The 57,671-nt window shown below is 60.5% G+C and carries 49 protein-coding genes and 1 pseudogene (1 of these 50 running past the window's edge); 23 read left to right on the top strand and 27 right to left on the bottom strand.

The window, feature by feature from the left end; genetic code table 11:
* The first annotated feature begins 240 nt into the window (after nt 1–240).
* Nucleotides 241–1,299, top strand: coding sequence for a quinolinate synthase NadA (gene nadA / locus J2Y90_RS25865; RefSeq protein WP_016773509.1), 1,059 nt, complete (start codon nt 241–243; stop codon nt 1,297–1,299).
* A gap of 136 nt (nt 1,300–1,435) precedes the next feature.
* On the opposite strand, the gene J2Y90_RS25860 is transcribed toward nadA, so the two are convergent.
* The 12 genes from J2Y90_RS25860 to arcD (J2Y90_RS25800) form a co-directional block, all read right to left on the bottom strand.
* A complete protein-coding gene (locus J2Y90_RS25860) occupies nt 1,436–1,924 on the bottom strand; it encodes an RDD family protein (RefSeq protein WP_253504759.1) in 489 nt (162 codons plus the stop codon).
* 97 nt (nt 1,925–2,021) lie between these two features.
* Entirely contained in the window at nt 2,022–2,234 is a 213-nt protein-coding gene (locus tag J2Y90_RS25855) for a cold-shock protein (RefSeq protein WP_003227496.1), read from the bottom strand.
* 403 nt (nt 2,235–2,637) lie between these two features.
* The gene (gene gcvT / locus J2Y90_RS25850) at nt 2,638–3,762 is read right to left on the bottom strand and encodes a glycine cleavage system aminomethyltransferase GcvT (protein WP_253504756.1); all 1,125 of its coding nucleotides are present in this window, start codon (nt 3,760–3,762) and stop codon (nt 2,638–2,640) included.
* A gap of 101 nt (nt 3,763–3,863) precedes the next feature.
* Nucleotides 3,864–5,240 carry an L-serine ammonia-lyase gene (locus J2Y90_RS25845; RefSeq protein ID WP_253504754.1) on the bottom strand — a complete coding sequence of 459 codons (1,377 nt, stop codon included), beginning with the start codon at nt 5,238–5,240 and terminating at the stop codon, nt 3,864–3,866.
* 208 nt (nt 5,241–5,448) lie between these two features.
* Nucleotides 5,449–8,301, bottom strand: a complete 2,853-nt coding sequence (gene gcvP / locus J2Y90_RS25840) for an aminomethyl-transferring glycine dehydrogenase (protein ID WP_253504752.1) — start codon at nt 8,299–8,301, stop codon at nt 5,449–5,451.
* Nucleotides 8,302–8,312: 11 nt separating this feature from the next.
* Nucleotides 8,313–8,696, bottom strand: a complete 384-nt coding sequence (gene gcvH, locus J2Y90_RS25835) for a glycine cleavage system protein GcvH (RefSeq protein ID WP_253504750.1) — start codon at nt 8,694–8,696, stop codon at nt 8,313–8,315.
* A gap of 440 nt (nt 8,697–9,136) precedes the next feature.
* Nucleotides 9,137–10,645, bottom strand: a complete 1,509-nt coding sequence (locus tag J2Y90_RS25830; protein WP_253504747.1) for a sigma-54-dependent transcriptional regulator — start codon at nt 10,643–10,645, stop codon at nt 9,137–9,139.
* A 199-nt stretch (nt 10,646–10,844) separates the two neighbouring features.
* Complete coding sequence (locus tag J2Y90_RS25825) at nt 10,845–11,207, bottom strand: DUF5064 family protein (protein ID WP_130927188.1); 363 nt, start codon at nt 11,205–11,207, stop codon at nt 10,845–10,847.
* Between the two features lie 62 nt (nt 11,208–11,269).
* Nucleotides 11,270–12,199 (bottom strand): carbamate kinase, encoded by a 930-nt coding sequence (gene arcC, locus J2Y90_RS25820; protein WP_016770621.1) that lies wholly within the window; start codon nt 12,197–12,199, stop codon nt 11,270–11,272.
* A gap of 193 nt (nt 12,200–12,392) precedes the next feature.
* On the bottom strand, nt 12,393–13,403 hold the full coding sequence (locus J2Y90_RS25810; protein WP_041479782.1) for an ornithine carbamoyltransferase: 1,011 nt from the start codon (nt 13,401–13,403) through the stop codon (nt 12,393–12,395).
* 69 nt (nt 13,404–13,472) lie between these two features.
* Complete coding sequence (gene arcA / locus J2Y90_RS25805) at nt 13,473–14,729, bottom strand: arginine deiminase (protein WP_123418871.1); 1,257 nt, start codon at nt 14,727–14,729, stop codon at nt 13,473–13,475.
* Nucleotides 14,730–14,763: 34 nt separating this feature from the next.
* Nucleotides 14,764–16,191 (bottom strand): arginine-ornithine antiporter, encoded by a 1,428-nt coding sequence (arcD, locus tag J2Y90_RS25800; protein ID WP_253504743.1) that lies wholly within the window; start codon nt 16,189–16,191, stop codon nt 14,764–14,766.
* A 437-nt stretch (nt 16,192–16,628) separates the two neighbouring features.
* On the opposite strand from arcD (J2Y90_RS25800), the gene arcD (J2Y90_RS25795) reads away from it, so the two are divergent.
* Nucleotides 16,629–18,056, top strand: coding sequence for an arginine-ornithine antiporter (gene arcD / locus J2Y90_RS25795; RefSeq protein ID WP_253504741.1), 1,428 nt, complete (start codon nt 16,629–16,631; stop codon nt 18,054–18,056).
* Nucleotides 18,057–18,252: 196 nt separating this feature from the next.
* Here the strand turns inward: arcD (J2Y90_RS25795) and J2Y90_RS25790 are convergent, their stop codons facing one another.
* The 9 genes and pseudogenes from J2Y90_RS25790 to gap form a co-directional block, all read right to left on the bottom strand.
* Entirely contained in the window at nt 18,253–19,602 is a 1,350-nt protein-coding gene (locus J2Y90_RS25790) for a CoA transferase (protein ID WP_253504738.1), read from the bottom strand.
* 189 nt (nt 19,603–19,791) lie between these two features.
* A complete protein-coding gene (locus tag J2Y90_RS26840; protein WP_429462297.1) occupies nt 19,792–20,547 on the bottom strand; it encodes a methyl-accepting chemotaxis protein in 756 nt (251 codons plus the stop codon).
* A 102-nt stretch (nt 20,548–20,649) separates the two neighbouring features.
* Nucleotides 20,650–21,657, bottom strand: a pseudogene (locus tag J2Y90_RS26835) (PDC sensor domain-containing protein); the annotation flags it as partial.
* A 441-nt stretch (nt 21,658–22,098) separates the two neighbouring features.
* A complete protein-coding gene (locus tag J2Y90_RS25775) occupies nt 22,099–22,509 on the bottom strand; it encodes a YbaN family protein (protein WP_253504732.1) in 411 nt (136 codons plus the stop codon).
* 167 nt (nt 22,510–22,676) lie between these two features.
* Nucleotides 22,677–23,273, bottom strand: coding sequence for a biliverdin-producing heme oxygenase (locus tag J2Y90_RS25770; protein ID WP_253504730.1), 597 nt, complete (start codon nt 23,271–23,273; stop codon nt 22,677–22,679).
* Between the two features lie 109 nt (nt 23,274–23,382).
* Nucleotides 23,383–25,968 (bottom strand): TonB-dependent receptor, encoded by a 2,586-nt coding sequence (locus tag J2Y90_RS25765; RefSeq protein WP_253504727.1) that lies wholly within the window; start codon nt 25,966–25,968, stop codon nt 23,383–23,385.
* A gap of 122 nt (nt 25,969–26,090) precedes the next feature.
* Entirely contained in the window at nt 26,091–27,056 is a 966-nt protein-coding gene (locus tag J2Y90_RS25760) for a FecR family protein (protein WP_253504724.1), read from the bottom strand.
* Nucleotides 27,057–27,179: 123 nt separating this feature from the next.
* Nucleotides 27,180–27,698 carry an RNA polymerase sigma factor gene (locus J2Y90_RS25755; protein ID WP_253504721.1) on the bottom strand — a complete coding sequence of 173 codons (519 nt, stop codon included), beginning with the start codon at nt 27,696–27,698 and terminating at the stop codon, nt 27,180–27,182.
* Nucleotides 27,699–27,898: 200 nt separating this feature from the next.
* Entirely contained in the window at nt 27,899–28,900 is a 1,002-nt protein-coding gene (gap, locus tag J2Y90_RS25750; RefSeq protein WP_016773526.1) for a type I glyceraldehyde-3-phosphate dehydrogenase, read from the bottom strand.
* A gap of 220 nt (nt 28,901–29,120) precedes the next feature.
* On the opposite strand from gap, the gene edd reads away from it, so the two are divergent.
* The 11 genes from edd (at nt 29,121) to J2Y90_RS25695 (ending at nt 42,702) form a co-directional block, all read left to right on the top strand.
* Nucleotides 29,121–30,947: a phosphogluconate dehydratase gene (gene edd, locus J2Y90_RS25745; RefSeq protein ID WP_016773527.1), complete on the top strand. Its 1,827-nt coding sequence runs from the start codon at nt 29,121–29,123 to the stop codon at nt 30,945–30,947.
* Nucleotides 30,944–31,903, top strand: a complete 960-nt coding sequence (locus J2Y90_RS25740; RefSeq protein WP_253504718.1) for a glucokinase — start codon at nt 30,944–30,946, stop codon at nt 31,901–31,903. Before edd ends, J2Y90_RS25740 begins: the two co-directional genes overlap by 4 nt.
* 179 nt (nt 31,904–32,082) lie before the next feature.
* Nucleotides 32,083–32,814: a response regulator gene (locus J2Y90_RS25735; RefSeq protein ID WP_039758123.1), complete on the top strand. Its 732-nt coding sequence runs from the start codon at nt 32,083–32,085 to the stop codon at nt 32,812–32,814.
* Entirely contained in the window at nt 32,804–34,273 is a 1,470-nt protein-coding gene (locus tag J2Y90_RS25730) for an ATP-binding protein (protein ID WP_039758121.1), read from the top strand. Before J2Y90_RS25735 ends, J2Y90_RS25730 begins: the two co-directional genes overlap by 11 nt.
* Nucleotides 34,274–34,471: 198 nt before the next feature.
* A complete protein-coding gene (locus tag J2Y90_RS25725) occupies nt 34,472–35,731 on the top strand; it encodes a D-mannose isomerase (protein ID WP_253504715.1) in 1,260 nt (419 codons plus the stop codon).
* Nucleotides 35,732–35,849: 118 nt separating this feature from the next.
* A complete protein-coding gene (locus J2Y90_RS25720) occupies nt 35,850–37,151 on the top strand; it encodes an ABC transporter substrate-binding protein (RefSeq protein WP_253504712.1) in 1,302 nt (433 codons plus the stop codon).
* Between the two features lie 139 nt (nt 37,152–37,290).
* Entirely contained in the window at nt 37,291–38,199 is a 909-nt protein-coding gene (locus J2Y90_RS25715) for a carbohydrate ABC transporter permease (protein ID WP_016773533.1), read from the top strand.
* Complete coding sequence (locus J2Y90_RS25710; protein WP_042607262.1) at nt 38,192–39,037, top strand: carbohydrate ABC transporter permease; 846 nt, start codon at nt 38,192–38,194, stop codon at nt 39,035–39,037. Before J2Y90_RS25715 ends, J2Y90_RS25710 begins: the two co-directional genes overlap by 8 nt.
* A 2-nt stretch (nt 39,038–39,039) precedes the next feature.
* The gene (locus J2Y90_RS25705; RefSeq protein ID WP_064364972.1) at nt 39,040–40,200 is read left to right on the top strand and encodes an ABC transporter ATP-binding protein; all 1,161 of its coding nucleotides are present in this window, start codon (nt 39,040–39,042) and stop codon (nt 40,198–40,200) included.
* 191 nt (nt 40,201–40,391) lie between these two features.
* Nucleotides 40,392–41,741: a carbohydrate porin gene (locus J2Y90_RS25700; RefSeq protein WP_253504709.1), complete on the top strand. Its 1,350-nt coding sequence runs from the start codon at nt 40,392–40,394 to the stop codon at nt 41,739–41,741.
* A gap of 106 nt (nt 41,742–41,847) precedes the next feature.
* Nucleotides 41,848–42,702 carry a D-hexose-6-phosphate mutarotase gene (locus J2Y90_RS25695; protein ID WP_073472039.1) on the top strand — a complete coding sequence of 285 codons (855 nt, stop codon included), beginning with the start codon at nt 41,848–41,850 and terminating at the stop codon, nt 42,700–42,702.
* 91 nt (nt 42,703–42,793) lie between these two features.
* Here J2Y90_RS25695 and J2Y90_RS25690 read toward each other — a convergent pair whose 3' ends face one another.
* Nucleotides 42,794–43,654, bottom strand: coding sequence for a MurR/RpiR family transcriptional regulator (locus J2Y90_RS25690; protein ID WP_169842436.1), 861 nt, complete (start codon nt 43,652–43,654; stop codon nt 42,794–42,796).
* A gap of 226 nt (nt 43,655–43,880) precedes the next feature.
* On the opposite strand from J2Y90_RS25690, the gene zwf reads away from it, so the two are divergent.
* The 4 genes from zwf to J2Y90_RS25670 all read left to right on the top strand — a co-directional run bounded on the left by zwf (nt 43,881) and on the right by J2Y90_RS25670 (nt 47,480).
* The gene (gene zwf, locus J2Y90_RS25685; protein ID WP_016773537.1) at nt 43,881–45,347 is read left to right on the top strand and encodes a glucose-6-phosphate dehydrogenase; all 1,467 of its coding nucleotides are present in this window, start codon (nt 43,881–43,883) and stop codon (nt 45,345–45,347) included.
* The gene (gene pgl / locus J2Y90_RS25680) at nt 45,334–46,047 is read left to right on the top strand and encodes a 6-phosphogluconolactonase (RefSeq protein WP_253504706.1); all 714 of its coding nucleotides are present in this window, start codon (nt 45,334–45,336) and stop codon (nt 46,045–46,047) included. The genes zwf and pgl overlap by 14 nt, the downstream gene beginning before the upstream one ends.
* A 17-nt stretch (nt 46,048–46,064) precedes the next feature.
* A complete protein-coding gene (locus tag J2Y90_RS25675; RefSeq protein ID WP_016773539.1) occupies nt 46,065–46,730 on the top strand; it encodes a bifunctional 4-hydroxy-2-oxoglutarate aldolase/2-dehydro-3-deoxy-phosphogluconate aldolase in 666 nt (221 codons plus the stop codon).
* Nucleotides 46,731–46,901: 171 nt separating this feature from the next.
* On the top strand, nt 46,902–47,480 hold the full coding sequence (locus J2Y90_RS25670) for a hypothetical protein (RefSeq protein ID WP_253504703.1): 579 nt from the start codon (nt 46,902–46,904) through the stop codon (nt 47,478–47,480).
* On the opposite strand, the gene J2Y90_RS25665 is transcribed toward J2Y90_RS25670, so the two are convergent.
* Together J2Y90_RS25665 and J2Y90_RS25660 are read right to left on the bottom strand one after the other, a co-directional pair.
* Nucleotides 47,477–48,658: an aminotransferase class V-fold PLP-dependent enzyme gene (locus J2Y90_RS25665; protein WP_253504700.1), complete on the bottom strand. Its 1,182-nt coding sequence runs from the start codon at nt 48,656–48,658 to the stop codon at nt 47,477–47,479. The two genes, J2Y90_RS25670 and J2Y90_RS25665, sit on opposite strands and share 4 nt — an antisense overlap.
* A gap of 30 nt (nt 48,659–48,688) precedes the next feature.
* Nucleotides 48,689–48,925: a DUF3820 family protein gene (locus J2Y90_RS25660; protein ID WP_003227425.1), complete on the bottom strand. Its 237-nt coding sequence runs from the start codon at nt 48,923–48,925 to the stop codon at nt 48,689–48,691.
* A gap of 206 nt (nt 48,926–49,131) precedes the next feature.
* Between J2Y90_RS25660 and J2Y90_RS25655 the strand changes: the two genes are divergently transcribed.
* Complete coding sequence (locus J2Y90_RS25655) at nt 49,132–49,599, top strand: ferritin-like domain-containing protein (RefSeq protein ID WP_253504698.1); 468 nt, start codon at nt 49,132–49,134, stop codon at nt 49,597–49,599.
* 270 nt (nt 49,600–49,869) lie between these two features.
* On the opposite strand, the gene J2Y90_RS25650 is transcribed toward J2Y90_RS25655, so the two are convergent.
* Both J2Y90_RS25650 and J2Y90_RS25645 read right to left on the bottom strand, forming a co-directional pair.
* Nucleotides 49,870–50,340 (bottom strand): MaoC family dehydratase, encoded by a 471-nt coding sequence (locus J2Y90_RS25650; protein WP_003227420.1) that lies wholly within the window; start codon nt 50,338–50,340, stop codon nt 49,870–49,872.
* Between the two features lie 43 nt (nt 50,341–50,383).
* Complete coding sequence (locus J2Y90_RS25645) at nt 50,384–51,328, bottom strand: alpha/beta hydrolase (RefSeq protein WP_253504695.1); 945 nt, start codon at nt 51,326–51,328, stop codon at nt 50,384–50,386.
* A gap of 225 nt (nt 51,329–51,553) precedes the next feature.
* Here J2Y90_RS25645 and fadD2 point away from each other — a divergent pair, with 225 nt between their 5' ends.
* A complete protein-coding gene (gene fadD2, locus J2Y90_RS25640; RefSeq protein ID WP_253504692.1) occupies nt 51,554–53,242 on the top strand; it encodes a long-chain-fatty-acid--CoA ligase FadD2 in 1,689 nt (562 codons plus the stop codon).
* A 348-nt stretch (nt 53,243–53,590) separates the two neighbouring features.
* Nucleotides 53,591–55,288, top strand: coding sequence for a long-chain-fatty-acid--CoA ligase FadD1 (fadD1, locus tag J2Y90_RS25635; RefSeq protein ID WP_253504689.1), 1,698 nt, complete (start codon nt 53,591–53,593; stop codon nt 55,286–55,288).
* 266 nt (nt 55,289–55,554) lie between these two features.
* Here fadD1 and J2Y90_RS25630 read toward each other — a convergent pair whose 3' ends face one another.
* Nucleotides 55,555–55,932, bottom strand: a complete 378-nt coding sequence (locus J2Y90_RS25630; RefSeq protein WP_042607251.1) for a hypothetical protein — start codon at nt 55,930–55,932, stop codon at nt 55,555–55,557.
* 194 nt (nt 55,933–56,126) lie between these two features.
* On the opposite strand from J2Y90_RS25630, the gene J2Y90_RS25625 reads away from it, so the two are divergent.
* The 3 genes from J2Y90_RS25625 to def all read left to right on the top strand — a co-directional run.
* The gene (locus J2Y90_RS25625) at nt 56,127–56,318 is read left to right on the top strand and encodes a CsbD family protein (protein ID WP_042607250.1); all 192 of its coding nucleotides are present in this window, start codon (nt 56,127–56,129) and stop codon (nt 56,316–56,318) included.
* A gap of 163 nt (nt 56,319–56,481) precedes the next feature.
* Nucleotides 56,482–57,438 (top strand): YihY/virulence factor BrkB family protein, encoded by a 957-nt coding sequence (locus J2Y90_RS25620; RefSeq protein ID WP_137213982.1) that lies wholly within the window; start codon nt 56,482–56,484, stop codon nt 57,436–57,438.
* Nucleotides 57,435–57,671 carry the start of a peptide deformylase gene (gene def / locus J2Y90_RS25615; RefSeq protein ID WP_039758091.1) on the top strand. Its footprint extends 303 nt past the window's final position, so 237 of the gene's 540 nt are visible here — the first part of the coding sequence; it begins with the start codon at nt 57,435–57,437; the stop codon falls past the right edge of the window. The genes J2Y90_RS25620 and def overlap by 4 nt, the downstream gene beginning before the upstream one ends.

Genomic DNA, 57,671 nt, shown 5'->3' with positions numbered 1-57,671 from the left:
ACGAAAGTGAGGATTTCCGGGTTTTTTTTTGCCTGCGATTTGGCTGCATTGCATTTCAGCGCCGCCCGGCCTGACACAGGTCAGAATCATCTTTTGTATCAACGGGATATTCTGTAGCCTTGCGCAGCTTCAACGCTGTCCGTGCCTGATGATACTCACTCTCCCGGCGGTACCCTCTAGCGGTCCGGAGCCGGGTGTATACTCGACTTTCGCGCGAATGCGCCTGCAGGTCTTGCGAACATGACGCAGATTTCCGAACGCCTTCTGGTTCAAGCCCACCTCGACGCCAAGCAGCCCAAACCGCTGACGGCAGAGGAGGAGGCCTACTACCGTTCCGCCATCGCCGCCGAGCTCAAGGCTCAGGACGCGGTGCTCGTGGCCCACTTCTATTGTGATCCGGTGATCCAGGCCCTGGCCGAAGAAACCGGCGGCTGTGTTTCCGATTCCCTGGAAATGGCCCGCTTCGGCAACGCACATCCCGCCAAGACCGTGGTGGTCGCCGGCGTCAAATTCATGGGCGAGACGGCAAAAATTCTCAACCCGGAAAAACGCGTGCTGATGCCAACGCTTGAGGCGACCTGCTCGCTGGACCTGGGTTGCCCGGTCGACGAGTTCTCGGCGTTCTGCGATCAGCATCCGGAGCGCACGGTAGTGGTTTACGCCAACACTTCCGCCGCCGTAAAGGCTCGGGCTGACTGGGTGGTGACGTCGAGCTGTGCACTGGAAATCGTCGAAAGCCTGATGGACAACGGCGAAACGATCATCTGGGGACCTGACAAGCACCTGGGCACTTACATCCAGCGCAAGACCGGCGCCGACATGCTGCTCTGGGACGGTGCCTGCATCGTTCACGAAGAGTTCAAGTCCAAGCAGCTCGAAGACATGAAAGCGCTGTATCCCGACGCTGCGATTCTGGTGCACCCGGAATCGCCGACGTCGGTGATCGAATTGGCGGACGCCGTCGGTTCCACCAGTCAGTTGATCGCTGCTGCACAGAGCCTGCCGAACAAGACCCTGATCGTGGCGACCGACCGTGGCATCTTTTACAAGATGCAGCAGCTGTGTCCGGACAAGGTCTTCATCGAGGCGCCAACCGCCGGTAACGGCGCGGCGTGCCGCAGTTGCGCGCACTGCCCGTGGATGGCCATGAACACCCTTGAGCGCACGCTCAAGAGCCTGAAGGAAGGCACGAACGAGATCTTCGTTGATCCGGCGTTGATTCCGCAGGCGATCCGCCCGTTGAAGCGCATGCTTGATTTCACCCAGGCGGCGCGGATGAAATTGGCGGGTAACGCCTAAGCTCTTTCAGACACACCCCAGAACCTGTGGGAGCGAGCCTGCTCGCGAAGGCGGTGAATCAGCAGACATAAATGTTGGCTGACACTACGCCTTCGCGAGCAGGCTCGCTCCCACAGTAGTTTTTGGTGTCTGGAAATTATTTGGTCTTCTTCGGGACCCGGACGAGGCGGGTATCGGAGTAGATGTCATGCCACGTGCGCTTCTGCTTATCGAACAGCGACCAGAAGAATCCCAGCCCGATACACAGCCACGACGCAATCGACACCATAAAGCGCAACAGCGCCTGCCACAGGCTGATCGCTGTGCCGTCGCCGTTCTGCACGCGAATGCCCCACACCTGCATGCCCAGTGTCTGCCCGCCATGGGTCCAGAACTTGGCGAAGAAGCCGAACAATACCAACAGCAGCACAGTGGAGTAGAGGGGATCACCGTCGAGCTGGCCGGCGTCGGTCATCGCCCGCAAGCGCTCTTCGCCGATGATCGCGGCCTGGATCAATTTATAGATGAAACCGGTGACGATCAGCAGGGCGGTGCACAGCAGGAAGTCATAGAACATCGCAGCCAGACGACGACCAAGAGCAACGGGAGGAAAGTCCCCTTGCGGCGTGAGCAGGTGTTTCGACATGGCAGCCTCTGGACGCGGATGGAAGCGCCATTTTACGGATTGGCGCGCACAAAAAAGCCCCTGATATCAATATCAGGGGCTTTTTCGTATCAGAAGATCAGGCTTCTGCTTGTACTTCGTCAGCCTGCATGCCCTTCTGGCCTTGCACAGCAACGAAAGTCACTTTCTGGCCTTCTTTCAGGCTTTTGAAGCCGTTGCCCTGAATGGCGCGGAAATGTACGAACAGATCCGGACCGCTTTCTGGAGTGATAAAACCAAAACCTTTCTCGTCGTTAAACCACTTGACGGTACCGCTCTGACGTGTGGACATTTCTTATTTCCTTTGACGCATAAATTGATGACAGCCCCTTTCACATGAAAGAGTACTGGAGCTGGTTGCAAGGAGTAAGAAGACGTCGAGCGGGATGTAGCTAACTTGTAGGCTACTGCCCAGGTCACGATTCCAAGCTGACCCATGCAAACACAGTGGACAAACTCTACGCCAACTACGGGAGAAAAAACAAGCCCTGCGAAGGCCCCGGTTTTACTGCCCTTGATGATAGTTCGGCAGTTCACTAGTACTGTCTTAGACGATTGTCTGGTTCTAATTTTTGCAAACGTTATAAGCAACGTTCATATTCGAAGCGAGTGTTAAAAAACGCACTGTTTTATGGCGATTGCGTTACACATTAGTGCACGTATAACGCAATCGCGTTACTTATAGAAACAGTCGATCAACCGCGATAGTAGCGTTGTGGAACAAATGGCATTTTGCTTACAAGCATCTGCACCTTTTTCCCACGGACGATGGCCCATACAGGCGTGTCGAGCGCGACGTAAGCGCTATCGAGATAACCCATCGCCAGTGGCCCGCCCAGAGTCGGACCGAAACCGCCGCTGCAGACGCTGCCGATGATCTCGCCAGCCTCGTTGACGATCTCTGCACCTTCACGCACCGGCGTGCGTTCCTGTGGCAGCAGGCCGACGCGTTTGCGTGCAACGCCGTTTTGTTGCTGGGCGAAAATCTGCTCCGCGCCGGGGAAACCGCCGGCCCGTGCGCCATCGGCGCGGCGTGGCTTGGAGATCGCCCAGAGCAGGCTGGCTTCGATCGGCGTGGTTTCGGTGTTCATGTCGTGGCCGTACAGGCACAGGCCGGCTTCCAGACGCAGCGAATCACGAGCGCCGAGGCCGATGGCCTGAACCTCTGGTTCGGCGAGCAGGGCGCGAGCGAGTTTTTCCGCTTCAGCGGCTGGTACCGAGATTTCAAAACCGTCTTCACCGGTGTAGCCCGAACGGCTGACAAAGCAATCCACGCCCAGCAACGACACGCGCTTGAACTGCATGAACGTCATCTTCGCCACGTCCGGCGCAAGACGCGCCAGCACGGTTATGGCTGCCGGACCTTGCAAAGCGAGCAGGGCGCGCTCTTCGAACAGCGCCGTAATGGTGCACTGATCGCCGATGTGTTTGTGCAGATGTGCGAGATCCTGATCCTTGCACGCGGCGTTGACCACCAGGAACAGTTCGTCATTGCCCAGATTGGCGACCATCAGGTCATCGAGGATGCCGCCGCTTTCGTTGGTGAACATCGCATAACGCTGCATGCCTACCGGCAGGTCGATGATGTCCACCGGCACCAGGGTTTCAAGGGCTTTGGCGGCATTGGCACCGGTCAGGCGAATCTGGCCCATGTGCGAAACGTCGAACAACCCGGCCTGTTCGCGGGTGTGCTGGTGTTCTTTCATCACGCCGAGCGGGTATTGCACGGGCATGTCATAGCCGGCGAACGGCACCATGCGCGCGCCAAGTTCGAGGTGCAGTGCGTGCAGCGGGGTTTTCGAGAGTTGTTCGGTGGACATGCGTGGCTCCTTTGAATTTGGGTTGCGGGTGAGAGGCAAGATCAAGAACCCCTCACCCCAGCCCTCTCCCGGAGGGAGAGGGGGCTAGTTACGTTTCGTAATCAGCATTCGATAATGTTGACCGCCAAACCGCCGCGGGCGGTTTCCTTGTATTTGCTTTTCATGTCGGCGCCGGTCTGGCGCATGGTGCGGATGACTTTGTCGAGGGAGACGAAATGTTGACCGTCGCCACGCATGGCCATGCGCACCGCGTTGATGGCTTTCACCGAGCCCATCGCGTTGCGCTCGATGCACGGCACCTGCACCAGGCCGCCGATCGGGTCGCAGGTCAGGCCGAGGTTGTGTTCCATACCGATTTCCGCGGCGTTCTCGACTTGCTGCACGCTGCCGCCGAGCACTTCGCACAGGGCGCCGGCCGCCATCGAACAGGCCACACCGACTTCACCCTGACAGCCGACTTCGGCGCCGGAGATCGAGGCGTTTTCCTTATAGAGAATGCCGATGGCCGCAGCAGTGAGCAGAAAGCGCACGACGCCGTCATCATTCGCCCCGGGGATAAAACGCATGTAGTAATGCATCACCGCCGGAATGATCCCGGCCGCGCCATTGGTTGGCGCAGTGACCACGCGCCCGCCGTTGGCGTTTTCTTCGTTGACCGCCAGTGCGTAGAGGTTGACCCAATCAAGCACCGACAGCGGATCACGCAACGCCGATTCCGGGTTATTGCACAGTTGCCGATGCAGCGCCGCGGCCCGGCGCTTGACCTTCAAGCCGCCCGGCAGAATGCCCTCGTTGCGGCAGCCGGCAGCGACGCAATCCTGCATCACTTGCCAGATCTTCAGCAGGCCGGTGCGAGTCTCGGCTTCCGGCCGCCAGGCGCTTTCATTGGTGAGCATCACCTGGCTGATCGACAGCCCGTACGTGCTGCAATGGCCAAGCAAGTCCTTGGCGCTTTTGAACGGGAAGGTCAGCGGCGTGGCGTCTTCGACGATGCGATCGGCACCGGCCGCGTCTTCATCGACAACAAAACCGCCACCCACCGAATAATACTCGCGGCTGCGGACCTGAATTCCGGCCGCGTCGAAGGCGCGAAAGATCATGCCGTTGGGGTGGTAGGCCAACGGTTTGCGAATCATCGCCAGATGTTCTTTCTCGTTGAACGCAATGCTGTGCTCGCCGAGCAGATTCAGCCGGCCGTTGCCGCGAATCTCCTGCAGGCGCGCGGCAACGGTTTCGGTGTCGACGCTGTCCGGGTGCTCGCCTTCGAGGCCGAGCAGCACGGCTTTGTCGCTGCCGTGACCTTTGCCCGTAGCACCGAGCGAACCGTACAGCTCGACGCGCACGCTGGCGGTGGTAGCCAGCAGGTTTTCACGGCGCAGGCCTTCGACGAAACGCGCCGCAGCGCGCATCGGGCCGACGGTGTGGGAACTGGAGGGACCGATGCCAATCTTGAACAGGTCGAACACGCTTAACGACATGAGTGGTTCTCCGGTTTCTTGTTATAGGAATTGGCGAAAGTCCGAAATCGGTAGCAGATCCCTTGTGGGAGCGAGCCTGCTCGCGAAAGCGTTGGGTCAGACAACCTTTCATTAACTGACACTACGCTTTCGCGAGCAGGCTCGCTCCCACAGGGGGGGATCTGTGGTGATGCTGAAATTGGGGCAGGTAAACCCGCCCCTCATTCCATTAAGCGTAGCTTTCGATCGACGGGCAGGCGCACACCAGGTTGCGATCGCCGAAGACGTTGTCGACCCGGCCGACCGGCGGCCAGTATTTGCCTTCGATCAGCGACGCGACCGGGTACACCGCTTGCTCGCGGCTGTACGGATGGGTCCATTCGCCGACCAGTTCCGCTGCGGTGTGCGGGGCGTTTTTCAGCGGGTTGTCTTCCTTGTCCAGGGTGCCGTTTTCCACTGCGCGGATTTCTTCGCGGATGCGGATCATCGCGTCACAGAAGCGGTCCAGCTCTTCCTTGGATTCGCTTTCGGTCGGCTCGATCATCAGCGTGCCGGCGACCGGGAACGACATGGTCGGGGCGTGGAAGCCGAAGTCGATCAGGCGCTTGGCGACGTCATCGACGCTGATGCCGCTGCTGTCTTTGAGCGGACGCAGATCGAGGATGCACTCGTGCGCCACCAGGCCGTTGCTGCCGGTGTACAGCACTGGGTAATGCTCTTCGAGGCGACGGGAAATGTAGTTGGCATTGAGGATCGCCAGTTGCGAAGCGCGCTTCAGACCGGCGCCACCCATCATGCGGATGTACATCCAGGTAATCGGCAGAATGCTCGCGCTGCCGAACGGTGCCGCGCAGACCGCGCCTTCCTTGCGTTGCATCTGGCCGTGACCCGGCAGGAATGGGGTCAGGTGCGATTTGACGCCGATCGGGCCGACGCCCGGGCCGCCACCGCCGTGAGGGATGCAGAAGGTTTTGTGCAGGTTCAAGTGCGACACGTCACCGCCGAACTTGCCCGGTGCGCAGAGGCCGACCATGGCGTTCATGTTGGCGCCGTCGATATACACCTGGCCGCCGTTGTCGTGAATGATCGCGCAGATTTCGCGGATGCCTTCTTCGAACACGCCGTGGGTCGACGGGTAAGTGATCATCAATGCAGCGAGGTGTTCGCGGTGCTCGATGGCTTTGGCGCGCAGGTCTTCGATGTCGACGTTGCCACGGGCATCGCACGCGGTGACGACCACGCGCATGCCGGCCATTTGCGCGGTGGCCGGGTTGGTGCCGTGGGCCGACGACGGGATCAGACAGATGTCGCGGCGCTCATCGCCACGGCTCTGGTGGTAGGCGCGGATCGCCAGGAGACCTGCGTATTCACCCTGCGAACCGGCGTTCGGTTGCAGCGAGATCGAGTCATAACCGGTAGCAGCGCAAAGCATCGCTTCCAGCTCGTCGGTGAGTTGCTGGTAACCGGCGCTTTGTGCGGCCGGGGCGAACGGGTGCAGGGCACCGAATTCAGCCCAGGTCACCGGGATCATTTCGCTGGCAGCGTTGAGTTTCATGGTGCACGAGCCCAGCGGGATCATGGTGCGATCCAGCGCCAGGTCCTTGTCCGCCAGTTTGCGCAGGTAGCGCATCAGCTCGGTTTCCGAGTGATAACGGTTGAACACCGGGTGGCTGAGGATCGGCGACTGGCGTACCAGCGCAGCAGGGATGGTGCTTTGAACCGAAGCGGCCAGCGCAGCGAAGTCTGGCAAGGTCTTGCCGTCGGCGAACAGGCCCCACAAGGTTTCGATGTCGGCCTGAGTGGTGGTTTCGTCGACCGACAGGCCCAGACGCTGAGCGTCGATCACACGCAGGTTAATCTGCTGAGCGTGCGCCTTGTCGTGCAGCGCGGCGGTGTGTGCGCCGGTGGCGACGGTCAGGGTGTCGAAGAAACTGGTTTGTTCGACTTGAGCGCCGAGAGCGGTCAGGCCTTTGGCCAGGATCGCGGTCAGGTGATGCACGCGGTTGGCGATCTGGGTCAGGCCTTTCGGGCCGTGATAAACGGCGTACATGCTGGCGATGTTGGCTAGCAGCACCTGGGCGGTGCAGATGTTCGACGTGGCCTTTTCGCGGCGGATGTGTTGCTCGCGGGTCTGCATCGCCAGACGCAGGGCCGGTTTGCCGAAACGGTCGACCGAGACACCGACCAGACGGCCGGGCATGTCACGCTTGAACGCATCTTTAGTAGAGAAATAAGCGGCGTGCGGGCCACCGAAGCCCAGCGGTACGCCGAAGCGCTGCGCCGAACCGATCGCCACGTCGGCACCGAATTCGCCCGGTGCGGTCAGCAGCGTCAGGGCCAGCAGGTCGGCGGCCACGGCCACCAGAGCGTTGGCGGCGTGGAAGCGTTCGGTCAGCTCGCGGTAGTCGAACACATCACCGTTGCTTGCCGGGTATTGCAGCAGTGCGCCGAAGAACGGCGTGACGTCAGTCAGCTCGCGCTCATCGCCCACGACCACGTCAATGCCCAGCGGCTCGGCGCGGGTGCGCAGCACATCGAGGGTTTGCGGGTGGCTGTGGATCGAGGCGAAGAATTGGTGGCTGCCCTTGTTCTTGCTCAGGCGTTTGCAGAAGGTCATGGCTTCGGCAGCGGCGGTGGCTTCGTCGAGCAGGGAGGCGTTGGCGATCGGCAGGCCGGTGAGGTCGCTGATCATGGTCTGGAAGTTCAGTAGCGCTTCGAGACGGCCCTGGGAGATTTCTGGCTGGTAGGGTGTGTAAGCGGTGTACCAGGCCGGATTTTCCAGCAGGTTGCGCAGGATCGGCGACGGCGTGTGGCAGTTGTAGTAGCCCTGGCCGATGTAGGTTTTGAACAGCTGGTTTTTGCCGGCGATGGATTTGATCATCGCCAGGGCGTCGGCCTCGCTGAGGCCGTCGTCCATGCCGAGCACGCTGGTGCCCTTGATGCTTTCCGGGATGACGCTGGCGCTCAGGGCTTCGAGCGAATCGAAGCCGAGGCTGTTGAGCATGGCCTGCTCGTCAGCGGCACGCGGGCCGATGTGACGGGCGATGAATTCGTTGGCGGTGCCGAGATTGATCTGGGTCATGGCGTAATTCCTCAGGCTTCGGCTTGGGCTTTGATCAGACGGTCGTAAGCGTCCTGATCGAGCAGTTTAGCAACGGCAGACGCGTCGCTTGGCTGGAAACGAAAGAACCAGCCTTCACCCAGCGGATCTTCGTTGACCAGTTCCGGGGCGTCTTGCAGTGCCGGGTTGACTTCCAACACCTCGCCATCAAGCGGCATGTATACGCCGCTGGCGGCTTTCACCGATTCCACGGTGGCGGCTTCGGCGCCTTTTTCGTAAGCCTGCAGCTCAGGCAGTTGCACGAATACCACGTCGCCCAAGGCGTTCTGCGCAAACGCGGTGATGCCGACAGTGACACTGCCGTCGGCTCCGGTGCGCAGCCATTCGTGATCTTCAGTAAAACGCAACTCGCTCATGGAAACTCCTCGGGGGCCAGACTCGTCTGGTGGACGCGGTGGAAAGCGTGGGGCGGGGACGCCCTTGATAGATGAGGAGATAATTAGCAAGAATGCGGCCAAGGTTGATTTCCCCATATAAATCAATCACTTGTATTTGATTGGTGTTTCTCGGTAAGCCGGCGCTGTAGCGAAATCGCTACAGCGTAGAACGAGGAAAAAAGCTGAACGGGATCAAAGCGTTGCGCAGCGCTGATCATAGGCGTGTGTAGCGATATCGTTCCGCTGTAGCGCTTTCGGTACAGGTGGAGGTCGTTTTCAGATAGGGCGATATCATTCCTGAACTGGGAACCCGGACGGTAGGAGCTGCCGAAGGCTGCGATCTTTTGATCTTGATCTTCAAAAACCAAGTCAAAAGATCGCAGCCTTCGGCAGCTCCTACAGGGAGATCGGTGGTGATCTCAGGGTTTGTTGGGAATGCCGTACTTGCGCAGGCGATGGGCGATGGCGGTGTGCGAGGTTTGCAAGCGGCTCGCCAGTTGGCGGGTCGAGGGGTAGCTGACGTAGAGCTTTTCCAGCAGCGCTTTTTCGAAGGATTCGACCGCTTGTTCGAGGCTGTCGACGTCGGTGTCAGTCTGGCGCGCGACGGAGGTGCCGGCGATATCGAGGTCGCCGATATCGACCAGGCTGCTCTCGCAAATCGCTGCCGCGCGGAAAATCACGTTCTGCAATTGCCGCACGTTGCCCGGCCAGCGATTGTCGAGCAGCGCTGGATAAGTCCCCGGCGCCAGGCGACAGACCGGGCGCTGAATCTGCGCGCAGGCCTGCTGCATGAAATATCGCGCCAGCAACAGAATGTCCTGGCCGCGCTCGCGCAGCGGCGGCACTTCGACGTTGAGCACGTTGAGGCGATAGAACAGGTCTTCGCGGAACAGGCCTTCGCTGACCATTTTTTCCAGATCGCGGTGGGTCGCGCTGAGGATGCGCACGTTGACCTTCACTTCACGATCACCGCCCACCCGACGAAAGCTGCCGTCGTTGAGGAAACGCAGCAGCTTGGCCTGCAAGTACGGCGACATCTCGCCGATTTCATCGAGAAACACCGTGCCCTGGTTGGCCAGTTCCATCAGCCCCGGTTTACCGCCACGCGCCGCGCCGGTGAAGGCGCCGGGCGCGTAGCCGAACAGTTCGCTCTCGGCGAGGTTCTCCGGCAGCGCCGCGCAGTTGAGGGCGAGAAACGGTGCGCTATGCCGAGCACTGATGGCGTGACAGGCACGGGCCACCAGTTCTTTGCCGGTACCGGTTTCGCCTTGAATCAATAAAGGTGCGTCAAGCGCCGCGACCCTTTGCGCGCGGGCCTTGAGGGTGCGGATCGCCGGGGACTCGCCGAGCAGGGCGTCGAAGCCTTCGGCGTGGTCGTGGTGCAATGCCGAGAGTTGTTCGCCGATGCGGTTCGGTTGAAAGAGGGTCAGCAGGGCGCCGGCGTCGGTGATCGGCGTGGCGTCGAGCAACAGGGTCTGGCCGTTGACGGTGATCTCGCGCAGCGGCAGGCGAAAGCCATTTTCGAGCAGCGTGTCGAGCAGGCCGGGATCATTGAACAGCGCCGAGACGCTTTCGCCGGCCGGCTCGCGACCGTATAACGCGATCAACGCCGGGTTGGCCAGCAGCACTTGGCCGGCGCTGTCGAGGGCCAGCACCGGGTCGGTCATGGCCGCGAGCAAGGCGTCGAGCTGAAGGTGCCGACGCTGGCCGGGGAGGATGTCGACCACCGTTACCGCCTCGACGCCGCGTACCCGGAACAGCGCATCTTTCAGTTCTTCGAGCACTTGCGGGCTCAGGGTCGGCGCGTCGATGTAGACGTTCGGCGGAATCATCTCCACCGCATCCAGATTGAGATTGCGCCCACCGAGGATAGCCAGGACTTCCTGGGTGATGCCGACGCGGTCGATGAAGCTGACGTGGATACGCATGGGGGCGGTTCAGTGATCTGCAGAGCGGAGGGCGCAAGTATGCCTTGGGGCGGGCTAATGGTGAAATCTGTGGCCCTGCGCTGATCGTTCCCACGCTCTGCGTGGGAATGCCGCCACGGACGCTCCGCGTCCGCTGTGACGCGGAGCGTCACGGGATGCATTACCACGCGGAGCGTGGGAACGATCAGTGGAAAGGAAGTTATTCGAAATGCTCGAGATTGACCGGATCCCCCGACTGCATATTCAGCTTCTGCCGAATGTCTTCAAACATCAGATCGTAATGCTTGTGCACCGAGCCGATCTGGCTATGGGCCTTGGGGATCCCGTACTTCTCGGCAATCCGCGTGACATCGCGGGCGAAGTTGTAAGCCTCTTCCTTGGGCAGGAAAAACGTTTCCTTCATGTCCTTGCCCTGCATGCTGCCATGCAGGGTGAACTGAATCCCTTTGCCTTTCTGCGGATCGGTGAACACTTCATAGTCCAGATGCACGTTGTAATTGACGTCATCGTCGGTCAACGCGTGCCGTTCGATATGCAGGTGACCGGGTTCGAATTGGGCCATTGAGCTACTCCTTTCAAGGCATGGGAGCGGAGCAGGTTTTGTGCCTGCCCCCGCGTTTATTGTTATCGGTAGCTGATCCCCGGCTTCGCCGTGCTGACCCGCGTACCGGCAGTACCCTGGACGATGGCTTCGATATCGGCCAGCGAACCGATCACCGCGACCTTGCCAGTATGGCGCGCGAATTCACAGGCTGCCTGCACCTTCGGCCCCATCGAGCCGGCGGCGAAACCGAGGCGTTCGAGTTCGTCGGGGTGGGCTTCGGCAATGGCCTTCTGGGTGGGTTTGCCATAGTCGATGAACGCCGCGTTGACGTCGGTGGCGATCACCAGCAGGTCGGCTTCCAGTTGTTCGGCGAGCAGCGACGAGCACAGGTCCTTATCGATTACCGCCTCGATGCCTTTGAGATTGCGCTGTTCGTCGTACATGGTCGGAATGCCGCCGCCACCGGCGCAGATCACAATGCTGCCCTTGTCCAGCAGCCACTTGATCGGGCGGATTTCGAAGATGCGTTTCGGCCGTGGACTGGCGACGACACGGCGGAACTTGTCGCCATCGGCAGCAATTGCCCAGCCTTTTTCGGCGGCGAGTTTTTCCGCTTCGGCTTTTTCGTACACCGGGCCGATCGGCTTGGTCGGGTTCTTGAAGGCCGGGTCGTTGGCGTCGACTTCGACCTGGGTGAGCAGGGTGGCGAACGGCACCTCGAAGTCGAGCAGGTTGCCCAACTCCTGTTCGATGATGTAGCCGATCATGCCTTCGGTTTCGGCGCCGAGCACGTCCAGCGGATACGGAGTGACAGAGGTGTAGGCCGCCGCTTGCAGCGACAGCAGGCCGACTTGCGGGCCATTGCCGTGGGCGATGACCAGTTGGTTGCCGGGATGGATCTTGGCAATTTGCTCGGTGGCGATGCGGATGTTGGCGCGCTGGTTGTCAGCGGTCATCGGCTCACCACGGCGGAGCAGGGCGTTACCGCCCAGGGCTACGACGATACGCATGATGCAATCCTTCTAAGCAGAGGAATGGCAAACGACTCGATCTCTCTGTCGAAACCGGGATCCCTGTGGGAGCGAGCTTGCTCGCGAATGCGTCATTTCAGTCGACATCGCTGGTGAATGACACACCGTTTTCGCGAGCAAGCTCGCTCCCACATTTTTTGTTTCCTGTTCCTTCAGTGGGAGCTCAGTGGCGTTACAGATCAGCCAGGGTCGAGACCAGGATCGCCTTGATCGTGTGCATGCGGTTTTCCGCTTGCTCGAAGGCGATGCAGGCCGGCGACTCGAACACGTCGTCGGTCACTTCGATGCCGTTTTTCAGATGCGGATATTGTTCGGCGATCTGTTTGCCGACCTTGGTGTCGCTGTTGTGGAATGCCGGCAGGCAGTGCATGAACTTGGTGCGCGGGTTGCCGGTGGCTTTCATCAGCTCGGCGTTGACCTGGTACGGCAGCAGCTGCTGAATGCGCTCGGCCCAGGCTTCCACCGGTTCGCCCATCGATACCCAGACGTCGGTGTGAATGAAGTCGACGCCTTTGACCGCTTCCTTCGGATCTTCGGTGAGGGTAATGCGTGCGCCACTCTCCTCACCGTATTTTTTGCAGCGCGCTACCAGATCGTCCAGCGGCCACAGGGCTTTTGGCGCGCAGATGCGCACGTCCATGCCGAGCTTGGCGCCGATCAGCAGCAGCGAATTACCCATGTTGTTGCGCGCATCGCCGAGGTAGGCGTAGCTGATTTCGTGTATCGGCTTGTCGGCGTGCTCACGCATGGTCAGCACGTCGGCGATCATCTGGGTCGGGTGATATTCATCGGTCAGGCCGTTGAACACCGGCACCCCGGCAAACTTGGCCAGCTCTTCGACGATTTCCTGTTTGAAGCCACGGTATTCGATGGCGTCGTACATGCGCCCGAGCACGCGGGCGGTGTCCTTCATGCTTTCCTTGTGGCCGATCTGCGAGGAGTTCGGGTCGATGTAGGTGACGTTGGCGCCCTGGTCATAGGCCGCCACTTCGAATGCACAACGGGTGCGGGTCGAAGTTTTCTCGAAGATCAGGGCGATGTTATTGCCCTTCAGATGCTGTTGCTCGGTGCCGGTGTACTTCGCACGTTTCAGATCGCGAGAAAGGTCGAGCAAGTAACGCAATTCGCGAGGGGTGTGGTGTTCCAGGCTCAGCAAATTACGGTTGTGAATGTTAAACGCCATGATGATTCTCCTTGGATTCGGTAATCGGCCCGGCCGCTACGGGATGGGTGCGGCCGGGGGGACGGTCGTTTAGTAATCGATCGGGTCGCGCACGATCGGGCAGGTCATGCAGTGGCCGCCGCCACGGCCGCGACCGAGTTCGCCGGCGCTTATGGTGATGACTTCCACGCCAGCCTTGCGCAGCAGGGTATTGGTGTAGGTGTTGCGGTCGTAGCCGATGACCACGCCGGGCTCCATCGCCACCACGTTGTTGCCGTCGTCCCATTGCTCGCGTTCGGCGGCGAAGCTGTTGCCGCCGGTTTCCACCACGCGCAGTTTCGGCAGGTTGAGCGCAGCGGCGACGGTGTCGAGGAAGCTGCCTTCTTCGCGGCGAATGTCGATGCCGCCCTGTTTGCTTTCGTCAGGGCGCAGGGTGAAGGCGACGATCTGGTTGACCACTTCCGGGAAAATCGTCACCAGGTCGCGGTCGCAGAAGCTGAACACGGTGTCCAGGTGCATTGCCGCGCGGGATTTCGGCAGGCCGGCGACGATGACTTTTTCCACCGCTTTGTTGTTGAACAGGTTCAGCGCCAGTTGGCCGATGGCCTGACGCGATGAGCGCTCGCCCATGCCGATCAGCACCACGCCGTTGCCGATCGGCATGACGTCGCCGCCCTCAAGGGTGGAGTTGCCGTGATCCTTGTCGGGGTCGCCGTACCAGATCTCGAATTCGGCGTTGGTGAATTGCGGATGGAATTTGTAGATGGCGGTGGTCAGCAGGGTTTCCTGACGGCGCGCCGGCCAGTACATCGGGTTCAGCGTCACGCCACCGTAGATCCAGCAAGTGGTGTCGCGGGTGAACTGGGTGTTGGGCAGCGGCGGCAGGATGAAGCTGGAATGCCCAAGGAAGTCGCGGAACATCTGGATGGTCTTGCCACCGAAGCTGTCCGGCAAATCATCGGCCGAGACGCCGCCAATCAGGAATTCGGCGATGTGCCGCGGCTCGAGACTTTTCAGCCAGGATTTCACTTCACTGATCAGGCCCAGGCCCACCGAGTCGGCGGTGACCTTGCGTTCAAGAATCCAGTCCAGCGCCTCGGGGATGGCAACGATGTCGGTCAGCAGGTTGTGCATTTCCAGCACGTCGATGCCGCGCTCGCGCATCTTGGTGACGAAGTCGAAGTGGTCGCGCTTGGCCTGCGCCACCCACAGCACGTCGTCGAACAGCAGCTCATCGCAGTTGTTCGGGGTCAGCCGCTGATGGGCCAGACCTGGGGAGCAAACCATGACTTTACGCAGTTTCCCGGCTTCGGAGTGGACGCCGTACTTCACTTTTTCCGTGGTCATTTCTGTGTTCCTCCAGATGACAATCAATCAGGGGTTACAGCGTCAGGAAGCCATCGTAGAGACCGTAGGCCGCCACCACGGCGCCCACGACCACTGCAGCGAAAATCAGCTTCTCGACGTTGGTGAAAACCGGTTGTTTGAGTTCCAGCTTGGCCTTGGCGAACAGGATTGCGCCGGGCGCATAAAGCAGGGCCGACAGCAGCAGGTACTTGACCCCGCCGGCGTACAACAACCACACCGCATAGATCAGGGCGATACCGCCGATGATCAGATCCTTGCGCCGCTCGGCGGCAAAGCCTTCGTAGCTCTCGCCACGCACCGCCAGCAGCAGGGCATAGGCCGCCGACCACAGATACGGCACCAGAATCATCGAAGTGGCGAGGTAGATCAGCGACAGGTAAGTGCTGGCCGAGAACAGGGTGATGATCAGGAACACCTGCACCATGGCGTTGGTCAGCCACAGGGCATTGACCGGCACGTGGTTGGCGTTTTCCTTGCGCAGGAATTCCGGCATGGTGTGGTCTTTGGCTGCGGCGAACATGATCTCCGCACACAGCAGCACCCATGACAGCAGCGCCCCCAGCAGCGAAATGATCAAGCCAACGCTGATCAGCACCGCGCCCCAGTGCCCGACCACGTGTTCAAGCACGGCGGCCATCGACGGGTTCTGCAGTTTCGCCAGTTCCGGCTGAGTCATGATGCCCAGAGACAGCACGTTCACCAGCACCAGAAACAGCAGCACGGTGATGAAGCCGATCACGGTGGCCTTGCCCACATCCGAACGTTTCTCGGCGCGGGCGGAGAAGATGCTCGCGCCCTCGATGCCGATGAACACCCAGACGGTGACCAGCATCATGTTGCGCACTTGGTTCATCACACTGCCCAGATCAGGGTTTTTCACGCCCCAGATGTCGGCGGTGAAGATGTCCAGTTTGAACGCGAAGATGGCGATCAGCACGAACAGCAGCAGCGGCACGACCTTGGCGACCGTGGTCACGAGGTTGATGAACGCCGCTTCCTTGATCCCGCGCAACACCAGGAAATGCACGCCCCACAGCAGCAACGACGCGCCTATCACCGCTGCCGGGGTATTGCCCTCGCCGAAGATCGGAAAGAAGTAGCCGAGAGTGCTGAACAGCAGAACGAAGTAGCCGACGTTACCCAGCCAGGCGCTGATCCAGTAACCCCAGGCAGACGAAAAACCCATGTAGTCGCCGAATCCTGCCTTGGCGTAGGCGTAGACCCCGCCGTCCAGGTCAGGCTTGCGATTGGCGAGAGTCTGAAAGACGAAAGCGAGGGTGAGCATGCCGACTGCGGTGATGGCCCAGCCGATCAGCACGGCACCGACGTCGGCGCTGGCGGCCATGTTTTGTGGCAAGGAAAATATCCCGCCACCGATCATTGAGCCGACTACCAGTGCAACCAGTGCACCGAGTCTTAGTTTTCCGGGCGCTTCAGACATTTGCATGACTCCATTGCAGGAAAGGAGAGCTCACAGCCTAGTACCGTTGTCTGTTCGAAGAGCTGACTTGGATCAGTGCATGGCCACATTCCATTGTTAATGAATGACTTATCCACCCGTTGCGGGCATAACGCTGTGCTCTGAAAGGCCCGAGACAGAGCCGTTTCGCTGACGCAAGTGGGAATAGCTATTAATGCTTTCGAACTATGACGCTAGTTGCTTTTGCGTGTTTGGCAAATGTCCGTCATCTGTTTCCAGTACAGAATCGAATTATCAGGATCAGCGCACAAAACTGAATTAACGTGCTACGCGTTATCGTCATCAGCTATATAAAAGTGTGCCCGGTCACGTATTACCTGATAAACGTCATCTACTCTTAGCTTTTTAGTCAGCTGTTGTTACAAATAAACAACAGCGGCTTTTCCAAGGAGATCTGCATGTCGCAACCGACGCAAAAGCTGCGCCTTGGTGCGTTGATCGCGCTGGTGGTGGGCTCGATGATCGGCGGGGGGATTTTCTCGTTGCCGCAGAACATGGCGGCGCGCGCCGATGCCGGGGCAATCCTGATCGGCTGGGGCATCACTGCGATCGGCATGCTGACCCTGGCGTTCGTCTTTCAGACCCTGGCCAATCGCAAACCGGAACTGGACTCTGGCGTCTACGCCTACGCCAAGGCCGGGTTCGGCGATTACATGGGCTTTTCGTCGGCGTGGGGTTACTGGATCAGCGCGTGGCTGGGCAACGTCGGTTATTTCGTCTTGCTGTTCAGCACCCTCGGCTATTTCTTTCCGGTGTTCGGCCAGGGCAATACGCCGATCGCCATCGGCTGCGCCTCGGTGCTGTTGTGGGCGGTGCATTTCCTGGTGATGCGCGGAATCAAGGAGGCGGCGCTGATCAACCAGTTGACCACCGTGGCCAAGGTCGTGCCGCTGATCATGTTCATCGTCATCGCTGCCGTGGCGTTCAAGGCTGACATCTTCACCCGCGACATCTGGGGCCGCAGCAATCCGAACTTCGGCGGAGTGATGGATCAGGTGCGCAACATGATGCTGGTCACCGTGTTCGTGTTCATCGGCATCGAAGGCGCCAGCGTCTACTCGGCCCGTGCGGAGAAACGCAGCGACGTCGGCCGCGCCACGGTGATCGGCTTTCTTGGCGTGCTGGCGCTGCTGGTGCTGGTCAACGTGCTGTCGCTGGGGATCATGAGCCAGCCGGAGCTGGCCAATCTGCAGAACCCTTCACTGGCAGCGGTGCTTGAGCATATCGTCGGGCCGTGGGGCGCGTTGCTGATCAGCGTCGGGCTGGCGATTTCCCTGTTGGGCGCATTGTTGTCATGGGCTTTGCTGTGCGCGGAAATTCTCTTCGCCACGGCCAAGGACAAGACCATGCCGGCGTTCCTGAAGAAGGAAAACAACAATCACGTGCCGGTCAACGCGTTGTGGCTGACCAATGCGATGATCCAGATTTTCCTGCTGATCACGCTGTTCTCGGCGGGTACTTACACCAGTCTGATTTACTTGGCCTCGTCGATGATTCTGGTGCCGTATTTGTGGTCGGCGGCCTACGCGGTGCTGCTCAGCGGGCGCGGCGAAACCTACGAACACGCCTCGGCCGAACGCACCAAGGATCTGCTGATTGGCGGCATCGCACTGGTTTACGCGGTGTGGCTGTTGTATGCCGGTGGGGTGAAATATCTGCTGTTGTCGGCGTTGTTGTATGCCCCCGGGGTGATTCTGTTTGCCAAGGCCAAGCATGAACAGGGCCAGCCGGTTTTTACCACGGTGGAGAAGGGGATTTTTGCTTGCGTGGTGATTGGTGCGGGGATGGCGGCGTATGGGTTGTATAGCGGGGTGCTGGCGTTGTGATCTGAAAAGCGGCCCCTCACCCCAGCCCTCTCCCGGAGGTAGAGGGGGCCGACCGGGGGATATTGGCGAATTACGCCGACGTGAAAGACCTTTACCGAATCCATAATCGACTGGTTTTTTCAGGTCGACGTATAGCGCAAGACACCTCGGTCGGCCCCCTCTCCCTCCGGGAGAGGGCTGGGGTGAGGGGCATCTTCTAGAGCCACTGCGCAGGATGCGAGCCCAACTCTGTTGCCGGCAAATCCCACTGCACCGCCGTCCCGCTGATCTGCACCGGCACGCGCAACCTCCGCGCCGGGCCCCATGCGGTATGTTCAATCGCCGAATCCTGATCCAGCGCGTCTTCGGCCCGCAGCGGGTCATGCGTCCCAGGCCCATGCTCGATCAACAGCTTCGCCGTGCGCGCCAAGGACAACCGCGCCGAACCCCCGCGACCGTTGGCCATGCGTTCAGTCAGCAGCCTGATCGCACTTGCCGCCAGCAGATACCCGGTTGCATGATCCAGCGCCTGCACCGGCAGCGGCGTCGGTTTATCGCTGTGCTTCCAGCGCTGTCCGGCCTCGGCGATGCCGCTGCTCATCTGCACCAGGCTGTCGAAGCCCCGGCGGTTCTGCCACGGCCCGCTCCAGCCGTAGGCGTTGAGGCAGACGTCGATCAGCCCCGGTGCCAAATGTCGACGGCGCTCAACACCAAAGCCGAGGTGTTCCAGAGCATCGGCGCGGTAGCCGTGCAGCAGAATGTCGGCGTCTTTCAGTAAAGCTTCGAACACCGCGCGATCCGCCGGAGTCTGCAGGTCCAGCCGCGCGCAATGTTTGCCGACGGTCATTTCCGGAACCACGCCGGGTTCGTTCCAGCTCGGCGGATCGATGCGCAGCACAGTGGCGCCCAATCCGGCGAGCAAGCGGCTGGCGGTGGGGCCGGCGAGCACGCGGGTCAGGTCGAGCACCTTGATCCCGGCCAGAGGTCGTGCGATCGAGCCTTGCCATTCGGCGCGGTGTTCGTCTGTCTGCGCAATGAAATGCACCAACGGCTCAGCATTCACTGCCAGCCCTTGCGGGTGCTGCTGCCACTGCGCCCAACTGCGCATCTCGGCGGCGCAACCCTTGGCGTCGACCACCGCTTGTTCCAGATCCGCACTTGCCCATTGCGCAACTTTCGCCGCCATTGCTGCACGGTCGGCGCAGGCGCCAAGCACCCGTTCAGCGGCGGCGCGGTGATGCGGGGCGTTGGTGTGCAGGCGGACCCAGCCGTCCCGGGTCGCGTAGTCGCCGGCGACCGGATCCCACAGCGGCGGCACTTGCCAGCCGATCGGGCGCAGCGAGGTGGAGAACCAGAACGAGGCCAGGCGTCGATCAACCGCAACGGCCGGCAAGTGGCCGGTTTGCTGGTGGAGCAGTTCGCTGACCGCTTGGCCGGCAGCGGCAATGCTGGCGCAGGCCAGTTCGGTGACCGCGAACGCCGAGGGCAGCGCGCCGTTACCGTTGAAGGGGATTGGCCTGCGGGGCAGGCCGAGTGCGGTTTGGATGGACGCGAGCAGATCAGTCATCGAAGGCCCTCCGGAACGAGAGGGGGATGATAGTGCAAAAAAATCGCGGTTTAGATGAAACCAGGATGTGAACCCGTTCCCTGTGGGAGCGAGCCTGCTCGCGAAGGCGTCGTGTCAGTCAACATTGATGTTGGATATGACGACCTCTTCGCGAGCAGGCTCGCTCCCACAGGGATTTATGCTGGATTGTTACACGCGGAACTGATTCATCAATTTCATCTGCTGGCTCGCGAGGCTGTTGAGCTGGCTGCTGATCGCCGCTGATTCGGTGGCTTGCTCGGTGAGGGTTTCGGTGACGGTGCGAATCGCCGAGACGTTGCGGTTGACCTCTTCAGCCACGGCGCTCTGTTCTTCGGCGGCACTGGCGATCTGCAGGTTCATGTCGCTGATCACCGTCACCGCGTCGCTGATCTTGCCCAGCGCATCGACCGCCTGACGAATCTGCCCGGCGTTGTTGTGCGCCTGGGTCTGGCTCGAGTGCATGGTCGCGACCACGCCACGGGTGCCGGTCTGGATGCGCTCGATGACCACGCGGATTTCCTCCACCGAATCCTGCGTGCGTTTGGCCAGGTTGCGCACCTCGTCAGCGACCACGGCAAAACCGCGACCGCTTTCGCCGGCGCGCGCAGCTTCGATGGCAGCGTTGAGGGCCAGCAGGTTGGTCTGTTCGGCGATGCTGCGGATTACTTCCAGCACCGAACCGATCTGCTCGCTGTTGACCGCCAGCGCTTCGACCTCGGTCACCGCTTTGCTGACTTCATCGGCCAGTTGATTGATGTCGCGGGTGCTGCGCTCGATGATCGCCATGCCGTCCTTCGCCGACTGATCGGCACCCTTGGCCGCGTTGGCGGCGTTCGAGGCACTGTTGGCGACATCGTGGGCGGTGGCGCTCATTTCGTTGGACGCGGTGGCGACCTGATCGATTTCGCGGAACTGCACCTGCATGCCTTCGCTGGTCTGCCGGGCGATTTCCGAAGACTGATCAGCCGTGCCACGGGCTTCGGTGATGCTCTGTTTGATCTGCGCGATGGTCGGTTGCAGCTTGTCGAGGAAACGGTTGAACCAGTTCACCAGTTCGCCCAATTCGTCTTTCTTGCTGTAGTTCAGACGCTGGGTCAGATCGCCTTCGCCGCTGGCAATGTTCTTCAGCATGTCGGCGACGCTGTTGATCGGACGGGTGACCCCGGAGGCGGTGAGCCAGATCAGCAGCAGGCCGACCAGACCGGCCACCACGGCGACCAGCAGAGCAGTGATCACGCCGGTTTCCTGTGCATCATCCAGCACCGCTTGCAGCTTCACCGAGTCAGCCAGCAGCACTTGTTTGGGCAGGTCGATGACCACGCCCCACGCCCGCGAATTGCCGATCGGATCAACCGGGTAAACCGCGCGAATCAAATCGCCCTGTTCGAGGATTTTCGCCGTGCCGCTGCCGACCAGTTGCAATACGTCCTTGCCGTCAGCGCCGAGGGTGTCGCTGATTTTTTTGCCGACCCGCGTCGCGTCAGCACTGTCGGCCGCCAGCACGCCGCTGCCGGAGACGATCAACATGTGGCCGGCGTTGTTGAACAGGCTGCGCTGCGAGTCGACGGCGGCGGCTTGCAGCGCGTCGAGGGCGATGTCGACACCGACCACGCCGATCGCTTTGCCGTCGACCAGCAGCGGTACGGAAATGGTCGTCATGAGCATTTCCTTGCCACCAACCGTGTCGGCATACGGGTCGAGCAGACAGGTGCGCTTGTTGTCGCGAGGGCAGGTGTACCAGCTGTTATACGGCGTGCCACTGACGCTGAGAGTGGTCTTGGTCAGGTCATCTTCGACCATGATCGTATTCAGCGCAGCGCCGGCGGCACGGCTCCAGTAAGAAGCGAAGCGCCCGGCCTCGTTGGATTGCCGCGCGGCGTCGTTGGCGAACTCGCTGTCCTTGCCGTCGAGGCCGTTGGGTTCGAAAGCCAGCCAGATGCCGAGGACTTTATCGTTGCGCTCGAACGCGGTTTTCAGGCTCTGATTCAACTCTTCACGAACAGCGCCGGCTTCGAGCGAACGCTTGGCCGCCATCGTCCGCAGATCCTTGATCTGGTCGGCGAGGGCGGTGACCACCAGCAGGCTTTCGCCAAAGGTTTTCTGCACCCGCACCGCTTGCTCGGCAGCCTTGGCCTGCAGCAGGTTCTGCACGCTGGCGGTGAGCAACTGGTTGCTGGATTGACTGACCAGCTCGTCGTTCTGGTTGGTCTGGTAGATGTTCATGCTGACAATCAGCGCCACCACTCCGAGCAGGCACAGGCCGGAGAGCAGGACGATTTTCAGGCGAATGGACAGAGCGTCGAACATGGGGCGATCTCGCGAATGGAATAAACAGGTGGCCTGGGCCGCAGCCCGGTTTGCCAAATCCATTCAGCGCCATTCAATGCTCATCGGCGTCGAGCGAGACGGCATGAGGCGCTCGCCGACGGACGGTCGCCGCTAAACGTTTGCGCAGGGGAAAGTGCTGAAAAGTCTTTAATTACAGGAATGTTTCGCTGCAGCGACGGGGGATTCCGGACGCGACCAGATCCATAGATTGCCCAGGCCCATCCCGGCGATCGCCAGATAGATCGGCCAGCCGTGATCGAGCAGCACCAGCATCAATGTCGCGCACAGCAGCATGCTCACGGTCGCACTGAGCTTGGCCTTGCGCGCGATGATCTTGCCGTTGCGCCAGTTACTCAGGATCGGCCCGAACAGGCGGTGATTTTCCAGCCAGGCACTCAGGCGCGGCGAACTGCGGGTCGCGGCCCACGCGGCAAGGAGGATGAACTCGGTGGTCGGCAGACCGGGCACGACGATGGCGATCAGGCCAATGCCGAGGCTGACATAGGCCAGCAGGGCGAACAGCAGACGGACGAGTTTTGATGGGGCGGGTGCGGGCATGGGCTCAGCGAATGGATATGGCGAGACGGGGATTCTACAGACTTGCCGGGAACCCTGTGGGAGCGAGCTTGCTCGCGAAAGCGGTGGATCAGACACATTGACGTTGAATGTGCCGCCGTCTTCGCGAGCAAGCTCGCTCCCACAGTAGGACGGGGTTGGCCAGACAGTCAGGCCGGTTCGGCTTCTGTCGCATAAGCCTGTTCCAGCAGCACGGTGAAGCGGTTGAACGCGTCCAGCGCGCCTTGCTCCACTTCGGCCTCTTCCTCTGCCGTGAACGGCAACGCATCAAGGGTGCGCACAAAGCTTTTCCAGCCCTCGGCGCGGCCACCTTGCGGTTCAGCCAAATGCCGGGCACCGAAGGTTTCGCTCAGCTCGAGCGCCACGGCGCGCTTGATCAGGAACGCCGCGCCAAGCTTGGAACCCTCCGACACGAAGATCCAGCCCAGTGCGCGCGCCTTGCTCGGGTTTTTCAGCGCGCCAGCCACTGGGGCCGGGACGTCGGTATCGAGGTCGGCGAGGTCAGCCTTGGCCGCTTCGGCGCGGCAACGGGCCGGCAGGTCAGGGACGATCGCGGTCAGTTCAGTGTCGTTGTACAGCTCGACCAGTTCCGCCTGGAACAGGTATTGCGCGACGACGAAACGGGCGAAGCTGGCGCGACTTTCGAACGGTGCGTGGGCTTTGACCAGCGCATCGAGTTTGCTGTGCGGCTCATGGGTGATCTGGTTCAGGCGTTGCGAACGCAGGGCTTTTTCCGAGGCAGTCATGGGGGTGTCCTTGATGAATGAGGCGCTTGATAACAAGACGTACGGGAGGGCGCCGGACAGTAAAAAAACCCACTGCGCGGCGATAACACGCGCAGTGAGGCCGGGCGGGTCAGATGTCCCAGATCAGGTTGATCGCGAAGTTGCGTCCCGGTTGGGTCAGACGATCGAGATTGGCCGGTTGCGTCACCGAAGCTTCGCCGACGCTGTCGTAACCGCGCACGTCATCCCACAGCCAGTATTTCTTGTCGGTCAGGTTGTAGAGGCCGCCGCTGACGGTGACGTCGTCGGTGACTTTGTAATAGCCGGCCAGATCGAGAATGCCGAAGCCCGGGGTCTTGAACTGACTGCTGACGCCGTCCGGCGATTTGAAGTTGCTGTCGTCGACACGGTCCTTCTTCTTCACCACGGTCCAGCTCAGCAAACCGCCGTAGGTGTGCTGGTCGTAACCGAGGCCGAACACGCCGGTGAGCGGGTTGACGCTGTTGATCGGTTCGCCATTGTCGTTGTTGCGACCGTAGGCGTAAGCGATCGAGCCTTGGGTGTACAGGCCTTGCGGCGCGCCGAAGGCATCCAGATTCAAGCGACCTTTGACTTCCGCGCCCTTGATCGTGGCGCGCTTGATGTTGTTGCTCTGGAAGGTCAACTGATCGTCGCCCGGCTTGACCGCGTCTTCGTTGATGAAGTCGCGGTACTTGTTATAGAACACCGCGACGTCGAACGAACCCTGCTCGAAATTGCCGCGCAGGCCGGTTTCGAAGCCTTTGCTTTTTTCCGGCTCAAGGTCGGAGTTGGGCGCGACGGTGTAGCCGCTGGTGTTGTTCTCGAAACGCCCGTACAACGCTTTCGCCGTCGGCGTGCGGAAGCCTTCGGCGTACTGGCCGTACCAGGTGTAGTGTTCCGTCAGCGCATAGGTCAGGCCGAATTTCGGCGAGACTTTGTGCCAGGTCTTGTTCTTGTCGCTGACCGTGCCCTGGCCGTCGGCGTTCACGGTGTTGAGGAACTCCTCAGTGATGTGCGGCTTGAGCTGGGTGTAGTCGTAGCGCAGACCCGGCAGGAAGGTCCAGTCGTTCCAACTGATCTGATCCTGGGCAAACAGGCTGTAGGTGTTGATGGTCGGATCGGGGAAATCACTGGCCTTGGCCAGCACGTCCGCCGCACTGGTCGCGCCGATCGCCGTGCAGCCGCGACCGACTGCCAGGCATGTGCCGTCGCCGCTGCGCGAGCCGGTGACTTTCTGCTGCTTGATCGTGGTGCCGTAAGTCAGCAGGTGATCGGTGTCACCGATGGCGAAGGCCTTGTCCAGTTGCGCGTCGAACACCCACTGTTTTTCCTGGTAGATCGTGTCGCGGGTACGCAGCACCCGGCGCGTCATCGGGAAGTAATACTCTTCGGTGCTCTGGTCGGTCTTGGCAGTCTGATGGTTGAGACTCCACTTGACGTTATCGACCAGCAGGCTGTCGAGGGCGAAGGAATGTTCGATGCCGAAACGCTCGCGGGTGATGGTGTCGTTGCCGGTGCGCCACTGGTACATGCCGCCAGGCAGTACGCTGTCAGGGATGGTCGGGGCGCCGTTGAAGTACGGGCCGCCGTAGGCACTTTTCTGATCGGTGTCGCGATCGTCCTTGTACTTTTCGTAGGTCAGGCCCAGGCGCGAATCGTCGTTGTAGTTCCAGCCGAGCTTGGCCAGCACGTTGGTCGCACGGACGTCTTCGGGGTTGGCCGCGGTGCGCGCAAGGCCAGTGCCGTTGTGGTTGCCGAAGGATTCGCTTTCGTGACCGTCGCGCTGACTGTAATGCAGCAGACCGTCGAACTCACCGCTGCGCCCGGCGACGGTGGCGGATTTAAGCCAGCTGTCGTCGGCGGAGCTGTAACCGCTTTTCAACCGCGCGCCGACATCCTTGCCCGGTTTGATGATGTCGTCGGCGTCCAGCGTGTAATAGCTGACCGCGCCGCCGATGGCGTTGCTGCCGTACAGCACCGAGGCCGGGCCGCGGAGGATTTCCACGCGTTTGACGATTTCCGGGTCGACGTAGTTGCGCTGGCTCTTGGCGTACGGGCCGTTGAAGAAACCGTTGGGGATCTCCACGCCGTCGACTTGAGTCAGGATGCGGTCGCCGTCGATACCGCGAATGTTGTAGCCGCTGATGCCGCCGCGCTGACCGGCACCGCCGACTGAAACGCCCGGCTCGTAGCGCACCAGATCCTTGATGGTGTTGACGTTGTTGCGGTCGAGTTCATCGCGATCATGCACGCTGACTGTCGAAGGCACGCTGTTGACCGACTGTTCCTGACGCGTCGCGCTGATCGTCACTTGATCGAGATTCAGCGTGCCGCTGCCGCTGCGTTTTTCCAGTACGACGTTGTTGTTGCTCAGCTTGCGAAAGCTCAGGTTGGTCCCCACCAACAGGCGCTCGAGGGCTTTCTCCGGCGGCAGCGAACCGCGCACGCCCGGCGACGAGACGTTCTGACCCAGCTCTGCCGGCAAGCCGACCTGCCAACCGGTCACGGCGGTAAAGGCATTCAGCGCTGAAACCAGCGATTGCTGGCCGATGGCGAACGGGTAGTCGCCCATGTTGCGCGCCGGTTGCTCGGTGGCTGCGAGCAGCGGCGCGGTGCCGGCCATGAGGATGGCCGCGGTCAGCAGGGACAGTACGCGGGAGGGGGAAGCAGTCTGGCGGGTAAGGCGTGAGGACATCGATAGCGCTCCGTGTCGCACGAATCTTTATAGGTGCTGATCGGCATGGTTAGATGCGAATCAATTGCATTGGCTATAACGAGACGTACTGCCGTTGGCTATCGAGTAAAAATAATTCTCATTTAGTTCAGGATCACCAGCGCAGGGAATTCCTGCAGGCGCGCCGAGGTGATGTGGGCGAGGGAGCGCACCACGTCGAGCGGCTGGTCGAGACGGTAATTACCGGTGACGGCGACGTCGGCCAGGCGCTCGTTGTTGTTGATGATCCAGCCCGGGTAGTAGCGGCGCAGCTCTGCCAGGACCTGATTCAGCGGACAGTTCTCGAACACCAGACGGCCTTCAATCCAGGCCAGATCGGCATTGGCGTCGAGCTTGGCCGGACGATCAAATCCGTTGGGACCGATCCGAATGCTTTCCCCGGCACGCAGGCGCACGCGGGCATCGTTGTGGGTGGCGCGCAGATCGACATCGCCACGCTGCACATTCACTTGCGCGACCCCGTCGAGGTAGCGCACGGCGAATGCGGTGTCGTGCACGCTGGCCGTGACCGGCCCGGCGTCGATCTCCAGCGGCTGATTGCGGCCGCTGGCAATCTCGAAGAACGCCTCGCCCTGAAACAGCCGGGCCACACGTTGTTGATCATTGATGGTGCTGGAGAATGCTGAATTGGTGTTGAGCAGCACCTTCGAGCCGTCTTCCAGTTGCAGGCGCTGGCGCTCGCCGACCACGGTCAGGTGATCGGCCTGCAGGCGCATCGGCAGGTTGCTGAAGCTGAACAGACCGAGGATCAACACCGCAGCGCTGGCCAGCGGTTTCCAGTGCGGACGCAAGCGTTTGAGGAAAGTGATCTTTGCCGGTTTTGCTGCCAGGGCTTCGGCGCACAGCGCGACTTGCGGGCCGTCCCAGATCGCCTGGGCCTTGACGAACGCCTCGGCATTCAACGGATCCGCCGCCAGCCAGGCATGAAATTGCCGGGTCTGTTCCTCGTCCGGGCTGCCGAGCACGATGAGCCAGTCCAGCGCCTGGTCCATTGCAGCTGCAGCGTCCCGCGCCGAATCGGGCGAAGGCGGGCGGTGGGTGTGCGTCACGGTGGTTCCTCGGCAGTGTCTGTGCACGGCTGTTTTTTATTGCAGCGTAAAAGTCGGGCAAGGGTAGCAAAGCACGGTGATCAGTGCAGTCGATCCTGCCACTTACAGAAAAGCCCTACAGCTTCAGTCGCCATTCAAGCGTTCGGCGACGCCGATGCAAATTGTCATGATCAGTTTCAGTTCCTTCTGCACGGTGCTCAGCGACACGTGCAGTTCGTCGGCGATTTCCTGATAGCTGTGCCCGTGCAGGCGGCTGAGGATGAAGATCTGCTGCTGGCGTGGGCTGAGTTGGCTGAGGCTCACGTTCAAACGCTCCAGCAGTTGTTCGGCGTGGGCGGCGTCTTCCGCGCTGCTGGCCGGCGCGGCGATGCTCTGCACCACGTCCTGCGGCACATCATCGATCATGGTTCGCGCATGGATCTTGCGCGCACGCAAATGATCCAGCGCCAGATTGCGCGCGGTCTGGAAGACAAAGGGTTCAAGGTGATCGATGGCCCGCTCGCGCAACGCGCGGGTCACGCGCAGGTAAGTCTCCTGCAACAGGTCCTCAGCGGTGCTGTGATTGTTGACCATCCGTTCCAGCGTGCGCAGCAGGGAAGTGCGCTGGGCGAGGAAGACGTGGTTGAAGCGCGATTGACTCACGGGAGGACCTGATTCATTTCGAGCGAATGATAATGCTTATCATCCAGCTGAATGGTCAAGTGCTGATTTCAAATTGAAATCGGATCACATGTGGGAGCGAGCTTGCTCGCGAAGACGGGGTGTCAGGCAATTGAATATCGACTGACGGATCGCTTTCGCGAGCAAGCTCGCTCCCACAGGGATTGGTTGAATACCTGGAATTATTCGGCGTTACACAACGCCAGGCAGTTATCCAGCATGCGGTTGGAGAAGCCCCATTCGTTGTCGTACCAGGCCAGCACCTTGAGCAACTTGCCGCTGACTTTGGTGTGGTTGGCGTCGAAGATCGACGACAGCGGGTTGTGGTTGAAGTCGCTGGAAACCAGCGGCAAGGTGTTGTAACCGAGGATTTTCGAATGCTGGCTGGCCGCTTTCAGCAGGGCGTTGACTTCGTCGGCGCTGGCTTCTTTCTTCAGTTGCACGGTGAGGTCGACCAGCGACACGTTGATCACCGGCACACGCACGGCCATGCCGGTCAGTTTGCCGGCCAGTTCCGGCAGCACCAGGCCCACCGCTTCGGCAGCGCCGGTCTTGCTCGGGATCATGTTCTGCGTGGCCGAACGGGCGCGGTACGGGTCGCTATGATAGACGTCGGTAAGGTTCTGGTCGTTGGTGTAGGCGTGGATGGTGGTCATCAGGCCGCTTTCGATGCCCAGCTCGCGATGCAGCACCTGCGCCACTGGCGCCAGGCAGTTGGTGGTGCACGAGGCGTTGGAAATGATCTGGTGCGACTGACGCAAGATATCGTGGTTGACGCCATAAACCACAGTGGCGTCGGCGCCTTTGGCCGGCGCTGAGATGATTACCTTGCGGGCGCCGGCGCTGATATGCGCGGCGGCTTTGGCACGGTCGGTGAACAGACCCGTGCATTCGAAGACCACGTCGATTTTTTCCGCAGCCCATGGCAGGTCGGCCGGGTTGCGAATGGCGCTGACCGCGATGCGGTCGCCATTGACCGTCAGGCTCTCGTTATCGTGGGCCACTTCGGCGTCGAACGTGCCGTGGACGGTGTCGTATTTGAGCAGATGGGCATTGATCGAACTGTCACCCAGATCGTTGATCGCGACGATCTGCAGGTCTTGACGATAGCCTTGGGTATACAGTGCGCGCAGGACATTACGGCCGATGCGGCCAAAACCATTGATTGCGATTCGAAGAGTCATGGAACAGCGCCGCCGTCGTTTTGTTGTTTGAATTACAAGATTATTCGCATAAAAATAGAAAACAAGCCTTTTTAGTGGCAATATTTTGTTTTATCTACAACGAGTGACCTGAATCAACTGGTCCGAATGGTCAAAAAAGCCGTCTGTCATTCCAACAACAACGGCGTTTGACCAGCATAGACAATCAGGTCGCCACATCCGTTAGCCTGGAGTTCTACACATGCATCCCCGCGTTCTTGAGGTCACCGAACGGCTTATCGCCCGCAGCCGCGCCACGCGTCAGGCTTACCTTGCATTGATTCGCGGCGCTGCCACCGACGGCCCGATGCGCGGCAAGCTGCAATGCGCCAACTTCGCCCACGGCGTGGCCGGGTGCGGCACGGAAGACAAGCACAGCCTGCGGATGATGAACTCGGCGAACATCGCCATTGTGTCTTCGTATAACGACATGCTTTCGGCGCACCAGCCGTACGAAGTTTTCCCCCAACAGATCAAGAATGCACTGCGCGAGATTGGCTCGGTCGGCCAGTTCGCCGGCGGCACTCCGGCGATGTGTGACGGCGTGACCCAGGGCGAGCCGGGCATGGAACTGAGCCTGCCAAGTCGCGAAGTGATCGCCATGTCGACCGCCGTGGCGCTGTCGCACAACATGTTCGACGGTGCGCTGATGCTCGGCATCTGCGACAAGATTGTTCCGGGCTTGATGATGGGCTCGCTGCGCTTCGGTCATTTGCCAACGATCTTCGTCCCGGGCGGGCCGATGGTTTCGGGGATTTCCAACAAGGAAAAAGCCGACGTCCGCCAGAAGTACGCCGAAGGCAAGGCCACCCGTGAAGAGCTGCTGGAATCGGAGATGAAGTCCTACCACAGCCCGGGCACCTGCACGTTCTACGGCACCGCCAACACCAACCAGTTGCTGATGGAAGTCATGGGCCTGCACTTGCCGGGCGCGTCCTTCGTCAACCCGAATACACCGTTGCGCGACGCGCTGACCCGCGAAGCCGCGCACCAGGTCACGCGCCTGACCAAGCAGAACGGCAACTTCATGCCGATCGGCGAAATCGTCGACGAGAAGGCGCTGGTCAACTCCATCGTTGCCCTGCACGCCACTGGCGGATCGACCAATCACACCCTGCACATGCCGGCCATCGCCATGGCCGCGGGCATTCAACTGACCTGGCAAGACATGGCCGACCTCTCCGAAGTCGTGCCGACCCTGAGCCACGTCTATCCGAACGGCAAAGCTGACATCAATCACTTCCAGGCCGCCGGCGGCATGTCGTTCCTGATTCGCGAACTGCTAGGCGCCGGTCTGCTGCACGAAGACGTCAACACCGTGCTCGGTCATGGCCTGAGCCAGTACACCAAGGAACCGTTCCTCGATAACGGTGAGCTGGTCTGGCGCGAAGGCCCGACTGACAGCCTCGACGAAAACATCCTCCGTCCGGTGTCCCGTGCGTTCTCGCAAGAAGGCGGACTGCGGGTGATGGAAGGCAATCTCGGTCGCGGCGTGATGAAAGTGTCTGCCGTCGCGCTGGAAAACCAGATCGTCGAAGCACCGGCGATGGTCTTCCAGGATCAGCAGGATCTGGCCGATGCGTTCAAGGCCGGTCTGCTGGAGAAGGATTTTGTCGCGGTGATGCGCTTCCAGGGCCCGCGTTCCAACGGCATGCCGGAGCTGCACAAGATGACGCCGTTCCTCGGCGTGCTGCAGGATCGCGGCTTCAAAGTAGCGCTGGTGACCGATGGGCGCATGTCCGGCGCGTCGGGGAAAATCCCGGCGGCGATTCACGTCAGCCCCGAAGCTTATGTCGGTGGTGCTTTGGCGCGGGTGCAAGAGGGCGATATCATCCGCGTCGATGGCGTCAAAGGCACCTTGGAACTCAAGGTCGACGCCGCCGAATTTGCAGCGCGCGAACCTGCCAAGGGCCTGTTGGGCAACAACATTGGCAGCGGCCGCGAGTTGTTTGGCTTCATGCGCATGGCCTTCAGCTCGGCGGAGCAGGGCGCCAGCGCCTTCACTTCTGCCCTGGAGACGCTTAATTGAAACTGGCTTTGGTCGGTGACATCGGAGGCACCAACGCGCGTTTCGCGTTGTGGCAAAACCAGCAACTGCAATCGGTTCAGGTGCTGGCCACGGCCGACTTCGCGACGCCGGAAGAGGCGATCGGCTTGTACCTGGGCGGTCTTGGCCTGGCGCCGGGTTCAATCGGTTCGGTGTGCCTGTCGGTGGCGGGACCGGTGAGCGGCGACGAATTCAAGTTCACCAACAATCATTGGCGGCTGAGTCGTAGCGCGTTCTGCAAGACCTTGCAGGTCGACCAATTGTTGCTGACCAACGACTTCTCGGCGATGGCGCTGGGCATGACCCGTTTGCAGCCGGGCGAATTCCGCGTGGTCTGCGAAGGCACGCCGGAGCCGTTGCGCCCGGCGGTGGTGATCGGCCCGGGCACTGGCCTGGGTGTCGGCACCTTGCTCGACCTCGGCGAAGGTCGCTTTGCCGCGTTGCCGGGCGAGGGCGGCCACGTCGACCTGCCGCTGAGCAGCCCGCGCGAAACGCAACTGTGGCAGCACATCTACAACGAGATCGGCCATGTCAGCGCGGAAACCGCGTTGAGCGGCGGCGGCCTGCCGCGGCTGTACCGGGCGATCTGTGCGGTGGATGGCCATGAGCCTACGCTTGAAACGCCAGAGGCGATCACCGCCGCCGGTCTGGCCGGTGACCCGATTGCTCTGGAAGTGCTCGAGCAGTTCTGCTGCTGGCTCGGTCGCGTCGCCGGCAACAATGTGCTCACCACCGGCGCGCGCGGCGGTGTGTTTATCGTCGGCGGGGTGATTCCACGCTTCGCCGATTTCTTCCTCGAAAGCGGCTTCGCTCGCTGCTTCGCCGACAAGGGCTGCATGAGCGACTACTTCAAAGGCATTCCGGTGTGGCTGGTGACGGCACCGTATTCCGGCCTGGTCGGCGCCGGTGTGGCGCTGGATCAAGCGACTCGACCCTGAAATGCAATCGCCCGTGTGGGAGCGAGCCTGCTCGCGAAAGCGGTGTATCAGTCAGCAAATGCGTTGAAGGTAAACCCGATTCGCGAGCAGGCTCGCTCCCACAGTGGTTTTGTGGTGTTTGTAAAATCAGCGCTTAAGGCATAATCCGCCCCAACTCCAACAACAAGGATGCCTTCGAAGTGAGCTCAGTCAACAAGTCGATATTGTTGGTCGATGACGACCAGGAAATACGCGAGTTGCTGGAAACCTACCTGACCCGCGCCGGGTTTCAGGTGCGGGCCACCGCCGATGGCGCCGGTTTTCGTCAGGCGCTCAACGAGGCGCCGAGCGATCTGGTGATCCTCGATGTCATGCTGCCCGACGAAGACGGTTTCAGCCTGTGCCGTTGGGTGCGTCAGCATCCGCGTCAGGCGCAGGTGCCGATCATCATGCTGACCGCCAGTTCCGACGAAGCCGACCGGGTGATCGGTCTGGAACTCGGTGCCGACGACTACCTCGGCAAACCGTTCAGCCCGCGCGAACTGCAAGCGCGAATCAAGGCCTTGCTGCGCCGCGCGCAATTCGCTCACGAACGCAGCGGCAGCGAAGTGCTGGCCTTTGACGACTGGCGCCTGGACACGGTCAGTCATCGGCTGTTCCACACCGACGGCGAGGAAGTGATTCTTTCCGGCGCCGATTTTGCTCTGCTGAAACTGTTCCTTGACCACCCGCAGCAAATCCTCGACCGCGACACCATCGGCAATGCCACCCGTGGCCGCGATCTGATGCCGCTCGATCGCATCGTTGACATGGCCGTCAGCCGTTTGCGCCAACGCCTGCGCGACACCGAAAAACCGCCACGGCTGATTCGCACCGTACGTGGCAGCGGTTATCAGTTGGCAGCCAATGTGGTTGCCGGCAATGCTCACTGAGGCGCTGCGCAAGTTCGCCAGCCGCGTGCCGGTGCCGCGCTCATTGCTCGGACGGATGTTGCTGCTGACCCTGCTGGCGGTGCTGTTCGCACAGACGCTGTCGAGTGTGATCTGGGTTTCGCAGTTGCGCGCCACCCAGCTCGAAGGCCTGGTCACCAGCGCCCGCAGCCTGGCCCATTCGATGACCGCCAGCGTCAGTTATTTCCGTTCCTTGCCGGTGGCCTATCGACCGCTGGTGCTCGATCAATTGCGCAGCATGGGCGGCACCCGGTTTGTCGTGACCCTCAACGACAAGCCCTTGGGCATGGACGTGCTGCCAGTGACGCCGCGCAAGGCCGCGGTGATGCAAGCGGTGGATGAGGTGCTGCGCCAGTCGCTTGGCCATGACACGGATATTTCGGTGACCTTCGTCAGTCCCGAAGACCTGCGCATTTTCAACGCCGGACTGAAACTCGATGAATTGCCGCGCTCCTGGGCGCATTACGCGTTGACGCTTGAACCGGTGAATCCGCCGGTGCTGGTCACTCAAATTCAGATGGCCCCGGGCGAGTGGTTGTACATCGCCTCGTTGCTGCCCGAGCCCTACACCAGTCTCGAAGAGCAAGGCCTGCCGGCGCAGCAGGTGTGGTTCATCGTCCTGACCAGCGGCTTTCTGTTGTTGTTCATCGGCCTGCTCGTGCACTGGCAGAGCCGGCCGCTCAAGCGTCTGGCACGGGCGGCGCGGGATCTGTCGCTGGGCGCCGACGTCGAGCCAGTGGCGGAGGGCGGCGGCAGTGAAGTGGTGGAGGTCGGGCGCGCGTTCAACACCATGCGCGAACGCATCAGCCGCTACCTGACCGAGCGCAGCCAGTTGTTCAGCGCGATTTCCCACGACTTGCGCACGCCGATCACCCGCTTGCGTTTGCGCGTCGAGCTGCTCGAGGACGAACAGCTGCAAGCCAAGTTCGGCCGCGATCTGGATGAGCTGGAGCTGCTGGTCAAAGGCGCGTTGCAATGCGTGAAAGACACCGACATCCACGAGAACATCGAGCCGGTGGATCTCAACCATGTCCTCGATTGTCTGGTCGAGCCGTACCTGGCGCCGAATGGCAACGGTCGTGTAACCCAGCATGGGCGCGCGCTGTCGGCGTATCCGGGCAAGCCGCTGGCGCTCAAGCGCTGCATCGGCAACCTGATCGACAACGCCTTGAAGTATGGACAGAACGCGCACCTGCACATCGATGACGATGACAGCGCGTTTGTTTTGCACGTCGACGATGAAGGGCCGGGCGTGCCGCAGCAGCGGTTGGAGCAGGTGTTCGAACCGCACTTCAGGTTGGCGGGGCAGCAGCAGGGTTATGGGTTGGGTCTTGGCATTGCGCGCAATATTGCCCATAGCCATGGCGGGGAAGTGACGTTGCAGAATCTGCGTGAGGGTGGGTTGCGGGTGACGTTGCAGTTGCCGCGTTCGGTTGATTGAAGATCAAAAGATCGCAGCCTTCGGCAGCTCCTACATTTGGAATGCGTTTCCATGTAGGAGCTGCCGAAGGCTGCGATCTTTTGACTTTGCTTTGCTAATGTCACAGGCTAGTGACAAACCCCGTCCCCTTCGTTACAAGCCCGCCCCGGCCCGTTGTTTAGACTGCCCGCAGTCCTAACAACAAAAAAGGGTCACTCCATGGACACCTTTCACCCAGACTTCAGCAGTTGGCTGAATGCCCCTGCCCACCAGCAATGGCTTGCCGCCGAAGGCCTGCGTCTGCTGGATTTTGCCAAGGCCTCAAAGCTGCCAGAAGGTTTCGGCAACCTCGACGAGCGCGGCCGTCTGCCGGCGCACGCGCAAGCCGAAACCATGAACACCGCGCGCATGACCCACAGCTTCGCCATGGCCCACATTCAGGGGCTGCCGGGGTTCGCCGAGCTGATCGATCACGGCATCGCCGCCCTGCGCGGGCCGCTGCGTGATGCGCTGCACGGTGGCTGGTTTGCAGTTGCCCGGCACCGCGACGACAACACCGGCAAGAACGCCTATCTGCATGCCTTTGTCGCGCTCGCCGCCAGTTCCGCCGTGGTCGCGCAACGGCCCGGCGCCCAGGCCTTGCTCGATGACGCAATCGATATCATCGACACTTATTTCTGGAGCGAAGAAGAGGGCGCCATGCGCGAATTCTTCAATCGCGACTGGAGCGAAGAAGAAGCCTATCGCGGCGCCAACAGCAACATGCACGCGACCGAAGCATTCCTCGCGCTGGCTGATGTCACCGAAGATCCGCGCTGGCTGGTGCGCGCCCAGCGCATCGTCGAGCGGGTGATCCACGGTCACGCGGCGGCCAATGATTACATGGTCATCGAACACTTCGATCGCGACTGGCAGCCGCTACGCGAATACAACCACGACAATCCTGCTGATGGTTTCCGTCCTTACGGCACCACGCCGGGCCATGGTTTCGAATGGGCGCGCTTGCTGCTGCATCTTGAAGCCGCGCGGGTGCAGGCTGGCATGCTGACGCCGGGCTGGTTGGCGACCGATGCGCAAAAACTCTTCGAACACAATTGCCGCAACGGCTGGGATGTCGATGGTGCGCCGGGCATCGTCTACACCCTCGATTGGGATAACCAGGCCGTCGTTCGCCATCGCCTGCACTGGACGCATGCCGAAGCCAGCGCCGCCGCCAGTGCCTTGCTCAAACGTACCGGCGACGCGCAATACGAAACCTGGTACCGACTGTTCTGGGAATTCTGTGAGACGAATTTCATCGACCGCTGCAACGGCAGCTGGCACCACGAACTCAATCCGCAGAATGTGCCCAGTGCCGATATTTGGCCGGGCAAGCCCGATCTGTATCACGCCTGGCAGGCTGTGCTGATTCCGCGGTTGCCGCTGGCGCCAAGCATGGCCACGGCTTTGGCGCGGTTATCTCGGCCTGTTCCTGTGTAACCATGTCGTGACATTTACGCGTCCCTTCGTTACCTGCGAAGCGAAACGCTCTGTTTAAACTCCGTGCAGCGCAAGCACCAGACTTGCAATGCATAACAACAAGAAAGGTACATCTCGAATGAATGCGATTTCTCGCCTCGCTACTGTCATTTCTGTCGCCTCCCTGTTCCCGCTCGCAATCCTGCCGCTCAGTGTCTCCGCTGCCGATTCCAAAGGTTCGGTCGAAGTCGTGCACTGGTGGACTTCCGGTGGCGAAAAAGCCGCTGTTGATGTGCTCAAGGCCCAAGTCGAAAAAGACGGTTTCACCTGGAAGGACGGCGCTGTCGCCGGTGGTGGCGGTGCGACTGCCATGACCGTGCTGAAGAGCCGTGCCGTTGCCGGCAACCCGCCTGGCGTCGCCCAGATCAAAGGCCCGGACATCCAGGAATGGGCGTCGACCGGTCTGCTCGACACTGACGTTTTGAAAGACGTCGCCAAGTCGGAAAAGTGGGACAGTCTGCTCGACAAGAAAGTCTCCGATACCGTGAAGTACGACGGTGATTACGTGGCCGTGCCGGTGAACATTCACCGTGTGAACTGGCTGTGGATCAACCCGGAAGTCTTCAAGAAAGCCGGCATCACCAAGAATCCAACCACCCTCGAAGAGTTCTACGCCGCCGGCGACAAGCTGAAAGCGGCGGGCTTCATTCCGCTGGCCCACGGCGGTCAGCCTTGGCAGGACAGCACCGTGTTCGAAGCCGTGGTGCTCTCGGTCATGGGCGTGGATGGCTACAAGAAAGCCCTGGTCGATCTCGACAACAAGGCGCTGACCGGTCCGGAAATGGTCAAGGCGCTCACTGAGCTGAAGAAAGTCGCGACCTACATGGACGCGGACGGCAAAGGCCAGGACTGGAACCTCGAAGCGGCCAAGGTCATCAACGGCAAGGCCGGCATGCAGATCATGGGTGACTGGGCCAAATCCGAATGGACCGCCGCCAAGAAAGTCGCCGGCAAGGACTACGAGTGCGTAGCGTTCCCGGGCACCGACAAGGCGTTCACCTACAACATCGACTCGCTGGCCGTGTTCAAGCAGAAGGACGCAGGCACTGCGGCCGGTCAGCGGGACATCGCCAAAGTCGTGCTGGGTGAGAACTTCCAGAAAGTCTTCAGCATCAACAAAGGCTCGATCCCGGTTCGCAACGACATGTTGAACAACATGGACAAGCTCGGCTTCGATTCCTGCGCACAGACCGCTGCCAAGGACTTCCTCGCGGACGCCAAGTCCGGCGGCCTGCAACCAAGCATGGCGCACAACATGGCGACCACGCTGGCGGTGCAGGGCGCGTTCTTTGACGTAGTCACCAACTACATCAACGACCCGAAAGCCGACCCGGCCGATGCTGCGAAGAAACTTGGCGCGGCAGTTCAGTCGGCCAAGTAATGCTTGGCCCCTGTAGGAGTGAGCCTGCTCGCGATAGCAATCTGTCAGCCACCGTCTGAGTGACTGACACACCGTAATCGCGAGCAGGCTCACTCCTACAAGGAGAATGCTTTCGTAAACCCTTATTGTGGATTTCCCCATGAGTTCTGTTGCTGTGTTCAGCAAGGCCTCGCCGTTCGATGCATTGCAGCGCTGGCTACCGAAACTGGTGCTGGCGCCGAGCATGTTCATCGTGCTGGTGGGCTTCTATGGCTACATCCTGTGGACGTTCATTCTGTCGTTCACCACGTCGACCTTCCTGCCCAACTACAAGTGGGCCGGTCTGGCGCAATACGCGCGGTTGTTCGACAACGATCGCTGGTGGGTGGCGAGCAAGAACCTCGCCGTGTTCGGCGGCATGTTCATCGGCATCACCCTGGTGATCGGCGTGTTGCTGGCGGTGTTCCTCGACCAGCGCATCCGTCGCGAAGGCTTTATCCGCACCATTTACCTGTACCCGATGGCGCTCTCGATGATCGTCACCGGTACCGCGTGGAAATGGCTGCTCAACCCGGGCATGGGCCTGGACAAATTGTTGCGTGACTGGGGCTGGGAAGGCTTCCGTCTGGACTGGCTGATCGACCCTGATCGCGTGGTCTACTGCCTGGTGATTGCCGCTGTGTGGCAAGCCTCGGGCTTCATCATGGCGATGTTCCTCGCCGGCCTGCGTGGCGTTGATCAATCGATCATCCGTGCCGCGCAGATCGACGGCGCGAGCATGCCGCGCATCTACTGGAAAGTCGTACTGCCAAGCCTGCGTCCGGTGTTCTTCAGTGCGGTGATGATCCTTGCGCACATCGCGATCAAGAGCTTCGACCTCGTTGCGGCAATGACCGCCGGCGGCCCGGGTTATTCCTCCGACCTGCCAGCGATGTTCATGTATTCCTTCACTTTCAGTCGCGGCCAGATGGGCATGGGCTCGGCCAGTGCGATTCTGATGCTCGGTGCGATCCTCGCGATCATCGTGCCTTACCTGTACTCCGAGCTGAGGACCAAGCGTCATGACTAGTCTCGCTGCCAAACCCGCCATCAGCTTGAGCCGCATCGCGATCTACGCGGTGCTGATCTTCGCGGTGTTTCTCTATCTGGTGCCGCTGGTGGTCATGTTGCTGACCAGCTTCAAGACTCCGGAAGACATCAGCACCGGCAACCTGTTGAGCTGGCCGACCGTGGTCAGCGGCATCGGTTGGGTCAAGGCCTGGGCCACGGTTGATGGCTACTTCTGGAACTCGATCAAGATCACCGTACCGGCCGTAATCATCTCCACGGCCATCGGTGCGTTGAACGGTTACGTGCTGTCGATGTGGCGTTTCCGGGGTTCGCAGCTGTTCTTCGGTCTGCTGCTGTTCGGCTGCTTCCTGCCGTTCCAGACCGTGCTGCTGCCGGCCTCGTTCACCCTCGGCAAGATGGGCCTGGCGAGCACTACCACCGGGCTGGTCTTCGTCCACGTAGTTTACGGTCTGGCGTTCACCACGCTGTTCTTCCGCAACTACTACGTCAGCATTCCCGATGCGCTGGTCAAGGCCGCACGTCTGGATGGCGCGGGGTTCTTCACGATTTTCCGCCGCATCATCCTGCCGATGTCGACGCCGATCATCATGGTCTGCCTGATCTGGCAATTCACCCAGATCTGGAACGACTTCCTGTTCGGGGTGGTGTTCTCCAGCGGTGATTCGCAACCGATCACCGTGGCGCTGAACAACCTGGTCAACACCAGCACCGGCGCCAAGGAATACAACGTGGATATGGCAGCGGCGATGATCGCCGGCCTGCCGACCCTGCTGGTCTATGTGGTCGCAGGCAAGTATTTCGTGCGCGGGCTGACGGCCGGCGCGGTCAAGGGGTAATCATGGCTACGCTTGAACTTCGCAACGTAAACAAGACCTACGGGGCCGGTCTGCCGGACACCCTGAAGAACATCGAACTGTCGATCAAGGACGGTGAATTCCTGATCCTCGTCGGCCCGTCGGGCTGCGGCAAATCGACCTTGATGAACTGCATCGCCGGTCTGGAAACCATCACCGGCGGCGCGATCATGATCGGTGATCAGGACGTCAGCGGCATGAGCCCGAAGGATCGCGACATCGCCATGGTGTTCCAGTCCTACGCGCTGTACCCGACCATGAGCGTGCGCGAGAACATAGAGTTCGGCCTGAAAATTCGCAAGATGCCGCAGGCAGCGATCGACGAAGAAGTCGCCCGCGTCGCCAAGCTGTTGCAGATCGAACACCTGCTCAATCGCAAGCCGGGCCAGCTCTCCGGTGGTCAGCAACAGCGTGTGGCGATGGGCCGTGCCCTGGCGCGGCGGCCGAAGATCTACCTGTTCGACGAACCGCTGTCGAACCTCGACGCCAAGCTGCGCGTCGAGATGCGCACCGAAATGAAACTGATGCACCAGCGCCTGAAAACCACCACGGTCTACGTGACCCACGACCAGATCGAAGCGATGACTCTGGGCGATAAAGTGGCGGTGATGAAGGACGGCATCATCCAGCAGTTCGGCACGCCGAAAGACATCTATAACGACCCGGCGAACCTGTTCGTCGCCAGCTTCATCGGTTCGCCGCCGATGAACTTCATCCCCCTGCGTCTGCAGCGCAAGGACGGTCGTCTGCTGGCGCTGCTCGACAGCGGTCAGGCGCGCTGCGAATTGCCGATGAGCATGCAGGACGCCGGGCTCGAAGACCGCGAAGTGATCCTCGGCCTGCGCCCGGAGCAGATCGTGCTGGCGAATGGCGAGGGCAATGGTCTGCCGAGCATCCGTGCCGAAGTGCAGGTCACTGAACCGACCGGTCCGGACACGCTGGTGTTCGTCAATCTGAATGACACCAAGGTCTGCTGCCGACTGGCGCCGGACGTGGCACCGCAGGTGGGCGAAAGCCTGACGCTGCAATTCGATCCATCGAAAGTGTTGTTGTTCGACGCCAATACCGGTGAGCGCCTCGGCACTGCCGGCCAACCACAGACCGATGCGCGGTCTGCGAACGTCGCCCAATTCAAAGGGCGCTGAAAAACAGTGTAGGAGCGAGCCTGCTCGCGATGACGGTGTATCAGTCGACAGAGATGTTGAATGTAAAACCGCTATCGCGAGCAGGCTCACTCCTACAAGGAGCACGCGGTGCCCGGCCTGTCGAGCACCGCACTTTATGTAAACCGCGTTAGATAAAAACAGTTAATAACAATAAAGACGAGGATGTAGGGATGAAAAAGAAACACGTCAATGCCCGGTTGATCTGCCAGGTTTCTGCGGCAGCTGCACTGGTGCTGGCCGGTAACGCAATGGCGGCGGATGCCTTCAGCTCCGACTCCAAATGGATGACCGGCGACTGGGGCGGCGAGCGCACCAGGCTGATCGAGCAGGGTATCGACATCAAAGGCGACTACGTTGGCGAGATGGGCGCCAACCTGCACGGTGGTTATGACGACGACAAGACCGGCCGCTACAGCGACCAGTTCGGCCTCGGCGTGGCCCTCGACCTGCAGAAACTGTGGGGCTGGGACAACACGCAAGCGAAAATCCAGCTGACCAACCGTAACGGCTACAACATCTCCAACGACCGCGTTGGCGATCCGCGTGCCGGCACCCTCAGCTCCTCGCAGGAAGTCTACGGCCGTGGCCACATGGTGCGTCTGACCCAACTGTGGATCCAGCACCAGTTCTTCGACAACAAGCTCGACGTCAAGGCCGGTTACTTCGGCGAAGGTGAAGACTTCAACACCTTCCCGTGCGACTTCCAGAACCTCGCGTTCTGCGGTTCGCAAGTGGGTAACTGGGCGACCAACATCTGGTACAACTGGCCAGTCAGCCAGGCCGCGATCCGTGTGAAGTACAACATCAACGACGAGCTCTATGCGCAAATCGGCGCGTACAACCAGAACCCGTCGCAGCTGGAACACGGCAACGGCTTCAAGCTCAGCGGCAGCGGCACCAAGGGTACCGTGCTGCCGGTTGAATTGGTCTGGTCGCCGAAGGTCAACAGCCTGCCGGGCGAATACCGCGTTGGTTACTACAAGAGCACGGCCGATGCCGACGACGTTCGCGAAGACGTCAACGGTTTCGACGCGGCAACCACCGGTGACGACTACAAGTCGCACAGCAGCAAGCACGGCTACTGGTTCGTCGCGCAACAGCAACTCACCAGCCACAACGGTGATGCTACTCGCGGTCTGAACATCGCCGCCAACGCGACCTTCCACGACAAGGACACCAACTTCATTGACAACTACCAGTCGGTGATGTTTGTCTACAAAGGCCCGTTCGATGCGCGTCCGAAGGATGACATCGGTATCGGCGCGGCGCGTATCCACGTCAACAAGGACGTCAAGCGCAACGCTGAACTGCTGAACGCTTCCAACGGTGTCTCCGACTACGACAACGCCGCGTTCTCGCCGATTCGTGAAACCGAATACAACTACGAGCTCAACTACGGCATCCACGTCACCAACTGGCTGACCGTGCGTCCCAACCTGCAATACATCACCCATCCGGGCGGTGTGGATGAAGTCGATAACGCTTTGGTCGCTGGCCTGAAAATTCAGTCAACGTTCTGACGCGTCTGCGATAAGCTCCTCTCTATGTGCGCATTTTGCGGACAGCCCAGGCTGTCCGCTTTTTTTTGGGGCGAGGCGCAGCCCAATGATTTCAGGATCGTGGCAAATGCATGAGCATCCGCTGCAACGCTTCTTCAAGTCCCTGCGCGAGCGACCGGTGTTCGCCTGGGAGCGCTATCAGATGCGCGATGTGCTGGTGATCGATCATCCGCTGTGTCAGGCGGTGTTCAGTCGTCAGGGCGCGCAGTTGCTGCACTTTCAACCGCGCGGGCAGAAGCCGTGGTTGTGGTGCGCGGCGAAGTGGCCGCATGTCGGCGCGATCCGCGGTGGCGTGCCGGTGTGCTGGCCGTGGTATGGACGTCATCCGAGCGAAAATGCCTGGCCGTCCCATGGCTGGGCGCGATTGCTCGACTGGAAACTACTCGACAGCAGCAGCGCCGAAGACGGCGTGCGTCTGCACTGGCAATTGCAGCTGTGCGATTGGCAGGTCGACCTGCACGCGCATCTGGGCGAACGCATGGAATTGCGCCTGAGCACTGAGCATCAGGACGACATGCCGTGCCAGTTGAGCCAGGCTTTGCACGCTTACTGGCGTATTGGCGATGTCGGTGAGATAGCGCTGTCTGGCCTCGAAGGCGCGCAGGGTTATGACCAGTTGAACCGTCAGGTTTGCCAGCAGGAAGGTGAGTTGCGCGTCGATGGCGGTTGTCAGCGGGTGTTCCAGCATGACGGCGAATTGCAGCTCAAGGATCACGCCTGGCAGCGCGAGTTGTGCATCGATACCGGTGACAGTGGCGACACCGTCGTGTGGCATCCGGGAGCGCGACCGTTGCTGGGAGTGAGCTGGGACGAAGTATCGGAATTCGTTTGTGTAGAAGCCGCGGCGGGCGGCACCGACAGTCTGCATTTGGCGCCGGGGGAGAAGGCGCATTTGAGCTTGCAGGCGTGGGCGGCGGCCTGAAGATCAAAAGATCGCAGCCTTCGGCAGCTCCTACCTTGGAATGCGTTCCTGTAGGAGCTGCCGAAGGCTGCGATCTTTTACGCGAAGCGTCCTAATTGAATTCATCCCCGACCGGATACCGGCTCGCATTCAGGCTCTCTTTGATCTTGCGCAGATGCGGCTGGAAATCCACGCCACGGCGCAAGGTCATCCCCGTCGCCAAAACATCCAGCACGGTCAACTGAATGATCCGCGAGGTCATCGGCATATAGATGTCGGTGTCTTCCGGCAGCGGAATGTTCAAACTCAGCGTACTGGCCTTGGCCAGCGGCGAATTCTCCGCCGTCAGGCCCAGCACGGACGCGCCGTTCTCCCGGGCGATCCGCGCCACTTCCACCAGTTCGCGCGTACGCCCGGTGTAGGAAATGATCACGAACAACTCACCGGTGTGCGCCACCGAAGCAATCATCCGTTGCATCAGCACGTCGGCATGCGCAGTGACCGCGAGGTTGAAGCGGAAAAACTTGTGCTGCGCGTCCAGCGCCACCGGGGCCGAAGCACCGAGGCCGAAAAAGTGGATCTGCCGCGCCTGGATCAACAGGTCGACGGCGCGGCTGATCAGGTTCGGGTCCAGCGCCTGACAAGCGCTGTCCAGCGAGGCGATGGCGCTGCCGAAAATCTTCTGCGTGTATGCCTCGGGATTGTCGTCGGCCTCGACCGCGCGGCTGACATACGCCGCGCCACTGGCCAGGCTCTGGGCCAATTGCAGCTTGAGTTCGGGATAACCGCTGACACCGAATGAACGGCAGAAACGGTTGACCGTCGGTTCGCTCACCGAGGCGGCCTGGGCGAGGGCGGCGATGCTGAAGCGGGTGGCCTGCTGCGGGTTGAGCAGGATCACCTCGGCGACCTTACGTTCGGCCTTGTTCAGCTCTTCAAGGCGACTCTGGATCTGTTCCAGTAAATTTCGCACGCGGTCCATATGGAATTCCTGATTCACCAACGCAGAGTTGCGTCGGGCTATGCAAATTGGGCCTTTGATATGGCCCGTGACGGTGGCCTATCCTACTGATGCGTCCGGGCGACCACCACTCGGATTGAGTATTCTGCGAAAATGTTGTGGTTATTACTACATTTTCCCTTGAGTGATGCCTTGAAAAAAGGTATTTGTAGCTTAACTTGATAAAAGAACAAACATCATGCCTTCCATTACGGTTGAACCGTGCACCTTTGCCTTGTTCGGCGCGCTTGGCGATCTGGCCCTGCGCAAGCTGTTTCCTGCCCTTTATCACCTTGACGGTGCCGACCTGCTGCACGAAGACACGCGGATCATCGCGCTGGCTCGTGAGCCCGGCAGCGAGCAGCAGCACATGGCGTTCATCGCCGCCGAATTGCGCCGTTACGTCGGCAAAGAGCTGAACGAAACCGTGGCCGAGCGTTTTCTCGCGCGCCTGACCTACCTGCACGTCGACTTCCTCAAGGCCGAAGATTACGTGGCGCTGGCGGAACTGGCCGGCAGCAGCCAGCGCATGATCGCCTACTTCGCTACGCCGGCGGCGGTGTACGGCGCGATCTGCGAGAACCTGGAAAAAGTCGGTCTGGCCGAGAACACCCGCGTGGTCCTGGAAAAGCCGATCGGCTCTGACCTGGAATCGTCGCGCAAGGTCAACGACGCGGTGGCGCAGTTCTTCCCGGAAGACCGCACGTACCGCATCGACCACTATCTGGGCAAGGAAACCGTTCAGAACCTGATCGCCCTGCGTTTCGCCAACAGCCTGTTCGAAACCCAGTGGAACCAGAATTACATCTCCCACGTGGAAATCACCGTGGCCGAGAAGGTCGGCATCGAAGGCCGTTGGGGCTATTTCGACAAGGCTGGCCAACTGCGCGACATGATCCAGAATCACCTGTTGCAGTTGCTCTGCCTGATCGCCATGGACCCACCGGCCGACCTCTCCGCCGACAGCATCCGTGACGAGAAAGTAAAGGTGCTGAAGGCGCTGGCGCCGATCAGCCCGGAAGGCCTGACTACACAAGTGGTGCGCGGCCAGTACATCGCCGGTCACAGCGAAGGTAAATCGGTACCGGGCTACCTCGAAGAACCGAATTCCAATACCCAGAGCGACACCGAAACCTTCGTCGCCCTGCGAGCTGATATCCGCAACTGGCGCTGGGCCGGTGTGCCGTTCTACCTGCGTACCGGCAAGCGCATGCCGCAGAAGCTGTCGCAGATCGTCATCCACTTCAAGGAACCCTCGCACTACATCTTCGCCCCGGAGCAGCGCCTGCAGATCAGCAACAAACTGATCATCCGCCTGCAACCGGACGAAGGCATTTCCTTGCGAGTGATGACCAAAGAGCAGGGCCTGGACAAGGGCATGCAACTGCGCAGCGGGCCGCTGCAACTGAATTTCTCCGACACCTGGCGTAGCGCGCGGATCCCCGATGCCTACGAGCGGTTGTTGCTGGAAGTGATGAACGGCAATCAGAACCTGTTTGTCCGTAAAGATGAAATCGAAGCCGCGTGGAAGTGGTGTGACCAGCTGATCGCCGGGTGGAAAAAATCCGGCGACGCGCCCAAGCCGTATGCGGCCGGGTCGTGGGGGCCGATGAGCTCCATTGCTTTGATCACGCGGGACGGGAGGTCGTGGTATGGCGATATCTGATGTGCAACTGCCGACGGGCGTGACTGCCCGCGAATTCAACAGCCCGGTTTTGCTTGCCGAAGGCCTGGCGCTGAACGTTGCCAAACAACTGAGCGAAGCCATTGCGGCACGCGGCAACGCGGTGCTGGTGGTGTCCGGCGGGCGCAGCCCGGTGGCGTTTTTCCAGCACCTGGCCAGGCAGGAGCTGGACTGGTCGAAGGTCGTTGTGACCCTGGCCGACGAACGTTGGGTGCCGGTTGAACATGCCGACAGCAATGCTGGCCTGCTCAAGCAATACCTGCTCAAAGGCCCGGCAGCCAAGGCGCAGTTCCTCAGCCTCTACAGCGCGGCGGCCAACGTCGAGCAGGCTGCTGAACAGGCTGATCGTCTGCTCGCCGAGCTGCCACCGATCGACGTGCTGGTGCTGGGCATGGGCGATGACGGTCACACCGCGTCGCTGTTCCCCGACAGCCCGAACCTCGCCGAAGCCCTGCAAGCCGATGGCACGCGCCGTTGCTGGCCGATGCTGGCGCCCAGCGTGCCACGTCAGCGCCTGACCATGAGCCGTGCGCTGCTGGCTTCGGCCAAACACAAGATTCTGTCGATTTCCGGTCAATCGAAACTGACCACCCTGAATGCCGCGCTGGCATCCGATGACGTCGCGGCCATGCCGGTGCGCGCGTTTCTGCAACCTACGTTAGAGATTTACTGGTGCCCATGAGCCAAGGAACAGCCGCTATGACAACCCCATCCCCGACCGTTTCCATGGCGGACAAAGTTGCCCTGATCGACAGTCTCTGCGCCAAAGCGCGGATCCTGCCGGTGATCACCATCGCCCGCGAACAGGACGTGCTGCCACTGGCCGACGCCCTCGCCGCCGGTGGCCTGACCGCGCTGGAAGTGACCCTGCGTTCGCAGTTCGGCCTCAAAGCCATCCAGATCCTGCGCGAACAGCGTCCGGAACTGATGACCGGTGCCGGCACCGTGCTCGATCGCAACATGCTCGCGGCGGCGGAAGCGGCCGGTTCGCAATTCATCGTTACCCCGGGCATCACCCGCGACCTGCTCGAAGCCAGCGTCGACAGCCCGATTCCGCTGCTGCCGGGCATCAGCAACGCCTCGGGGATCATGGAAGGCTACGGTCTTGGGTATCGCCGCTTCAAGCTGTTCCCGGCGGAAGTCAGCGGTGGCGTAGCGGCAATCAAGGCCCTCGGTGGTCCGTTCGGCGAAGTGAAATTCTGCCCGACTGGCGGCGTCGGCCCGGCCAATATCAAGAGCTACATGGCGCTGAAAAACGTCATGTGCGTGGGCGGTAGCTGGATGCTCGATCCTGAGTGGATCAAGAACGGCGACTGGGCCCGCATTCAGGAATGCACCGCAGAGGCCCTGGCGCTGCTGGACTGATCTTTACCCCTACACCTCGTTGTGTGCTTTACGGCTTTATGGTGCGCTTGGTCGGCGCACCTTTTTTTTGCGCCGAAGAAAGTAAACATACATGCCGCGATACATAGTTAACGCACGCGGTCCGTTCGCCGGGGTTAACCTGCGTTCATCTTATGGAAGAGAGAACTCCTCATGGACGACCTTCAGTCTCTGCCCCTTGCGCCACATTCCCGTTATCAAGCGAAGCGGCTGGCGCTCGGCAGTCGCGATCGGCGCAGCCAACCGCAGGTGCGCAACATCAGTCAAGGCGTCGAAGGCCTACCACTGATCCTGCGTCTGTCGCTGGCCGACGCCATGACTGGCCAGCCGGTCAGCGGCGCGCTGGTGCGCATTCAACAGACGATCGATACCAACATCTGCCTGGGCGGCGATCAATTGACCGATAACCATGGCATCGTCCGTTTTACCAGCGTCTATCCGGATCGCCCGGTGCCGGGCACGTCGTGCCTCACTCTGAACGTATACATCCCCAGTGACGATAACGGCGCGCCAGCACACCACGAGGCCTGGGCCGGAACCTTGCATCTGCCCGGCCGCTGCAGCTGCGCACTCGTCACCGAGGACGCTGTACGGCTGGTGCTGCAGCCGATCGCCGGAGAGGATCTCGAAGACGGCGCCTTCGCTTGCCAGACCCTCGGCATCGATACCTTTGCCGTGTCTTCGCAGATCGGCCTCGCAGGCTACGAAAAGAATAACGCTGTGCGGTTTTAGCGCAGGTGGTTCAACGCGTGGACCAATAGCTCCATCTCGCCAGCCGTGGTGGTCAGCCCCGGCGTGATGCGAATGCATGGCCCGGACGCGGCGCCGGTGCGCACCACGGTGAACAGGTTGAACTCGTTGAGCAGGCGCTCAACCATGACCTGTTGATCTTCATGACGCGTGAAACGCAGCGAGGTGATCCCGCAATTCAGTTGCGGGTCATCCGGCGTCATTACTTCGATGCCCGGCAGGTGCCGCACGGCGCTGACCCAGAGATTGCGCAGGTAATTCAGGCGTGCGCTTTTGGCTGCGGCACCGCCGAGGGCGTTGTGCTCTTCGAACACCAGCGGCAGGGTCATCAGCGCTGGAATGTTCGGCGTGCTGTACGAGGTGCGCGCGCGAATGTCGGTCACCGGATAATGCATCTCGCCCATGTCCGGATCGATGTCGGCCAGACGCTGCGGGGCGATGTAGATAAAGCCAAGGGTCAGCGGCGCGCCGATCCACTTGTGCAGGTTGTAGCCGGCGAAAGCGATGCCCAACGCTTGTAGATCGAATTCGATCTGGCCGAGGGCGTGGGCACCGTCGAGGATAATGTCGACCCCATGCTCTTTGGCCAGCGCGGCGATGGCCTGCACCGGCATGACCAGACCGGTGCGGTGGGTGACGTGGGTCAGGGCCATCAATTTCAGTTTCGGGTGGCGGACAAAAGCCTCGCGATAGCTTTCCAGCAGGCTGTCGAAGCTGGCCGGATGGCGGTGGGCAATTTCGATCACCTCGACGCCGCGGTGTTTCGCCAGCCAGCGCATGGCGCCTTTGACCGTGTCGTAGTCGAGGTCGCAGATCAGCACCTGGTCGTCCGGCTGCAGGCGATTGTAATTGCGGATCAGCGATTGCAGGCCTTCGGTGGCGTTACGCGTCAGGGCCACGCTTTGCGCGCGTACGCCAATCAGTTCGGCCAGTTGCGCGCGGATCTCGAGGTTGTCGTGCTGTTCAAAGCGCTGGCGCACGTAAACCGAGTTGCTGGTGTTGATCAGCTCGATGTTGCGCTGGTATTCCTCGATCACCGTACGCGACAGGCGCCCGAAGTAACCGTTCTCCAGATTGACCGGGCCGGGCTGCACATCGTATCGGTCGGAAAAGGTTTGCCAGAAAGCTTCGTCACGGGCTCGGCGGGTGTTGTCAGGCATGGTCGGCGTGGCTCAAGAGAGGAGGGCGCTTCAGTGGCGCGGGGCGGGTTTGCCGTGTTTGGCGCGTAGCGGCTCAAGCAGGTCGGACAGGCCGTTGTGGTCGATCTCCTGCATCAGCGCGAGCAGACCACCGAGTTCGCCGTGGGGAAAGCCTTCACGGGCAAACCAGTTCAGATAGGGGCCAGGCAAGTCGGCAATGATTCGGCCTTTGTATTTGCCGAAAGGCATCTCGCGGGTGATCAGCAGTTCGAGTTTTTCCGGATTCATCAGCACGCTTCGTTGGTTTTCAGATCAGTCTGGAAAATACAGGCATTCTGCATGCAGGCCAAATGACAGATCATGCAAAAAACCAGCATACAGATGGTTCAATCTTTCGTAACTAATTGAAATAAAAGCCTTTCTATCCGATCAGAAAGCTGGCACGCACACTGCAATATCCCTTGCATCTTCAACCCATCGCAAGGAATTGAAAAATGACCGACATGAATAAAGAAGCCATTTCTGTACTCAACGACCTGATTGAAACCTGCAAGGACGGTCAGGAAGGGTTCAAGACTTGCGCCGAAGACATCAAGCATCCAGAACTGAAATCCCTGTTTGTGACTCGCGCCGCCGACTGCGCCACCGCAGCCGCCGAGCTGCAGGCTCAGGTACGTTCGCTGGGCGGTGATCCGGAAACCTCGACCAGCGTTGCCGGTGACCTGCACCGTCGCTGGGTCGACGTCAAATCCATGTTCACCGGCAAAGACGAAGAGGCTGTGCTGAACGAAGCCGAGCGCGGTGAAGACCATGCGCTGAAGGCTTACAAAGAAGCGCTGGAAAAAATCACCAAGCACAATCTGGTGGGTATTCGTGACCTGGTTGAGCGTCAGTACCACGGCGTACAACGCAACCACGACCAGGTGAAAGCCCTGCGTAACCAGGCTCGTGCCAAATCGTAAGAGTCTTTCGCGTACAAAAAACGCCAGCTTGTCTGGCGTTTTTTTGTGCCCGCAGGAAAAGCCCCTCACCCTAGCCCTCTCCCGGAGGGAGAGGGGACTGACCGAGGTGTCTTTCGCTAAACATCGACCTGAATGATCGAGTCGATTGAGGATTTGAAAAACACTCAAATCTGCTCCCTTTCCCCCTCGCCCCCTTGGGGGCGGTCCGACGTTTCGGGAGGGCTGGGGTGAGGGGGAAAGGTTCTACCTGACACCCACCGTACAAATCATTCAACCAATACTGATCGCCGGCAATGTCGGCAACGTCACCGTCTGCTGCTTGCGCGGCGCGAGAATCTCCGCCTCGCCATCCACCACCAACTCATCACGCTGGTTGAACACGCGAGTGGCAATGCGCACGCGAAATTTCGGCAGTTTCTCGAGAATCTCCAGACGCACCGTCAGCGTGTCGCCGATCTTGACCGGTTTCTGAAAACTCATCTGCTGACCGATATAAATAGTGCCCGGCCCAGGCAGTTCGCAAGCGACCGCTGCGCTGATCAGTGCACCGCTGAACATGCCGTGGGCGATGCGTTCCTTGAACATGCTCGCGGCGGCAAACTCGGCGTCCAGGTGCACCGGGTTGTGGTCGCCCGACATCGCGGCGAACAGCTGAATGTCGCGCTCTTCGACAGTCTTGCTGTAGCTGGCGGTCTGGCCGACTTCGAGGGCTTCGTAAGGGATGTTGGTAACCTGGGTCATCGGTATCGCTTCCTGTGACGGATTTCTGTGAATCCACAAAAAATTATTCGCTGCGCTGCGGGCGCGGATGGCTCAGGGCCTGGTCGATCCAGGCGAGCACATCGGCGGTCACTTCGTCGCGATTGCTTTCATTGAACAATTCGTGCCGGGCCTGCGGGTAGATCTTCAGTTGCAGGTGCTGGCTGCCGGCCCTGCGCAAGGCATTGGCCAGATCAGTCAGACGCTTGCCCTCGCTCACCGGATCACATTCGCCGCCAATCACCAGCAGCGGCAGCCCCGGATCGATCTGCGCGAGATTGGACGCTTTGCTGATTTGCTGCAAGCCGCCGAGCAGATCGATCCAGAACTGATTGGTACAGCGAAAGCCACACAACGGGTCGGCGGCGTACTTGTCGACCTCGGCAGGATCGCGGCTCAGCCAGTCGAAACGGGTGCGCAGCGGTTTGAATTTATTGTTGAACGAGCCGAACGACAGCCACTCGATCAGCGCGCTGCGACCCTTGCCGCCCTGACGCAGTTTTTCCAGCCGGGCAATCTGCCGGGCGGCGCGATACAGGGCCACTGGCTGGAAATTCGAACCGCTGAGAATCGCCCCGTGCAGGCTGGCGCTGTGGTGCAGCAGATAAGCCTGGGCCAGATAACTGCCCATGCTGTGCCCGAGCAGAATGATCGGCACGCCGGGATGTTGCTGGCCGATGTGCTGGTTGAGGCTGGCCAGATCGCCAACGACCTTGCACCAGCCATCGTCATCGGCGAAATGGCCAAGGGTGCCGTTGTCGGCGGTGCGGCCATGGCCGCGCAGATCCGGTGCGTAGACGCCATAGTCTTTGTCGCAAAACGTGTCGGCGAGGCGGGCGTAGCGAGCGCTGTGCTCGGCCATGCCATGAGCGAGAAGAATCACCGCTTTCAATGGCGTGGCCGGCAGCCAGCGGTTGACGTACAGGCGGCTGCGGTCACTCGCGTCCAGCCAGAAGGTGTCGTGGGTCATGGCGATTCCTTTGCTCAGCATCGCCACAGTGTATAGCGCGTCTGATCAGCCCACGCCACGGCGGGAAGATTCACGCGATCAATGACGGCTTGCGTCATATTTGCCTCAATGGCCATAGCTGCTAGTGTCCGTGAAGCTCCGCTTTGTGCTTTTCGCCTTCAATGGACGAAGCAGAAACGACAGAAAGCGGCTCCCGGATCGGTTCAGGTAAAGAGGACAAGAACAATGCAACCTGATTTCTGGAATGACAAACGCCCGGCCGGCGTACCGCTGGACATCGACATGGGCGAGTTCAAGTCGGTCATCGAAGTGTTTGAGCGTTCCTGCAAGAAGTTCGCTGACCGCCCGGCGTTCAGCAGCATGGGCATCACCCTGACCTACGCCGAACTCGAGCGCCAGAGCGCGGCGTTCGCCGGTTACCTGCAGGCCCATACCGATCTGGTGCCGGGGGATCGCATTGCGGTGCAGATGCCCAACGTTCTGCATTATCCGATTGCCGTATTCGGCGCCTTGCGCGCCGGGCTGATCGTGGTCAACACCAACCCGCTGTACACGCCACGGGAGATGCGCCACCAGTTCAAGGATTCCGGCGCGCGCGCGCTGGTGTACTTGAACCTGTTCGGGCAGAAAGTCCAGGAAGTGCTGCCTGACACCGATATCCAATACCTGATCGAAGCGAAGATGGGCGACCTGATGCCCGCCGCCAAGGGCTGGCTGGTCAATACCGTGGTCAGCAAGGTGAAAAAACTGGTTCCCGAGTATTCACTGCCCCAAGCGATCGCCTTCAAAAGTGCGCTGCGCATGGGCCGTGGCCTGGGTATCAAACCGCTGAGCGTCGGCCTCGATGACATCGCCGTGCTGCAATACACCGGCGGCACCACTGGCCTGGCCAAGGGCGCGATGCTGACCCACGGCAATCTGGTAGCGAACATGCAGCAAGTGCGCGCCTGTCTTGCCCAGCTCGGCCCGGACGGTCAGCCGCTGTTGCGCGAGGGCCAGGAAGTGATGATCGCGCCGCTGCCGCTGTACCACATCTATGCCTTCACCGCGAATTGCATGTGCATGATGGTGTCGGGCAACCATAACGTGCTGATCTCCAATCCGCGCGACATCGCCGGCTTCATCAAGGAACTGAAAAACTGGCGCTTCTCGGCACTGCTGGGTTTGAACACCCTGTTCGTTGCGCTGATGGACCATCCCGATTTCAAGACCCTGGATTTCTCCAGCCTGAAGCTGACCAACTCCGGCGGCACCGCGCTGGTCAAGGCCACTGCCGAGCGCTGGGAGCAGATGACCGGTTGCCGCATCACTGAAGGCTACGGCCTGACCGAAACCTCGCCAGTGGCCTGCACTAACCCTTACGGCGACCAGTCGCGCCTCGGCACCGTCGGCCTGCCGGTGCCGGGCACGCTGGTGAAAATCATCAACGATGACGGCGTCGAGCAGCCGCTGGGCGAGCGTGGCGAGCTGTGCATCAAAGGCCCGCAGATCATGAAGGGCTACTGGAACAAACCCGAGGCCACCGCTGAGGTGCTGGATGCCGAAGGCTGGTTCAAGTCCGGCGACATCGCCGTGATCGACCCCGACGGTTTCGTGCGCATCGTCGATCGCAAGAAGGACATGATCATCGTCTCCGGCTTCAACGTGTATCCGAACGAAATCGAAGACGTGGTCATGGCCCACCCGAAGGTCGCCAACTGCGCGGTAATCGGTGTGCCGGACGAGCGTTCGGGGGAAGCGGTGAAGCTGTTTGTGGTGGCGCGGGAAACCGGCGTCAGCCTGGAAGAGCTGAAGGCTTACTGCAAAGAGAATTTCACTGCCTACAAGGTGCCGAAACACATCGTGCTGCGTGAGTCGTTGCCGATGACGCCTGTAGGGAAAATTCTGCGGCGCGAGTTGCGCGATATCGCCTAAAGGTTACAAGCGAAAAGATCGCAGCCTTCGGCAGCTCCTACAGGAAACGCATTCCAAATGTAGGAGCTGCCGAAGGCTGCGATCTTTTGCTTTTAATCCCCCTGGCAGCGGGGCTTTCACAGGTTAATAGGATTTTTGCTCTAAAATGACCGCTGGCAAGTCTTGAGTCATTAATATGACTGTAGGGCCCACGTTTGGCTCTGGTCGACCCTTGGCAAAGCTGCTACTCTCGGCGCGCTTTGTGACTTCTCGGCCTGTAAAACGCCGGATTCACCAATACAAAACACACACCAATAATAATCGCATCAAATGCGGTGAAGAATTCGCGTTGCTGAGGAGTGGGCTTCCATGATCGAAGACTTTTGGAAGGATAAGTACCCGGCTGGAATCGCAGCCGAGATCAATCCAGACGAGTATCCGAACATTCAGGCAGTGTTGAAGCAATCCTGCCAACGCTTCGCCAACAAACCGGCTTTCAGCAACCTGGGCAAGACAATCACCTACGGTGAACTGTACGAACTCTCCGGTGCCTTTGCCGCGTATCTGCAACAGCATACCGACTTGCAGCCCGGTGATCGAATCGCCGTGCAACTGCCCAACGTTCTGCAATACCCGGTCGCGGTCTTCGGTGCCATTCGCGCCGGGTTGATCGTGGTCAATACCAACCCGCTGTACACCGCGCGGGAAATGGAACACCAATTCAACGACTCCGGTGCCAAGGCCCTGGTGTGCCTGGCGAACATGGCGCACCTGGCGGAAGCCGTGGTGCCGAAGACCGGCGTCAAGCACATCATCGTCACCGAAGTCGCCGACCTGCTGCCGCCGATCAAGCGCCTGCTGATCAACAGCGTCATCAAGTACGTGAAGAAAATGGTCCCGGCCTATCACCTGCCCAAAGCCATCAAGTTCAACGACGTGCTGAGCAAGGGCCACGGTCAGCCAGTGGCCGAAGCCAACCCGGACAGCGGCGATGTCGCAGTGCTGCAATACACCGGCGGCACCACCGGCGTGGCCAAGGGCGCGATGCTCACCCACCGCAACCTGGTCGCCAACATGCTGCAATGCAAAGCGCTGATGGGCTCCAACCTCAACGAAGGCTGCGAGATCCTGATCACGCCGCTGCCGCTGTACCACATCTATGCGTTCACCTTTCACTGCATGGCGATGATGCTGATCGGCAACCACAACATCCTGATCAGCAACCCGCGCGACCTGCCGGCGATGGTCAAGGAGCTGTCGAAGTGGAAGTTCAGCGGCTTCGTCGGGCTGAACACGCTGTTCGTGGCGCTGTGCAACAACGAAGGTTTCCGCAAGCTGGATTTCTCCGCGCTGAAAGTCACCCTGTCCGGCGGCATGGCCCTGCAATTGGCCGCAGCCGAGCGCTGGAAAGCCGTGACCGGTTGCGCCATCTGCGAAGGCTACGGCATGACCGAAACCAGCCCGGTGGCCACGGTCAACCCGATCCAGCACATCCAGATCGGCACGATCGGCATTCCGGTGCCGTCGACCCTGTGCAAAGTCATCGACGATGCCGGTGTCGAGCAGCCGCTGGGCGAAATCGGCGAGCTGTGCGTCAAGGGCCCGCAAGTGATGAAGGGCTACTGGCAGCGTCAGGAAGCCACCGATGAAATGCTCGACAGCGACGGCTGGCTGAAAACCGGTGACGTCGCGCTGATCCAGCCGGACGGCTACATGCGCATTGTCGATCGCAAGAAGGACATGATCCTGGTGTCAGGCTTCAACGTCTATCCGAACGAACTGGAAGACGTGCTGGCGACTTTGCCGGGCGTGTTGCAATGCGCGGCGATCGGCGTACCGGACGAGAAGTCGGGCGAAGCGATCAAGATTTTCATCGTCGCCAAACCGGGTGTGACCCTGACCAAGGAGCAGGTCATGGACCACATGCGCGCCAACGTCACCGGCTACAAGGTGCCGCGCTCGGTGGAATTCCGCGATGCGCTGCCGACCACCAACGTCGGCAAGATCCTGCGCCGCGAATTGCGGGATGAAGAGCTGAAGAAGATCAAGGCCAAGAGCGCCGCTTGAACAGGAAGCCCCGCAGATGCGGGGCTTTTTTGTGGGTGCAGAGCAGGGCTTTGATCATGCGGTGAAGCGGCCCCTCACCCCAGCCCTCTCCCGAGGGAGAGGGAGCCGACCAAGGTGTCTGGGGTTGTGCATCGACCTGAAAAACCGAGGCGATTATGGATTCGGCAAGCTCGATCAGGTCGGCGTATCTCTTGAATATCCCCCATTCGGTCCCCTCTCCCTCTGGGAGAGGGCTAGGGTGAGGGGAAGGGCAGACGCCACAAATCCTACTGACGAAACGGCGCAAAATTCACATTGGTCCCCGCCGGACGCATGTCCTGCAGATACGAATCCTTGTCCGCACTCAATTCCAGGCTCAGCGCCGCCTTGCGTTTGCCTTCGTTGCGAATCACCAGGCCTTCGAGCTTTTCGCGCAGGAACACCGTTGGCACTTTCAAGTGCAGCAACTCATCAGTGGCCGGGGTGTGCAGCAGCAAGTGAATCCACTCGTACTGACCGATGGCCAGGCGCGAAACCGGCAAGTCGAACCACCAGATGTTGCGGTTGCGGTTCAGTTCGGCAAAGTGGCAGTTGTTAGTGCCGAGCACGGCGCCGCCCAGTTGCTGGTTGCGACGGGCGATGGCCTGGGTTTTATTGAGCTTCATGACATTCCTGCGAATCGGTGTGCGGGGCGCGACGCCCGTAGGCTGAGCATTCTCGGGGCAACGCCGGCAAACATAAAGCGCAACCTGCGTGCCACGACGAAATGCCGGCAAAATAAATGAAACTCGGCGCAAAGCGCACCGGTCAATCGTTACGTAATGACTTTTCTTCCCTATATGCATCACGGAGAAACACCATGAGTAGCACAGGCGATAAAGTAAAAGGCATGGCCAACGAAGCTGTCGGTAACGTCAAACAGGGCGTCGGCAAGGCCACTGACAACGACAAACTGCGCGCGGAAGGCAAAGTTCAAGAGAAAAAAGGCGAAGCCCAGCAAGCGGTCGGCAACGCCAAGGACGCTGTGAAGAAAGGCGTCGACAAGGCGTAACCGAGCCTTGAACGAATCACACGAGCGGCCATCCAAGGATGGCCGTTTTTGTATCAGAACCCTGCGGTCATCCGCCGAAGGATCGCCAAACAGGCTACCTTGAGGTAAACAACGGCCCCTGAGTCGCCACGACTTCAACCTTTTGCGGCGCAAGGAGACGCGAATGATATTTCCGGACATGAAAGGTCTGCCCCTGCACCGGGTGATGGTGCGCACGGTCACTGAGTTCGTCGATGACGAAATGTCGACCTACGCCTCGGCACTGGCCTACCAGATGCTGTTCTCGCTGTTTCCGTTCATTCTTTTCCTGATCGCGCTGATCGGTTTCCTGCATCTGCCGGACTTCTTCTCCTGGCTGCGCCTGCAATCCGAACTGGTCCTGCCGCCGCAGGCGCTGGAGCAGGTCAATCCGGTGATCGATCAGCTGCAGCAATCCAAGGGTGGTCTGCTTTCAATCGGTATCGTTATCGCCCTGTACACCGCGTCCGCCGGCGTGCGCCTGATGATGAGCGCGATGAACGCCGCTTACGACGTGGTCGAAGGCCGGCCGGTCTGGAAGCGCTTTCCCCTGTCGATCGTCTACACGGTCGGCATCGCCGGCATGCTGCTGATCGCCGCGGCGCTGATGGTCCTCGGGCCGCAGGTGATGGGCTGGATTGCTGCACAAGTGGGGCTGGAGGACTTCATCGTCACAGTGTGGACGATTGCGCGCTGGCCGGTGATCGTGATTCTGATGATGGTCGCGGTGGCGCTGATCTACTACGTGATGCCCGACGTCAAACAGGATTTTCGCTTCATCACCCCCGGTTCGGTGCTGGCGGTGGTGGTGTGGATTCTCGCCTCACTGGGGTTTGCCTTCTACGTGAAAACCTTCGCCAACTACAACGCGATGTATGGCAGCATCGGGGCGATCATCGTGCTGTTGCTGTATTTCTATATTTCCGCGGCGGTACTGTTGCTCGGCGCGGAAATGAATGCGGTGATCGAGCACATGTCCGCCGAAGGCAAGGACAAGGGCGAGAAAGCCCCTGGCGAGCCCGACGAATCCACCAAACAACACGTCTCGGGCCTGGGCCGCGATCACTCGCTCAAGCCGGACACTGATGAAGCGCGACCATGATTCGTGAAATTCTGAAAATGGGCGACGAGCGCCTGCTGCGCATCGCCCCGCCGGTACCGCCGGAGATGTTCAACAGCGCCGAGCTGTGGCAACTGATCGACGACATGTTCCAGACCATGGAAAGCGTCGGCGGCGTTGGTCTGGCGGCACCGCAGATCGGCGTCGATCTGCAACTGGTGATCTTCGGCTTCGAGCACAGCGAGCGTTACCCAGACGCCGAAGCGGTGCCGCAG

This window comes from Pseudomonas koreensis (genome assembly GCF_024169245.1).
Taxonomy (GTDB): Bacteria; Pseudomonadota; Gammaproteobacteria; order Pseudomonadales; family Pseudomonadaceae; genus Aquipseudomonas; species Aquipseudomonas koreensis_F.
This window is presented reverse-complemented; position numbering and strand designations above follow the sequence as displayed.

Excerpts from the sequence above, each read along its gene's own strand:
- arcA (WP_123418871.1), bottom strand. The coding sequence starts at position 14,729 with ATGACCACGGAAAAAGTGAAGTACGGCGTCCACTCCGAAGCCGGGAAA.
- J2Y90_RS25700 (WP_253504709.1), top strand. The coding sequence starts at position 40,392 with ATGAAAAAGAAACACGTCAATGCCCGGTTGATCTGCCAGGTTTCTGCG.
- fadD2 (WP_253504692.1), top strand. The coding sequence starts at position 51,554 with ATGCAACCTGATTTCTGGAATGACAAACGCCCGGCCGGCGTACCGCTG.
- gcvT (WP_253504756.1), bottom strand. The coding sequence starts at position 3,762 with ATGTCCACCGAACAACTCTCGAAAACCCCGCTGCACGCACTGCACCTC.
- fadD1 (WP_253504689.1), top strand. The coding sequence starts at position 53,591 with ATGATCGAAGACTTTTGGAAGGATAAGTACCCGGCTGGAATCGCAGCC.
- J2Y90_RS25765 (WP_253504727.1), bottom strand. The coding sequence starts at position 25,968 with ATGTCCTCACGCCTTACCCGCCAGACTGCTTCCCCCTCCCGCGTACTG.
- pgl (WP_253504706.1), top strand. The coding sequence starts at position 45,334 with ATGGCGATATCTGATGTGCAACTGCCGACGGGCGTGACTGCCCGCGAA.
- J2Y90_RS25810 (WP_041479782.1), bottom strand. The coding sequence starts at position 13,403 with ATGGCGTTTAACATTCACAACCGTAATTTGCTGAGCCTGGAACACCAC.
- arcD (WP_253504743.1), bottom strand. The coding sequence starts at position 16,191 with ATGTCTGAAGCGCCCGGAAAACTAAGACTCGGTGCACTGGTTGCACTG.
- J2Y90_RS25775 (WP_253504732.1), bottom strand. The coding sequence starts at position 22,509 with ATGCCCGCACCCGCCCCATCAAAACTCGTCCGTCTGCTGTTCGCCCTG.
- J2Y90_RS25830 (WP_253504747.1), bottom strand. The coding sequence starts at position 10,645 with ATGCGTATCCACGTCAGCTTCATCGACCGCGTCGGCATCACCCAGGAA.
- J2Y90_RS25770 (WP_253504730.1), bottom strand. The coding sequence starts at position 23,273 with ATGACTGCCTCGGAAAAAGCCCTGCGTTCGCAACGCCTGAACCAGATC.
- J2Y90_RS25790 (WP_253504738.1), bottom strand. The coding sequence starts at position 19,602 with ATGACTGATCTGCTCGCGTCCATCCAAACCGCACTCGGCCTGCCCCGC.
- J2Y90_RS25670 (WP_253504703.1), top strand. The coding sequence starts at position 46,902 with ATGGACGACCTTCAGTCTCTGCCCCTTGCGCCACATTCCCGTTATCAA.
- nadA (WP_016773509.1), top strand. The coding sequence starts at position 241 with ATGACGCAGATTTCCGAACGCCTTCTGGTTCAAGCCCACCTCGACGCC.
- arcD (WP_253504741.1), top strand. The coding sequence starts at position 16,629 with ATGTCGCAACCGACGCAAAAGCTGCGCCTTGGTGCGTTGATCGCGCTG.
- J2Y90_RS25660 (WP_003227425.1), bottom strand. The coding sequence starts at position 48,925 with ATGAATCCGGAAAAACTCGAACTGCTGATCACCCGCGAGATGCCTTTC.
- gcvP (WP_253504752.1), bottom strand. The coding sequence starts at position 8,301 with ATGACCCAGATCAATCTCGGCACCGCCAACGAATTCATCGCCCGTCAC.
- J2Y90_RS25705 (WP_064364972.1), top strand. The coding sequence starts at position 39,040 with ATGGCTACGCTTGAACTTCGCAACGTAAACAAGACCTACGGGGCCGGT.
- J2Y90_RS25645 (WP_253504695.1), bottom strand. The coding sequence starts at position 51,328 with ATGACCCACGACACCTTCTGGCTGGACGCGAGTGACCGCAGCCGCCTG.
- J2Y90_RS25710 (WP_042607262.1), top strand. The coding sequence starts at position 38,192 with ATGACTAGTCTCGCTGCCAAACCCGCCATCAGCTTGAGCCGCATCGCG.
- J2Y90_RS25655 (WP_253504698.1), top strand. The coding sequence starts at position 49,132 with ATGACCGACATGAATAAAGAAGCCATTTCTGTACTCAACGACCTGATT.
- J2Y90_RS25625 (WP_042607250.1), top strand. The coding sequence starts at position 56,127 with ATGAGTAGCACAGGCGATAAAGTAAAAGGCATGGCCAACGAAGCTGTC.
- J2Y90_RS25715 (WP_016773533.1), top strand. The coding sequence starts at position 37,291 with ATGAGTTCTGTTGCTGTGTTCAGCAAGGCCTCGCCGTTCGATGCATTG.
- J2Y90_RS26840 (WP_429462297.1), bottom strand. The coding sequence starts at position 20,547 with ATGCAGGTGCAGTTCCGCGAAATCGATCAGGTCGCCACCGCGTCCAAC.
- edd (WP_016773527.1), top strand. The coding sequence starts at position 29,121 with ATGCATCCCCGCGTTCTTGAGGTCACCGAACGGCTTATCGCCCGCAGC.
- gap (WP_016773526.1), bottom strand. The coding sequence starts at position 28,900 with ATGACTCTTCGAATCGCAATCAATGGTTTTGGCCGCATCGGCCGTAAT.
- J2Y90_RS25620 (WP_137213982.1), top strand. The coding sequence starts at position 56,482 with ATGATATTTCCGGACATGAAAGGTCTGCCCCTGCACCGGGTGATGGTG.
- gcvH (WP_253504750.1), bottom strand. The coding sequence starts at position 8,696 with ATGAGCGAGTTGCGTTTTACTGAAGATCACGAATGGCTGCGCACCGGA.
- J2Y90_RS25720 (WP_253504712.1), top strand. The coding sequence starts at position 35,850 with ATGAATGCGATTTCTCGCCTCGCTACTGTCATTTCTGTCGCCTCCCTG.
- J2Y90_RS25675 (WP_016773539.1), top strand. The coding sequence starts at position 46,065 with ATGACAACCCCATCCCCGACCGTTTCCATGGCGGACAAAGTTGCCCTG.
- zwf (WP_016773537.1), top strand. The coding sequence starts at position 43,881 with ATGCCTTCCATTACGGTTGAACCGTGCACCTTTGCCTTGTTCGGCGCG.
- J2Y90_RS25695 (WP_073472039.1), top strand. The coding sequence starts at position 41,848 with ATGCATGAGCATCCGCTGCAACGCTTCTTCAAGTCCCTGCGCGAGCGA.
- arcC (WP_016770621.1), bottom strand. The coding sequence starts at position 12,199 with ATGCGTATCGTCGTAGCCCTGGGCGGTAACGCCCTGCTCCGCCGTGGT.
- J2Y90_RS25730 (WP_039758121.1), top strand. The coding sequence starts at position 32,804 with ATGCTCACTGAGGCGCTGCGCAAGTTCGCCAGCCGCGTGCCGGTGCCG.
- J2Y90_RS25665 (WP_253504700.1), bottom strand. The coding sequence starts at position 48,658 with ATGCCTGACAACACCCGCCGAGCCCGTGACGAAGCTTTCTGGCAAACC.
- J2Y90_RS25845 (WP_253504754.1), bottom strand. The coding sequence starts at position 5,240 with ATGTCGTTAAGCGTGTTCGACCTGTTCAAGATTGGCATCGGTCCCTCC.
- J2Y90_RS25855 (WP_003227496.1), bottom strand. The coding sequence starts at position 2,234 with ATGTCCACACGTCAGAGCGGTACCGTCAAGTGGTTTAACGACGAGAAA.
- J2Y90_RS25725 (WP_253504715.1), top strand. The coding sequence starts at position 34,472 with ATGGACACCTTTCACCCAGACTTCAGCAGTTGGCTGAATGCCCCTGCC.
- J2Y90_RS25825 (WP_130927188.1), bottom strand. The coding sequence starts at position 11,207 with ATGGCCCAATTCGAACCCGGTCACCTGCATATCGAACGGCACGCGTTG.
- J2Y90_RS25630 (WP_042607251.1), bottom strand. The coding sequence starts at position 55,932 with ATGAAGCTCAATAAAACCCAGGCCATCGCCCGTCGCAACCAGCAACTG.
- J2Y90_RS25860 (WP_253504759.1), bottom strand. The coding sequence starts at position 1,924 with ATGTCGAAACACCTGCTCACGCCGCAAGGGGACTTTCCTCCCGTTGCT.
- J2Y90_RS25650 (WP_003227420.1), bottom strand. The coding sequence starts at position 50,340 with ATGACCCAGGTTACCAACATCCCTTACGAAGCCCTCGAAGTCGGCCAG.